This is a genomic window from Bradyrhizobium sp. GW821-FHT13H06, from assembly GCF_058803975.1.
On record NZ_JBXAPN010000008.1, the window covers coordinates 113,399 to 171,069 of the forward strand.

The following is a 57,671-nucleotide window of genomic DNA, read 5'->3' on the forward strand; positions in this document are numbered from 1 at the left end:
GGTGACACACTGGTCATCGACTTCGAGGGGACCGCGCCGCAGGTGAGGGGGCCGCTCAATGCATCGCCGGCGGCGATGCTGTCGGCGGCTCTCTTCTTCATGCGCACGCTGGCACCGGACGCACCCAACAATGCCGGCTGCCTTGCGCCACTGACGCTGAAGCTTCCACCCGGCAGCCTGGTCAATCCGGCGCTGCCGGCGGCGGTCAATGCGCGCACGGCGACCGTGAAGCTGGCGTGCAACGCGATTCTCGGAGCCTGGTCACAGTCGGCAAGCGGGATGGGCGTGGCGCCGCACGCCGGCGTGGCCACCGTCCTCGCGCTCAGCGGTACGCGGGCGGACGGGCGACGCTGGATGTTCACCGAGATCATTGCCAGCGGCGCCGGCGCCAGCGTTCACGCGCCCGGCCGCGCGGGCGTCTCCACCGACGTCGGCAATGCGCGCAATACCCCCGTGGAGGTGATCGAGACCGAAGCGCCGCTGCGTGTGGAATGCTACGAGATCCGCCGCGGCAGCGGCGGCGCCGGTCTGCAATGCGGCGGCGACGGCGTGCGGCGCGCCTATCGGCTGCTCGAAGGCCAGGGGTGGATCGCCTATCGCGGCGAGCGCCATGTCGGCCGCGCGCGCGGTGCGCGAGGCGGCGGGGCTGGCGCAACGTCGATGGCCCGGGTTTTGCGTGTGGACGGAGCGGTCGAGCTCTTGCCTGCGCGCGCCCGCATCGCGTGGTCCGCCGGCGACCTGCTGATTATCGAAACCGCAGGCGGCGGCGGCTGGGGATCCCTGGCTCCAGCCGAAGCCGCCAATCCACCCGCAAGGAGTTGCTCATGATCCGCTTCCTGATTTCGCGCCGCGCAATGCTGGCGTTGACCGGCCTCGCGATGCTGCTGCCCGCGCCGGGGCGTTCGCAAGCCAACTACCCGAACAAGGCGATCCACATCGTCGTGCCTTTCGCACCGGGCGGCAGCACCGACGTGCTCGCGCGTCGTGTGGGCGACAAGCTCGCCGCGGCCCTGGGCCAGCCGGTCGTGGTCGACAATCGACCCGGCGCCGGCGGCGCCCTGGGCGCCGACTTCGTGGCCAAATCCGCCCCCGACGGCTACACCCTGCTGGCCGGCGTCACCGGCAGCAACGCCATCGCGCAGGCGCTGTACGCCAAATTGCCCTACGACGTGATCAAGGACTTCGCGCCGCTGTCGACGTTGGTGACTGCGCCGCTGGTGCTGGCCGTCAACCCCGACGTGAAGGCGAACACGGCAGCCGAGTTTCTCGCCCTCGCCAAGTCGAAACCGGGCGAGTTGAGTTTCGGCTCGGCCGGCAACGGCACGTCGATGCATCTCACCGGCGAGATGTACAAGCAGGCGGCCGAAGTCTCGATGGTCCACGTGCCCTACCGCGGCAGCGCCGCCATGCTCACCGATCTGATGAGCGGTCAGATCCAGGTTACGTTCGGCGACGTCCTGGTGCTGATGCCGCAGCTTCAGGCCGGAAAGATTCGCGCACTGGCCGTTACCTCGAAAACCAGGCATCCCCTGCTGCCGGACGTGCCGACGCTGGATGAGGCGGGACTGAAGGGTTTCGAGGCGCTGTCATGGCAAGGCCTGTTCGCGCCGGCCGGCACGCCGCCCGAGGTGGTCGAGAAGCTGAGCGCGGAAGTGAACAAAGCGCTGCAATCTCCCGACATCAAGGACTACTTTGCGGCGCAGGGCTTCATCGTCCAAGGCTCGACCCCTGAGGCCTTCAAGGCCTTTATCGCGAGCGAGGTGAAGAAGTGGACGCCGATTGTGAAGTATTCGGGTGCCCAGGTGAATTGAGCTGGCGCCGTGCCAGTTTGAATTCGCCCGCGGCAAAGGACTTCGACCCTGTCCCTTCGCTTGCTGAGGTCGGTGCAACGGGTCGTCTGGCGGCATCAGCCTGCGGGGCGCACCATTGCCTTGCGGGAATGCCGTCGGGCAAAACACCCGCCAACCCCTGCCCGCGAAAATATACTCCTTTGAAGAGATTCTGATTTATGGCATTTGTCGTCCATCCCGGCCCTTCCTTGAGGGGCGATCGTGTGGTCGTCATTGTGGCGAGCCGGGCTTGCGGTAGACGCGGCAGCGTCGTGTACGAGAGGTGAAGGCAGGGCGGATTGCTCTCCGTGAGCCCGAAACTGCGTGCGGACGAGCGGCGTGCTAGGTTCGTCTCGCCTGTAAGTTTCCAGCTCCGTCGACAGGGCTGGGAAAAACTGCGGCGAAATGGCGGGCCGCGCGTACGGCAAAACCGTGTGGTCCTGGCCGTCGTTGCTACGGTCAAGCTTTTGCGGATGCGGCAGTCGCGTCAACCGGCGCGGGGCGCCGCAGCGCTGCCGCCGGCTGCCACCGTGCTCCGCTCCTTCACCCATCGGCTGAGCACGGAGCCATCAAGCCCGAGTTCCTTCGAGATCGACCTCGCCGAGCGGCCGCTCGACAAAACCAGATCAACTGCCCGCCGCTTGTATTCGTCCGAATAGGACCGACGCTGCCGTTTCGTTATCTGACACCTCTCAATGCCTAAGCTATAGGTGTCCACCGGTTTAGGGGAAGCTCAACTCTCTCCCAGTCCTTCCAAAGTGCTGGCGAAGAAGCTGAGGCGCCGCCGGTCGCATCGCCCGTTGCGCCGACGGGCGATTCGCGTTTCGCGATGGCTTGATGCAATCGCGCGAGCCGTCGTGCTGGCTAGCTATGATGGCAGCATTTTTCGCGACCAAGCATCAAACTATGTTTGCGCTTTTGGTTAGTTGGTTTCCAGGGCTGCGCATCGTGAGCTCAGAGCTTCAAAAGTGCCAGCAAGGGCAATTCTTCTCATAAGACAAAAACTTGGGTCCGGAAACCAGGCGCCTCGGAGCGGCGGTTGCGGTCTGGCCCAAATGTTGCCCCTTGGTATGACGGGTTGGCGCAAAGATCATACGAGAGGAGCTCAGGTCTTGGCTAAAGTGCATCGCGCGAGGAAAGAGTCTCGACGCGCGTTGGCTGCCAATCCCATTTTGCTGTTCGGTGGGCTTGTGACAGCCAACATCGCCGCATGGACCTGGGCTTTCGCGCTGTTCGGCGACCGGCCGACGGTGATGGCGACCGCGCTGCTTGCCTGGGTGTTCGGGTTGCGCCATGCTGTCGATGCCGACCACATCGCTGCCATCGACAACGTCGTACGAAAGCTGATGCAGGCGGGACAGGCGCCCCGGTCCGCGGGCCTGTATTTCGCACTGGGCCATGCCAGCGTCGTCGTGGTTGCGACGATGTTGCTTGCGCTCGGCATAGTGAGCCTTGGCGGCGACAGTTTGCTCAAGGAGGTTGGCGGCCTGATCGGAACCTCGGTGTCGGCGCTGTTCTTGCTGGTGGTCGCAGTCGTCAATCTGGCGATCTTCGCCGGCCTGTGGCGAACGCTGCGCGAGGTGCGCGAGCAAGGTATCCCTGACGCCGCACGGCTCGATGCGCAACTCGCCGCCCGCGGACTTCTAGCGCGATGTCTCGGTCCGATGTTCCGCCTGGTGACGAGATCCTGGCACATGTACCCGCTCGGCCTGCTGTTCGGGCTCGGCTTCGACACGGCGACCGAGATCGGCTTGCTCGGCATCGCCGCCACGGAAGCTGCGCGCAGCGTCTCTCTCGTGCACGTGCTGGTCTTTCCCGTGCTGTTTGCCGCCGGCATGGCGCTGGTCGACACCGCCGATTCGGCGCTGATGGTCAGCGCCTATCGCTGGGCCTACGTCGATCCCCTGCGAAAGCTCTGGTACAACCTGACGATCACCGGCGCCTCCGTGGCGGTCGCGCTGTTCATCGGCGGCATCGAGGCGCTCGGGTTGGTCGGCGACCGCTTCGGCCTTTCCGGCGGCGCATGGGCGCTGGTCGACGGCCTCAACGAGTCGCTTGCGAACGTCGGTTTCGCCGTTGTCGCCCTGTTCGCGATCGCCTGGCTCGTCTCGGTCGTGACCTATCGCCGGATGTTTGCCGATGACGCGCGCGCTGCTGCGCCAGAAGTGCTGGAATGCGTCGATGCGACCGAGGCGGCCTGAGTTTGGCCGGCGCCGACGTCGCGCGTATGCTGAACGGTTCATTCGCGGGCTTGCCGGCGCAGACCACCCGGCAGCTACATTCCGAATGCGCCGCTGACCGAGGACAATGCGTTCCGTTCATCCGCGACCAGAGTCGTCAACGGGCGCGTCGGCTACCGCGCCGACAGCGGCTTGCGCGTCCAGCTCGACGGGCTCAATCTCTTCAACAGCAGAGCGAACCAGATCACTTTGTGCCTATGGTTCCCTGCTCAGGACCGATACGCTCTACAATCTCTGCTCCGGTGGCGTCGCGCCGACGGCGGTCTGCCAGAACGGCGTGATGGACTATGTGATGCATCCGGTCGGGCCGCTGACGTTCCGCTTGAACTGGTACGGTCTAGGAGAAACAAGCTGTGCAGCGAAAAGCAGATGATCCGTCGATGAGCCCTGGTCTGGACCTCGCCTGCTTTCAGTTGCATCCGCAGCGGGGCGCGGTGTTGAGTGAGGTCCATGCGCGCCCGTTCACTCGGCTGACCGGGCCGCTCGCCGTGCTGCGCTTTGCATTTCTCAGCCAGGGCGATACGGCGACCGCTGATCGGCAGAGCTTTGCCTCCTTTTGCGCCGCACATGGACTGGCAGCGCCGGATGCATCCGCAAAACACCATCACGTGACGGTCGGCACCGTCACTTTGCGCTGGGAGCAACATTCCGAGTTCACGACCTTCACCTGGATCAGAAGTCATGCGGGCGCCTCGCGTCCGTTTGGTGATGTGGACGACGAGCTTGCTGCGCTGATCGGGTCGCTTCCTCAGGCCGGACAATTGCTGGTCGCACTCAAACTCGAGGTCGAGGAGACATCTGCTGCGGTTGATCGCGCCGAACAGTTGTTCGAGAAAGGCGGCCTTGCCATGGTCAACGTTCGAAGCGGCCAGGCTGTGGTCGCTTCCGACTTCCGGGTGGACGAGCAGGGCTTCGTGCGCATCCTGGTCTGCAACAACGGTCTTTCTTCAGGCCGTCTGGGTGCTCTGGTGCAGCGCGTGCTCGAGATCGAGACCTATCGCACGCTGGCGCTGCTCGGTTTACCGGCTGCGCTTGCGCTCGCACCATCTGCCGATCACATCGGGCGACGGCTGGTCGAGGTGCTCGAGGAGATGCAGGGCGCGGCAGACTTCAAGCTCAACAATCATCTGTTGACCGAGCTGACTGCGCTCGCCGCCTCGCTCGAGCGCGGCGCCGCCGGCAGCCTCTTCAGATTTGGGGCCAGCCGGGCCTATTACGATATCGTGCAGGCTCGGCTCGGGGTGGTCGAAGGCGGCGAGATCGCGGGCTATCCGACCTGGTCGTCGTTTCTCGCCCGCCGGATGGCGCCGGCGATGCGGACCTGCGCCGCTCTGGAGGAGCGTCAGGCCAATTTGTCGATCAAGCTTGCGCGCGCCGCCGACCTCCTGCGCACCCGCGTCGACGTCGAACTGGAGGAGCAGAACCGCGACCTCTTGCGCTCGATGAACGAGCGTACCAAGCTGCAGCTGCGCCTGCAAAGTACGGTCGAGGGGCTGTCGGTGGCGGCGATCGGCTACTACGTTGTCAGTCTGTTCGGCTATCTTGCCAAGGGCGCGCATGACGGCGGCGTGCATGTCCAGCCGTCGCTCGCGACCGCGCTCTTCGTGCCGGTCGCCATCGGCGTCACCTGGATTGTCACGCACCGAATTCGCAGGCGGCACTTGAAGCATGACGGCGGGACGTCGGCCAGGCCAGATTGAGTTACTTGAAGCCAAAGCCGTGCTCGTGTGCTACTAGCGGCCGATGCTTGGAGGCTGAGGAGGGGAGCCATGAGCGGATCGGGTGGAATGACCAACGTGCTCTGGCTGCAGGGTGCCAGTTGCGGCGGCTGCACGATGTCGATCCTCGAAAGCGGTGCCTCCGGCTGGTTCGACGAGCTCAGGCAGTTCGGCATCAACTTGCTATGGCATCCGTCGGTCAGCGAAGAGACCGGCGAGGAGGCGGTCGAGGTGCTGCAGTCCGTGCTCGACGGCAAGGTGCGGCTCGACCTGCTCCTGCTGGAAGGATCAGTGGCGCGGGGGCCGAACGACACCGGCCGCTTCAACATGCTCGCCGGCACCAACCGTTCGGTCTATCGCTGGATGCTCGATCTTGCGCCGCGCGCCGACTATGTCGTCGCGGTCGGAAGCTGTGCGGCCTATGGCGGCGTGCCGGCCGCCGGGTCGAACCCGACCGATGCGGTCGGCTTGCAATTCGAAGGGTCCGACAGCGGCGGTGCGCTGGGCGCGGGCTTCCGCTCCCGGCTCGGTCTTCCCGTCATCAACGTCGCGGGTTGCGCGCCGCATCCGGGCTGGATGATGGAAACCATCCTGGCACTGACCACCAAGGACCTGACCGCCACCGACCTCGATTCCTACGGGCGGCCCAAATTCGTCGCCAATCACCTTGCCCATCACGGCTGCTCGCGCAACGAGTTCTACGAGTTCAAGGCCAGCGCCGAGACCATGTCGGAGCGTGGCTGCCTCATGGAGCATCTCGGCTGCAAGGCGACGCAGGCGGTGGGCGACTGCAACCAGCGCTCCTGGAACGGCGGCGGATCCTGCACCAAGGGCGGCTATGCTTGCATCGCCTGCACGTCGCCGGGCTTCGAAGGGGCGCAGAACTTTCTGGAGACCGCCAAGCTCGCGGGCATTCCGGTCGGGCTCCCGACCGACATGCCGAAGGCGTGGTTCGTCGCACTCGCCGCGTTGTCGAAGTCCGCGACGCCGCGCCGCGTGCGGCTGAACGCGACCGCCGACCATGTGGTCGTGCCGCCGGGTCGCGCGACGACGAAGAACAAGCCATGACGCGGATCACGATCGGCCCGTTCAACCGCGTCGAGGGCGATCTCGAAGTCCGCCTCGATGTCGAGAGCGGCCGCGTCGTGCGTGCCGAGGTGACGGCACCGCTCTACCGAGGTTTCGAGCAGATCCTGGAAGGTCGGCCGCCGCTTGATGCGCTGGCGCTGGCACCGCGCATCTGCGGCATCTGTTCGGTCTCGCAATCGGTCGCGGCTGCGGCCGCCCTGCGCGCCGCCATGTCGATCGAGGCGGCACCCAACGGGCTGCTCGCCACCAACATCGCCCATGCCGCGGAGAACGCGGCCGACCATCTGACCCATTTCTACATCTTCTTCATGCCGGACTTTGCCCGCGAGGCCTATGCCGCCCATGGCTGGCACGAGGAGGCGCGCGAGCGCTTTGCCGCCACCCGCGGCAGCGCGGCGCGCGATGCCTTGCCGGCGCGGGCGCGGCTGCTCGAGACCATGGGCATCATTGCCGGAAAATGGCCGCACAGCCTGGCGTTCCAGCCCGGCGGCACCACGCGCGCCATCGATCTCGGCGAGCGGATCCGGCTCTTGTCGATTGTGACGGCGTTTCGAGCCTTCCTTGAGCGCGTCGTCTTCGCGGATTCGCTGGAGAACGTGCTGGCGATCGCAACCGCCGACGAGCTGGACGGCTGGCGCGATGGCCGTGGCGGCGACTTCGCGCATTTCCTGCGGCTGGCGGACAGTCTGGCATTGACCGGGCTCGGCCGGGGGGCGGGGCTGATGATGAGCTACGGCGCCTATCATGGTGTCGACGGCGCGTTGTTTCCGCGCGGCCTGTTCGGCCCGCGCGCAATCGTCGAACCCCTGCCGCTGACGCAAATCACCGAGGACGTCTCGCATGCCTGGATGCGGAATTCCTCCGCGGATCCCGCCCATAGCAGCACAGTCCCGGATCCCGACAAGCCGGCGGCCTACAGCTGGTGCAAGGCGCCACGGCTCTCGGGCCAGCCGATCGAGGTCGGCGCGATCGCGCGCCAGACGGTGGCGGGCCAGGCGCTGATCACGGATCTGGTCGCGCGGGATGGCACCAACGTGCGCAGCCGCGTGATCGCGCGGCTGATCGAGACCGCGCGCATCGCGCTTGCCATGGAGCAGTGGACGCGCGCGCTGCGGCTGTCGGAGCCGTTCTGCCACAATTCGCGCGAGTTCCCGGACGGAAGCTGTGTCGGGTTGGTCGAGGCCGCCCGCGGCAGTCTCGGGCACTGGATGGCGGTGCGCGACGGCAAGATCGAGCGCTACCAGATCATCGCGCCGACCACCTGGAATTTCTCGCCGCGCGATTCCTTCGACGTCGGCGGCCCGCTGGAGCAGGCGCTGGTCGGCACCGATGTCGGCGAGGCCGGGCCGCGTGCGGTTGCGATCCAGCACATCGTGCGCTCGTTCGATCCCTGCATGGTGTGCACCGCGCATTGACCGGAAACTTCGTTGCCGGCTGCAAATCGAATTGTTTCCGCTTCTCGTGTTGGCAGCGTCCCCGCGTACCGTTCATGACGGTGGTTCAAAGCCGCAACATTCTGGAATCTCTCCAGTTTTGAATCGCTCCAGGCTGTTGGCCTGCTTCTTGCTGTCCTTTGCGTCATCGAAAAGTCAAAGCCGAAGGCGGGAGGATTCATGGGCGCGGCGACGGAAACGTTCTACAGCGTGATCAGGCGGCAAGGCATCACGCGTCGGAGCTTTCATAAATTCTGCAGCCTGACGGCGACGAGCCTCGGCCTCGGACCGCTGGCGGCGAGCCGCATTGCGAACGCGCTCGAGACCAAGCCGCGCGTGCCCGTGATCTGGATGCACGGTCTCGAATGCACCTGCTGCTCGGAGAGCTTCATCCGCTCCGCGCATCCGCTGGTCAAGGATGCGGTGCTGTCGATGATCTCGCTCGACTACGACGACACCATCATGGCAGCTGCGGGCCATCAGGCCGAAGCCATCCTTGAGGAGACCCGCGCCAAGCACAAAGGCCAGTATATCCTCGCGGTCGAAGGCAATCCGCCGCTGAACGAAGGCGGGATGTTCTGCATCGACGGCGGCAAGCCGTTCGTCGAGAAGCTGAAGATGATGGCCGAGGACGCGATGGCGATCATCGCCTGGGGTGCCTGCGCCTCCTGGGGCTGCGTGCAGGCGGCAAAGCCCAATCCGACACAGGCAACTCCGATCGACAAGGTGATCACCAACAAGCCCATCATCAAGGTGCCGGGATGCCCCCCGATCGCCGAGGTGATGACCGGCGTCGTCACCTTCATCACGACCTTCGGCAAGCTGCCCGAGCTCGATCGCCAGGGCCGGCCGAAGATGTTCTACTCGCAGCGCATACACGACAAGTGCTACCGGCGCTCGCATTTCGACGCGGGGCAGTTCGTCGAGGAGTGGGACGACGAGTCCGCGCGCAAGGGCTATTGTCTCTACAAGATGGGCTGCAAGGGGCCGACCACCTACAACGCCTGCTCGACCGTGCGCTGGAACGGCGGCGTGTCCTTCCCGATCCAGTCGGGTCACGGCTGCATCGGCTGCTCGGAGGACGGCTTCTGGGACAAGGGCTCGTTCTACGATCGTCTCACCAACATCAAGCAGTTCGGCATCGAGAAGAACGCCGATCAGATCGGCATGGTGGCGGCCGGCGCCGTCGGCGCCGCGGTGGCTGCGCATGCGGCTGTGACCGCTGTCAAGCGGCTCGCGACCAAGCGCGAAGACGCCGACCACAATAGCTGATCGAAAAGACACGGCAGGGCAGGACAATCATGGGTATCCAGACTCCCAACGGCTTCAATCTCGACAATTCCGGCAAGCGCATCGTCGTGGACCCGGTGACCCGTATCGAAGGTCACATGCGGGTCGAGGTCAACGTCGACGCCGACAACGTCATCCGCAACGCGGTCTCCACTGGCACGATGTGGCGCGGCATCGAGGTGATCCTGAAGAACCGCGATCCGCGCGACGCCTGGGCGTTCACCGAACGGATCTGCGGCGTCTGCACCGGCACGCACGCGCTGACCTCGGTGCGCGCGGTCGAGAACGCGCTCGGGATCACCATCCCGGAGAACGCCAATTCGATCCGCAACCTGATGCAGCTTGCCCTGCAGGTGCACGACCACGTCGTCCATTTCTATCACCTTCACGCGCTGGACTGGGTCGACGTCGTTTCCGCGCTCTCGGCCGATCCGCGGGCGACCTCGACGCTGGCGCAGTCGATCTCGAGCTGGCCGCTGTCGTCGCCCGGCTACTTCAAGGATCTGCAGACCCGGCTGAAGAAGTTCGTCGAGTCCGGACAGCTCGGTCCGTTCAAGAATGGCTATTGGGGCAGCAAGGCCTACAGGCTGCCGCCGGAAGCCAATCTGATGGCGGTGGCGCACTATCTGGAGGCGCTCGATTTCCAGAAGGAGATCGTCAAGGTCCACACCATCTTCGGCGGCAAGAACCCGCATCCCAACTGGCTCGTCGGCGGCGTGCCCTGTCCGATCAACGTCGACGGCACCGGCGCTGTCGGCGCCATCAACATTGAACGGCTGAACCTGATCTCCTCGATCATCGACCGCCTGATCGAGTTCAACGAAATGGTCTATCTGCCCGACGTGGCCGCGATCGGCTCATTCTACAAGGATTGGCTCTATGGCGGCGGCCTTTCGAGCCAGAGCGTGCTCTCGTATGGCGACGTGCCCGAACATGCCAACGACTATTCCGCCGAGAGCCTGAAGCTGCCGCGCGGCGCCATCATCAACGGCAATCTGTCCGAGGTGTTTCCGGTCGATCACGCCAATCCCGACGAGATCCAGGAGTTCGTGGTGCACTCCTGGTACAAATATCCCGACGAGACCAAGGGACTTCATCCCTGGGACGGTGTCACCGAGCCGAACTACGTGCTGGGACCCAACGCGAAGGGCACCAAGACGGCGATCGAGCAGCTCGACGAAGGCGGCAAGTACTCCTGGATCAAGGCGCCGCGCTGGCGCGGTCACGCCATGGAGGTCGGCCCGCTGGCGCGCTGGGTCGTCGGCTACGCGCAGAACAAGGCGGAGTTCAAGGATCCCGTCGACAAGTTCCTTCGGGATCTGAACCTGCCGATGTCGGCGCTGTTTTCGACGCTCGGCCGCACTGCGGCGCGTGCGCTCGAATCCGTCTGGGCCGGACGTCAGATGCGCTACTTCCAGGACAAGCTCGTCGCCAACATCAAGGCCGGCGACAGCTCGACCGCCAATGTCGACAAGTGGAAGCCGGAGAGCTGGCCGAAGGAGGCCAAGGGAGTCGGCTTCACCGAGGCGCCGCGCGGCGCGCTCGCGCACTGGGTCAAGATCAAGGACACCAAGATCGACAACTACCAGTGCGTGGTGCCGACGACCTGGAACGGCTCGCCGCGCGACCCCAAGGGAAATATCGGCGCCTTCGAGGCGTCGCTGATGAACACGCCGATGGTCAATCCCGAACAGCCGCTGGAGATCCTGCGCACCATCCACTCCTTCGATCCGTGCCTGGCCTGTTCGACGCACGTCATGAGCCCGGACGGCCAGGAACTCGCCAAGGTCAAGGTCAGGTAGGAGAGGGTCATGATGGATGCAGTTGCTCCCGCCTCGGACGCCAGGCCCGACCTCGCGGCGATCGCAGCCGATGCTTCCGGGGAACGTGCGGTGGGTCGTCCCACCGTCTATGTCTATGAGGCTCCGGTACGGATCTGTCACTGGGTGAACGCGTTCTCGATCATCGTGCTCATGGTGACCGGCTATCTGATCGGAACGCCGTTGCCGACGGTCGCGGGCGAGGCGTCCGACAATTTCGTGATGGGCTACATCCGCTTCGCCCATTTCGCCGCGGGGCAGGTGCTCGCGGTCTTCTTCCTCACGCGCATCCTGTGGGCTTTTGTCGGCAACCACCATTCCCGGCAGATCTTCTACATCCCGGTTCACCGCAAGCAGTTCTGGAAGGAAGTGCTGCACGAAATCCGCTGGTACGCGTTCCTGGAACGCGAGCCCAAGATGTATGTCGGCCACAATCCGCTGGCGCAGACCGCGATGTTCACGGGCTTCACGCTGTTCGTGGCCTTCATGATCGTCACCGGCTTTGCACTTTATTCGGAAGGGCAGGGCATCGACAGCTGGCAGTACAAGCTGTTCGGCTGGGTGTTTGCGATTTGGCCGAACAGCCAGGACGTTCATACCTGGCATCACCTCGGCATGTGGGCGCTGGTCGTGTTCGTGACGGTGCACATCTACGCCGCGATCCGCGAAGACATCATGTCGCGCCAGAGCATCATCTCCTCGATGATCTCGGGCGAACGGCAATTCCGCGACTGAGACGGGAACGCCAGGTAATGCCGACATTCTCGCATGACGATCGCATCCTGGTGCTCGGCATCGGCAATATCCTGTGGGCCGACGAAGGGTTTGGCGTGCGCGCGGTGGAGGAGTTTCACCGCCGCTACGCCGTGCCGGACAATGTCACCATCCTCGATGGCGGCACCCAGGGGCTCTATCTCGTCAACTATCTGGAAGAGGCCGACCGCCTGATCGTGTTCGACGCGATCGACTATGGCCTCGAGCCCGGCCAGTTGAAGCTTGTGCGTGACGACGAGGTGCCGCGTTTCACCGGCGCCAAGAAGATGAGCCTGCACCAGACCGGTTTCCAGGAAGTGATCAGCGCGGCCGACCTGCTCGGCCGGTGCCCGAAACATCTGGTGCTGATCGGCTGCCAGCCGCTCGATCTCGAAGACTGGGGCGGGCCGCTGACGCCGCCGGTGCGCGACCAGATCGCGCCGGCGATCAATCTCGCTTGCGCCATCCTGGCCGAATGGGGCGTCACGGTGAGCCAACGCGCCGAGCCATTGGCAGATGCCGAGCGGCTGCTCGCCAATGACATCGATCATCTCCACTACGAGACGCGGCCGGCCTGATCGGCCACACTGCCGGAGATTTGTCCATGTGCCTCGGCCTGCCCATGACGATTGTCGAGACCGACGGAGTGTCGGCGCTGTGCGCGTATCGCGGCGAACAGCGCCGGGTCTCTGTGCTGCTGCTCTCGAATCCGCCGGTCGGCGCCAAGGTGCTGGTCTATATCGACACCGCGATCCGGCTGCTGGACGAGGACGAGGCGCGCCTCATCGCGAATGCGATCGAAGGCCTCAGTGCGGCGCTCGACGGCGAGGATTGCGACCGCTTCTTCGCCGACCTCATCGACCGCGAGCCGCAACTACCGGAGCACCTCCGGTCCAGCTAGCAGCGCCGCTGCATCTCCCGATGAATGCATTGACGACACCCGGGATCGGCCGACCTCGGCGGCCACCGTACGCCTGGAAGGTCGATTTCTACCTGCAAAGCTAGCTATCACCAGATATGACAAGTATCTTTCCATAGAAGCTTGGCTTGCAGTCGATGCCAGGAAATAGATGATACAGATCAATTGGATAAATCCGGACAGGTGATAACCAATCCTGGCACGTGCCTTGCTAACCTCTAGTCCGAGCAAAAACACAAGCTTGTCAGGGGAGGTTCGATGGAATTCCAGGTGGGAAAGCATGATCCGGCGCGGACTGGCCTGCCCGAGGTCGATGCTGCGACGGTCGATCATTTCCTTGGCGGAGCGGACGAGGCCGGAGCGGTCGCGGTGCTGCTGTCGGCGGGCGATCCCAACCGCTTTCCGGAGGCAATCGATGTCGCCGTGGTGCTGCCCGAACTCATCGCGGCGTTCGGTAATCGGCTGCGCGGTGCGATCATCGCGCGCAGCGACGAGAGCGCGCTCGGCCAGCGCTTCGGCGTGCGCGTGCAGCCGACGCTGATCTTCGTCGCCAAGGGCGAGACGCTGGGACTGATCGCCAAGATCCAGGACTGGTCGGTCTATGTCGACCGCATCACCAAGCTGATCGACCGGCCGCGCGGGCAAGGCGCCGCAGTCGCCGTCACCATCGTTCCCCAGCATCGCGCACAAGAGGTCGGGCTATGAAGGTCGGCTTCTGGGACGCGCCCGAAGGCGCCGAGCAACCGGTCAACGTGTTTCCGATCGGCGACGAGAGTCTCAATGCAGCGAAGGGCAGCCTGACGGCGGCCGGCGCGCTGGCAAAGCTTGCAACGCTCGACAGTGCGGAGCTTGCAAAGAGCTGCCCGAACGCGGTCGCGCTGCTCTCGAGCATCGCGGGTGCCATTGAAGGCCAGAAGGCGGAGGCGCCGACGCAATTGTTCCGGCTCGCCAATCTCAACGAGCTCGAGAGCAAGCTGGTGGCCGACGTGCTCGGCGAAGGCGAGGTCGCCGGCGTCGTCGCGCTGCCGGACGGATCGCTGGCGCAGATCCAGGAATCGGTGCTGGCGGGAATATGGCGTGTGCGGCTCGAGACCGACGCCGCTTCCGAATATCTCGAGATCGGGGCGATTCCGGAGATCGTCAGGCGCGCGGCGGCCGACCTGACATCCGCCGATTTCGAGATCGGGCAGGTGCCGGAGGGCGCGATGAACGTGCTGCCGGTGCTCGCCGAGATCCGCGAGCGGGCACAGGCCTGGCGGCCCGGCCTTCGCTCGCAGATCATCAATTTCACGCTGCTGCCGATGAGCCCGGTCGACATGAGCTTCCTGCAGGACACGATCCGCAACGGACCGATCCAGCTCGTGTCGCGCGGCTACGGCACCTGCCGGGTGCTCTCCACCGGCATCCGCAATGTCTGGTCGGTGCAGTTCTTCAACGCCATGGACACCATCATTCTCGATACGCTCGAAGTCGGCGGCGTGCCGACGGTTGCGCTGGCAGCGGACGAGGATTTCGAGGATTCCGCCGAGCGGCTGCAGGAAATCATCGAGGCCTACTTCAAATGAGCGCCTTCGAGAATTTTGGCGTGCGCCAGGACGTTGCCGACGTCACGCGGCTGGAATGCGGCATCTGCTGGACCGTCTACGATCCGGCGGATGGCGATGAGGTAGCGCAGATCGCACCGGGCACGCCATTCGCGGCGCTGCCGGAGGAGTGGCACTGCCCGAACTGCGACGCGCCAAAATCCAAGTTCATGGCGATCGAAACATGACCGGCAGCGCGCCAGCGAGTACATCAGGTCCTGCCGGCGGCGCCGACGCGGCGGCGTGGGGCGAGCTTCTGGCCGCAAGCTACCGGGAGATCGGCGAGCGCGCGATGCGCGATCTGCCCATCTACAACGATGCGCTCGGCGTCGAGGCGGTCGGTTTCCGCCCCTACGACGGCACGATCGTCGGCATCATGGTCACGCCGTGGTTCATGAACGTGGTGATGCCGGCGGGCGCTATTGCGCCAGCCACCTCGGGCGCGAACGTGCGAATGCGTTTTCCCGCGGGCGATATCGAATTCATCCTCAGCGAGGTCGCCCGGGTCGGCCGGATCGCAAGCTGCTCGCTGTTCTCGCCGATGTTCCAGTTTGCCGGCATGGATGCCGCGCGAGCGACGGCCGGAGCCGCGCTTGCCGAATTGATGCTGCCGGCGGACAGCGAGGAGGCGGTTCGCCGCCGCGAGCCCGCGACAAGCCCGATCGATCGGCGTAACTTCCTGCGGGGTGCCCTGACGGAGCGGCGCGGATGAACCTCTCGTTCCGCAATGAGATCGATATCACGGTGCTGTTGTCCGGCGCCACGATCGCCGACGTCGCGATCAAGCCGCGCAGCCGGCCGCCGCTGACGCGGCTGTTTGCGGGAAAGCCCGCCGCTTCGCTGCTTCCGGTGCTGCCGCGTCTGTTCTCGCTGTGCTCGGTCGCCCATCACGTGGCGTTCCAGTCGGCGGTGGAAGCCGCACAAGGGCGGCAGGCGCCTCCCGCAACAGTGCGGCGCCGCGTCACCGCAGTCGTCGTCGAGCGGCTGACCGAACTGCTGCGCGGCCTGTTCGTCGGACGGCTCGCGCTCGACGGCACAAACGCGCCGGCGGTGCGCGCCGCAATGCAGGCAAGCGCGCTGCTCGGCCGTGCGGACGAGGCCGTCCCACCGGCCTTGCATCGCGACGCGGTGGAGCAGATCAAGGCCGCGCTCGGCGCGATGGGAATCGCCGGCGAAGAAGACGAGACGCTCGCGCCGGGCAGCACGCTCGCCGCCTCCGTCGCGGGATGCAATGGCAGGCTGGTGTCACAGCCGGAGGCCGATCCATCCTTCCTGACGGTGGCGGACGATCTAGACATCGTCACGCGTCTGCTGGCGGACGGTGCGGCCTATGCCGATGCGCCGGACCTCTGCGGCCGGATTCCGGAAACCGGCGTCTGGGCGCGCAGGGCGCGCCGTGAAGCGCCCGTGCCGGCCGAAGCTGGCCCCGCCGCGCGTCTGAAGGCGCGGGTTGCCGAGGTCGCGCGGCTCTGCGCCTGGCTCGATCGTGGCGATGCGGACCTCAATGAGGGTGTCGTCGCGAGCTACCGGCTGGGCGCGGGCAAGGGGGCGGCCGCTGTCGAATGCGCACGCGGGCGCCTCCATCATGCCGTCGTCCTGGACGACGAGGATCGCATCGTCAAGTTCGAGTTCCTGGCACCGACCGAGTGGAATTTTCACGCCCGCGGACCGCTGGTCAGGAGCCTCAAGGGCGCGACGCTCGCGGCCGGCCGGCAGGGACAGGACGCGGTTCGCGCGCTGGTCGGCTCCTTCGATCCCTGCGTCGGCTTCCGCCTGAATTTTCGCGAGGCGGCCCATGCATGAGATGGCGCTGTGCGAAGGCATCGTCGGTATCGTCGAGGAGGAGGCGCGCAAGCGCGCTTTCACCAAGGTGAACGTCGTCTGTCTGGAGATCGGTGCGCTGAGCCATGTCACGCCGGAGGCGCTGAAATTCTGCTTCGAGGCCGTCGCCGCGCGGACCATCGCGCAAGGCGCGCGACTCGAGATCGTCGAGACGCCCGGCACGGCCTGGTGCATGGCCTGTTCCAAAACCGTCGAGATCGGGCAGCGTTACGAGCCGTGCCCGTCCTGCGGCGGCTACCAATTGCAGGTGACGGGCGGCGAAGAGATGCGCGTAAGGGAATTGGAGGTCGACTGATGTGTACGGTCTGCGGCTGCGGCGACGGCAAGGCATCGATCGAACATGCGCATGATCATCATCATGATCACGGTGATGGCCATGAGCACGGCGGGCACCATCATCATCACCACCACGGTCAGGGCCACGGTCATGGTCACCACCATCACCACGGTGGTGACCACGAGCCAGCCCCCGATGAGCCCGGGCTGCTCGACTGCGGCGCCAATCCCGCGGGCCAGAAGATCGCCGGCATGAGCAGCGACCGCATCATCCAGGTCGAGCGCGACATCCTTGGCAAGAACGACCGGCTTGCGGCCGACAACCGCGCCCGCTTCGCGGCCGACGGCGTGCTCGCCTTCAACCTGGTCTCAAGCCCCGGCGCCGGCAAGACCTCGCTGCTGGTCCGCGCTGTGTCCGAGTTGAAGGCAAGCCTTGCGATCGGCGTGATCGAAGGCGACCAGCAGACCTCCAACGATGCCGAGCGCATTCGCGCCACCGGCGTGCCGGCGATCCAGGTCAACACCGGCAAGGGCTGTCACCTCGATGCCGCCATGGTCGGCGATGCCTATGACCGGCTGCCCTGGCTGAACGGCGGCCTGCTCTTCATCGAGAATGTCGGCAATCTGGTCTGCCCGGCGGCGTTCGATCTCGGCGAGGCCTGCAAGATCGTGGTGTTCTCGACCACCGAGGGCGAGGACAAGCCGCTGAAATACCCCGACATGTTCGCAGCCTCGTCGCTGATGCTGATCAACAAGATCGACCTCGCGCCCGTGCTCGACTTCGACCTGGCGAAGACCATCGAATATGCGCGCCGGGTCAACCCGAAGATCGAGGTGCTGACGGTGTCGGCACGCACCGGCGAGGGGTTTGCAACGTTCTATGCCTGGATCCGCAAGCGGATGGCGGCGCTGAAGCCGGCCGCGATGACGGCGGCGGAGTGACGATGGGCGGCGAGGCCACAGCACGAGACGGACGGCGGCTGCGCCTGCATGTGCGCGGCGCGGTGCAGGGCGTCGGCTTTCGCCCCTATGTCTACGGTCTCGCCACGCGCTACCGCCTGGGCGGCTTCGTCGCCAACGATTCCCATGGCGTCGTCATCGAGGTCGAGGGCGAGCACGCGTCCGATTTCGTCGCGGCGTTGCCGCTGGAAAAACCGCCGCTCGCCCGCATCGACGAGATCTCGGTGCAGCCGGTCGGGGCGGTGGCGAGCGAAGGGTTCTATATCCGCGGCAGCGAGCAGGGCAGGGTGTCGACACGTATCGTCGCCGATGCCGCGACCTGCGAGGAATGCCTGCGCGAGCTGTTCGATCCAGCCAGCCGGTTCTATCGCTACCCCTTCGTCAACTGCACCCATTGCGGTCCGCGCTACACCATCGCTGAGCGGCTTCCTTACGACCGCGCGACCACGGCCATGAAGCGCTTCGCGATGTGCAAGGCCTGTGCGGGCGACTATGCCGATCCCGACAGCCGCCGCTTCCATGCCGAGGCGATTGCTTGCCCGCAATGCGGCCCGCAGCTCAGCCATGGCATTGCGGAGATCGCGGCTGCGATCGCCGCGGGCCAAATCGTGGCAATCAAGGGGCTCGGCGGCTATCAGCTGCTCTGCGATGCCCGCGACGATGAAGCCGTCGCGCGGCTGCGGCAACGCAAGCATCGTGACCAGAAGCCGTTCGCGGTGATGGTCGCCTCGCGCGACGACGTCGGCGGGATCGCCGACGCCAGTGCTGCCGAGCTTGCCTTGCTCGAAACGACGGCCCGGCCGATCGTACTGATGACGTCGCACAGGCGCCTCGCGGGCGCGATCGCGCCAAAACTGTCACGGATCGGCGTCATGCTGCCCGTCGCGCCGATCCACCACCTGATCTTCGAGGTCCTGAACACGGCGCATCAGCGGCCCGGCGAAAGCTGGGCAATCGTCGCCACCAGCGCCAATCCCGGCGGCGAGCCGCTTCTGATCGACAATCACGAGGCGGAGCTGCGGCTTTCCGGCATCGCCGACCTCGTCGTCACGCATGATCGCGACATCGTCACGCGTGCCGACGATTCCGTGGCCATGGTCGTTGCCGGCCGGACGCAGTTCATCCGCCGGGCCCGCGGCTACGTGCCCGAGCCGGTGAGACTTCCGCGGACTGTGCCGCCGATCCTTGCGGTCGGCGGGGCGCTGAAGTCGACCGTGACGGTGATGCGCGGCAGCGAGGCCTTCGTCTCGCAGCATATCGGCGACCTCGACACCGCCGAAGGCGTCCGCTTTTTCGAGGAGACCGTCAGCCATCTGCTCTCGACCCTTGATGTCGAGCCGATCGTCGTCGCCCATGATCTGCACCCGAACATGGCCTCGACTCATTTCGCCGAAGCGAGCGGACGGCGTCTGATCGCGGTCCAGCACCATCATGCCCATGCTGCTTCCGTCATGGCGGAGCATGGCGTCACGGGCGCTGCCCTGGCGCTCGTGCTCGACGGCTTCGGCCACGGCAGCGACGGCGGCAATTGGGGCGGCGAGCTCCTGCTGTGCGAGGGGGCGACGTTCCGGCGGCTCGGCCATCTGGCACCGATGAAGATGGCGGGCGGCGATCGCGCCGCCCGCGAACCGTGGCGCATGGCCGCAAGCGCATTGCATGGGCTGGCCCGCGGCAACGCGATCGCGACCCGGTTTGCGGCGCAGCCGCAGGCTGCGCGTCTCCATGCCCTGCTCGACCAGCCGGGCGTGCCGGTGACGACCAGCGCCGGCCGGCTGTTCGACGCGGCGGCGGGGCTGCTGGGTCTTTGTCAGGTGCAGAGCTATGAGGGCGAAGCCGCGATGAAACTGGAGGCGCGGGTTCGCGCGCCGTGCTCGATGAAAGACGGCTGGTCAATCGAGGATGGAGTGCTGTCCATGTTTCCGTTGCTTGCGCGCCTCGCGGCCGAGGACATCGATCCGGTCGAGGGGGCCGGGCTGTTCCATGGCACGCTCGCCGTTGCCTGCGTCGACTGGATCGGCCGCGCGGCGCGCGAGACCGGCGTCGCGACCGTCGCCCTGAGCGGCGGCTGCTTTCTCAACGCGATCCTCAGCTCCGAGATCGAGCGCGGCTGTATCGCCGCCGGTCTCTTGCCGCTGCTGCCGCGGCAATTGCCGCCCAATGACGGCGGTCTCAGCCTGGGCCAGGCCTGGATCGCCGCGCTCCGGCTCGAACAATCCGGCCTGGAAGGAACAGCCTGATGTGTCTCGCGATACCTGCTGAGGTCACGAAGCTCCTGCCCGACGAGATGGCGATCGTCTCCATCGACGGCGTCAGCAAGGAGATATCGGTCGCCTTGATCGAGGATCTCGCCGTCGGCGACTACGTGATCATCCATGTCGGCTATGCCCTGACGAAGATCGATCCGGAGGAGGCGAGGCGGACGCTCGAGCTGCTGCGCGAGCTCAGCGCCGAGGGGCAGGGAGCCGCGTCATGAAATATGCCGATGAGTTTCGCGACAAGGAGATCGCGCTCGGGCTCGCGAAAGCGATCCGCGCGGAAGCCGATCCGCAAAAGCCCTATCGCTTCATGGAATTCTGCGGCGGCCATACCCACGCGATCTCGCGCTACGGCCTCGAGGACATGCTGCCGAGGAACGTGCGGATGATCCATGGCCCCGGCTGTCCGGTGTGCGTGCTGCCGGCCGGACGCATCGACATGGCGATCCGGCTCGCCGAGCGGCCGGACATCATCCTGTGCATCTATGGCGACCTGATGCGCGTTCCCGGCTCGCAGGGCGCATCGCTGTTGAAGGCGAAGGCGCGGGGCGCCGACATCCGCATGGTCTATTCCACCATCGACGTTATCCGGATCGCCGGGGACAATCCCGGGCGTGAGGTGGTGTTCTTCGCCATCGGCTTCGAGACAACGACGCCGCCGACTGCAGTCATGATCCGGCTGGCGGAGAAGAAGCAGCTCGAAAACTTCTCCGTGTTCTGCAACCACGTGCTGACGCCGCCGGCGATGCAGAACATCCTGGAAAGTCCCGACATCCGCAACATCGGCCGGGTCGAGATCGACGGTTTCGTCGGGCCGGCCCATGTCTCGACGATCATCGGCACGGCCCCTTACGAGTTCTTTGCCGAGGAGTTCGGCAAGCCCGTGGTGATCGCGGGCTTCGAGCCGCTCGACATGATGCAGGCGATCCTGATGCTGGTGCGGCAGGTCAACGAGGACAGGCACGAGGTCGAGAACCAGTACAGCCGCGCGGTGAACCGCGACGGCAATCTGCGCGCCAAGGAGGAGGTCTCCGACATCTTCGAGCTGCGCGACCAGTTCGAATGGCGGGGGCTCGGACAGGTCCCCTATAGCGGGCTGAAGCTGAAGCGCGCTTACGCCAGATACGACGCCGAGGTGCGCTTCGACATGTACGAGCTGCGCGTCGACGACAATCCCGCGTGCGAATGCGGCGCGATCCTGCGCGGCGTGAAGAAGCCGGTCGACTGCAAGCTGTTCGGCACCGTCTGCACGCCGGAGACGCCGATGGGCTCCTGCATGGTCTCCTCCGAAGGCGCCTGCGCCGCACACTGGACCTATGGCCGCTTCCGCGACCATCAGCAAAGGCGCGCGTCATGAAGGCCTACCAGCGCAAGCTCGACATCAGGAACGGCTGCGTCGACCTGTCCCACGGCTCGGGCGGCCGGGCCATGGCGCAGCTGATCTCGGGCTTGTTCCACGAGGCATTCGGCAATGAATGGCTGGCGCGCGGCAACGACCAGTCGGCATTCGACGTCGGCGCCGGGCGCATGGTGATGACGACCGACGGCTATGTGGTCTCGCCGCTGTTCTTCCCCGGCGGCAATATCGGCTCGCTTGCAGTACACGGCACCGTCAACGATATCGCCATGGCCGGTGCACGCCCGCTCTACCTCTCTGCAAGCTTCATCATCGAGGAAGGCTTCCGCTTCGCCGACCTCAAGATGATCGCGGAATCGATGGGCGAGGCGGCGCGCACGGCCGGCGTTCACATCATCACCGGCGACACCAAGGTGGTCGAGCGCGGCAAGGCCGACGGCCTGTTCATCTCGACCGCCGGCGTCGGGGTCGTGCCCGACGGGCTCGATCTCTCGGCGGAGAATGCCCGCGTCGGCGATCGCGTCCTGATCTCGGGCACGCTCGGCGATCACGGCGTGGCGATCATGTCGAAGCGGCAGAATCTCGCCTTCGAGACCGAGATCGTCTCGGATTCGGCGGCGCTGAACGACCTCGTCGCGAAGATGGTCGAAGCCGGCGGCCGCGGCATCCGCCTGATGCGCGATCCCACCCGCGGCGGCCTTGCCGCCACGCTGAACGAGATCGCCCGGCAGTCCGACCTCGGCTTCCATCTTCGCGAGGAGGCGATCCCGGTCAAGCCGGGTGTCGCGGCAGCGTGCGAGCTGCTCGGGCTCGATCCGCTCCATGTCGCCAATGAGGGCAAGCTGGTCGCGATCGTCGCGCCGGAGCTTGCCGGTGCGGTGCTGGCCGCGATGCGGGCGCATCCGCTCGGCCGCGATGCCGCCGACATCGGCGAGGCCGTGGCCGACGATCATCATTTCGTGCAGATGGCCACGAGTTTCGGCGGCGGGAGGATCGTCGACTGGCTGTCGGGCGAGCAATTGCCGAGAATCTGTTAGGGCCCATCATGCGCATTCTGCTCCTGTCGCATTCCTTCAACAGCCTGACGCAGCGGCTCCATGTCGAGCTCAGGGAACGAGGCCACGATGTCGCGGTCGAGCTCGACATCCATGCCGAGGTCACGCGCGAGAGCGTGGCGCTGCATCGGCCGGACCTTGTGATCGCGCCGTTCCTGAAGCGGGCAATTCCCGACGACGTCTGGCGCGGCGTGCGTTGTCTGGTCGTTCATCCCGGTCCGCCCGGCGACCGCGGTCCGGCGGCGCTCGACTGGGCGATTCTGGATGGAGCAGGCGAGTGGGGCGTCACGGTCTTGCAGGCGGATGGCGAGTTCGATGCCGGTCCGGTCTGGGCGTTCCGCAGCTTCCCGATGCGGCGCGCAGCCAAGTCCAGCATCTACCGCAACGAGGTGACCTGCTGCGCGGTCGCGGCGGTGCTCGAAGCGGTCGCGGCGATCGAATCCGGACGGCCTGCCCCGCAGCCGATGGACGTGGACGACCCGCGCATTCGCATGCGCGGACCTTGCCGCCAGGCGGACCGGGCGATCGACTGGCAGCACGACACCACCGCGACCGTGCTGCGCAAGATCGACAGCGCCGACGGCATGCCGGGCCTGGTCGACAGCCTGTTCTTCCAGGAGGTCAGGCTGTTCGATGCGCATGAGGCGCACGGCATCTCCGGCGTGCCCGGCACCGTCGTCGCGCAATGCGACGGCGCGCTGGCGCGCGCCACCGTCGATGGTGCGGTCTGGATCGGGCATGTCAGGAAGCTCGCGCCGAAGAGCCTGAAGCTGCCGGCCGCGAAAGTCTTCGCCGCCGAGGCGGCGCAACTGCCGCGCCGGGCCGGCTGCGGCTACGCCCCGATCCGGTATCGCGAGCATGGCGAGGTCGGCGAGCTCGCGTTCTCCTTCTACAACGGCGCCATGGCGACTGCTGATTGCGAGGCCCTGCTCGAGGCCTATCGCGCGGCGCTGGCGCGCCCGACCAGGGTGCTGCTCCTGACCGGTGGCCGGGATTATTGGTCAAACGGCATTCATCTTGCCGAAATTGAGGCGGCCCGCAGCCCCGCGGATGAGTCCTGGCGCAACATCAATGCGATCGACGATCTTGCCCGCGCGATCATCGAGACCACCGACCGCCTGGTCGTCTCGGTCATTCGCGGCAACGCGGGTGCGGGCGGCGTCTTCCTGAATCTCGCCGCCGACGAGGTCTGGGCGAGCGACCAGATCGTCCTCAATCCGCATTACAAGGACATGGGTAATCTTTACGGCTCGGAATACTGGACCTATCTGCTGCCGCGCCGTGCGGGCGCCGCGAACGCAACCCGGATCACGCAATGCCGGCTCCCGATGGGCGTGGCGGAGGCACGGCGCCTCGGCATCGTCGATCGCGTGCTGTCGGGCGAAGCGCTCGCCGATGCAAGCCTCGTGGAGTTCGGCGCTGCCATGGCGGCGGATGCCGGCTTTGCCTCGCGACTCGCCGCCAAGCGGCAGCGGCGCGCCGCCGATGAGGCCGAGAAGCCCCTGCAATCCTACCGCGACGAGGAGCTGCGGCGGATGAAGCTGAATTTCTACGGCTTCGATCCGAGCTACCACGTCGCGCGCTACAATTTCATCCACAAGGTGCCGAAGTCGCGCACGCCACTGACCATCGCTGGTCACCGTATCAGGCGTGCGCCAGATCGGCCTGTCGGCATGGCGGTGCCATCGTGAGCATTCAGGGAACCATTCTCGTCATCGACGACGAGGTCCGCTCGCAGGAAGCGTTGCGGCGCGTGCTCAGGGAGGATTTCGAGGTGCTCTGCGTCGGCAATGCGACCGATGCGGAGAAGCTGCTGGAGGGCGAGATCGTCCACGCGATCCTCTGCGACCAGCGGATGCCGCACGAATCCGGCGTGAGCTTCCTGAAGCGCGTCCGCGAGCTTTGGCCGGATCCGGTGCGGATGATCATCTCCGGCTATTCGGAGTCCGAGGACATCATCGCAGGACTGAACGAGGCCGGCATATATCAATACATCACCAAGCCCTGGCAGCCGGACCAGCTGGTCGAAACCGTCAAGGAGGCAGTTCAGCTCTATCGGCTGCAGAAGGAGACCGAGACCGCCGGCGTCGACGTCAAGGCGACCTCGGGGCACATCAAGAAGGTGGTCTCGGTCAAGCGCGGAGTGGCCAAGCAGCTCTACGATTTCGACCGCATCGTGCATTCGACGGAAAGCCCGATGCACGCCGTGATCGAGCTCGGCAAGCGCGCCGCCGACTACGATATCTCGGTTCTGATCACCGGGGAATCCGGCACCGGCAAGGAGCTTCTGGCCCGCGCGATCCATTACGGCTCGGCCCGGGCCAACAAGGCGTTCGTGGTCGAGAACTGCGGCGCGCTGCCGGACGAGCTCCTGGAAAGCGAGCTGTTCGGTTGCAAGAAGGGCGCCTTCACCGGCGCCTACCAGGATCGCATCGGCCTGTTCGAGGTCGCCGATGGCGGCACGATCTTCCTCGACGAGATCGGCGAGACCTCGCCGGCGTTCCAGGTCAAGCTGCTGCGTGTGCTGCAGGAGAGCGAGATCCGGCCGCTCGGCGCGCAGCGCGTGCGCAAGGTCGACGTTCGCGTGGTGGCGGCGACCAATCGCGACCTGGAGGCGGAGGTCGAGGCCGGTCGCTTCCGGCGCGACCTGTACTACCGCCTCGCCGCATTCCCGGTGCACATGCCGGCGCTGCGCGAGCGCCCGATGGACATCCCGCTGATTGCGGAGGGCGTGCTGTCGGCGGTCAAGAGCTCCTTCAACCGGCCGAATTTGCGCTTTGCGCGTTCGGCGCTGGATGAATTCGGCAAATATCACTGGCCGGGCAACGTACGCGAGCTCCAGAACGAGATCCAGCGCATGGTCGTGCTCGCCGACCGGGACGAGCTGCGCGCGCCGCCGCTGCTCGGCCGCCGCAACGGGAGGCGTTCCGTGCCGCCGCCGACCCACGGCAAGCTGAACGGATCGGCCTCGCTGAAAGACAAGGTGGAGGATCTCGAGAAGTCGGTTATCATGAACTGCCTGGAGAGGAACGACGGAAACATCAGTCGTGTCGCCAGCGAGCTCGGTCTCTCGCGGGTAGGGCTCAGGAACAAGCTGACCAGGTATGATCTGAGAAAAAATGCCAAAGGCGACGCATTCTCCTGAAGCGAGTGAGGCGGATTCGCTACTCAAGCTGGTCACCAGCGGCGGCGCGATCGAGTTCGACCGCGAGCGCGAAGGCGCCTGGATCGAAGTCATCCGCAAGATGGACGAGGTCTATTCGGACCTGTTGCGCTATGAGGTCGACCTCGAGCACAAGAACGCGGAGCTCGAGGAGGCGCAGGCCTTCGTCACCAACGTCATCGAATCGGTCTCGGACATCCTGATCGTCTGCGACGCCAAGGGAATGGTGCAGCAGGTCAATTCCGCGTTCCAGCATGCGCTCGGCCGCAGTGTCGGGGAGGTGGTCGGCAGGAACATTGCCGACGTCATCGATGGCGCCGACGGCGCCAAGCTGCTGCCGCTGTTGAAGCCGCGTGGTACGCCGGACGTCGTCGACGGTGAATTGCGGTTCGCGACCGACGACGGCAGCACCGATCTGTTCGCAATCAACAGCTCGCCGCGCCACGATCATCGCGGCCGCTTTATCGGCGTGGTGCTGACGGGGCGGCCGATCGGCGAGCTGCGCCGCGCCTATGAGGCGCTGCACAAGGCCCATCACGAATTGCAGCGCGCCCAGCGGCAACTGGTCGAGCAGGAGAAGATGGCGAGCCTCGGCCGTCTCGTCGCCGGCGTCGCGCACGAGCTGAACAATCCGATCAGCTTCGTCTACGGCAACATTCACACCTTGATCCGCTACCGCGCGGCCATCGTCGCCTATCTCGACGCGATCCACGGCAAGGGTCGGGCGAGCGACCTCGCCGCGCTCAAGAAGAGCCTGCGCATCGACGAGGTCATGGAGGATTTCGGCCCGCTGATCGAGGGCACCATGGAGGGGGCGGTCCGGATCAGCGAGATCGTGAAGAATCTGCGCCGACTCTCCTTCAGCAAGCTCGGCGAGGTCGAGCGTGTCAATATCGAGCGTTTGATCAACACCGCAGTGATGTGGGCCGTCCGCACCAAGCAGGTGCGGATCGACCTGCAGATGGAGCTCGAGCCGGAACTCTGGATCTCCGGCAACGAAGGACAGTTGCACCAGGTCATCGTCAATCTCGTCGAGAACGCGATCGACGCGATGCGCGGCACCGAATTGCCGCGGCTGGTCGTTTCGGCGGCGCGCAAGGGTAACGAGATCCTGTTCCGGATTTCGGACAACGGTCCGGGAATCGACAAGGATCACATCAGCCACATCTTCGAGCCGTTCTTCACGACCAAGCGAGTCGGCGAGGGCACGGGGCTCGGCCTCTGGATCAGTTACGGCATTGTGCGCGAGCACGGCGGCGAGCTTCTCGCCGCGAATGATCCGGACGGCGGCGCGACGTTCTCTTTTGCTTTGCCGGCAGCGTAGACCGGCGCCGCCTCTTCGACACCGGCGTCTACTGTGGGTCGATTGCGGCCGTCTTGATGATCCGTCCCCCACTTGCCGATCTCGGCTTTCAGAAAGGCTTCACGCGCAGATCGCGGTGACCTCGCGCGGGCTCTTGTTGATCCGCTTCGGCTGCGACATCGAGGTGATCGCAGCAGCGGGCAGGGAGCACGGCGGGTCGCTCGGCTCACTGGCGTGGTGCCGTGGATCTGGCACGTGCGGTTCTGAGATTGCGACATCATCCCAATGCGGGGGATTGGCGATTGTCTTGGCCGGTCTGTCCAGAGGCTTGGGCTATGCGCGACGCGCCGGAGCGACGAAGTATGGACCGACGCCCACTCGAGCCTCGGAGACGGACAATGGAAGCTGGCATCGCAACCACATTCGAGCAGACTGACTTCGCGGGGATCAGCACCGGGATCATCAATTCCAGCACAAGCCCATTCACGATTCTGGACATGACGATCAAACCAGGCTTTGGCGCACCGGCCCATATTTCCGCGTCCGAGGACAAGGTGTTCGTCGTTATCGAGGGAACGCTGAAATATCTCATCGGCGACCAGACCGAAGTCGTGGAGCCCGGGGCACGCGTGCAGGTTCCCAAAGGCATGGTTCATGGATTCACGAATGTCGGCTCCCGTGATGCGCGCCACATCTTGGTCTCGACGCCGCGAAAGCACGAGGAATTCTTTCGCGATCTCCGCGACATCCCTGAACCACGGGAGCAGAATATGAATCTCCTGCCTGGTATCGCCCAACGGCACGATCAAATGATCGTCGGACCCCTGCCATAGCGTTCGCTCCTTGCGGCACCCGGCTTCTGAAGGGTCATATCGACCGACAGATCGAGCGAGGGATCGGGTCGAACGATGGTGGGGCGGTCCCCGATCCCCGGATGTCTCATCCCTGGCTGTGACCAACCCATCTTCCGACGGGCGTTCGTGAAAACGAGGATGTGAAGAAGGGGACAGCGCCCGATATCGTACTATCGCGCCATAGATGCTGACTCTCAAACACTCCCGATCCCGCCCATCCATACTCCGGGATGGCCGCCGGAGCGCTCATCGCTGGCTTCCGGAGGCGGCACGCCCTTTTGCTCGTGATCCTATCAAACATCATGGCTCGCTGAGGGCGCGCTGATGGATCTCAACGCGGTAAATGCGCAAGGTCAGAGGTCGCTTTCGTTGGCGAAGCGCGGCGGCTCTTGCGAACGCTCGGAACATTTCCCGGCGTCGGTGAACGGAGCCGGGCTGACCATGGGCGGGCGGCCGCATCGAGGGTTCGTCAGGCGCGACGAGACGCCGTCGTTGCAGGGGACGGCCGTCTCATTCGGCGGCCGGCGGCGGCGATGGTCTCCATCTCGTCGACGAGGCAGGACCGATCGATATCGACCTTGATGGCCTCGCCGAGGAAGCGAGCCGTCGTCGTGAATTGCGGCTCGGCGATCAGCCGGTCCACGGCCGCGGCGATCTCCATCTGCGAGGCCGTTGGAGGCAATCGAAGCCCGGCGCCCTTGGCCTCGACCCGCGCCGCGTTCGCAGCCTGATCCCGCCCCATCGGAAGAACGAGCTGCGGCAAGCCGTTGAGGAGCGAACGGGTGACGGTTCCGTGGCCGCCTTGCGACACCACCGCAGAAACGTCTTGCATGATCAGGTCATGGGGAGCGCCGCTCATCAATTGCACGTTCTGCGGAGCCCGCAGATCTGTAACCTTCAGATTGGGGCCAGTGGTCGCGATGGCATCGATATCGAGCATACCCATCGCGTTGACGACGCGTTGAAAGAGGTCGCGCTGGCCTTGCGCGCCGGTGCTGCAAGCGATCAAGACGCGGCGGCGCCCCGATCGCACGGACGATGCTGGCCCGGTGGCCGCTTGCTGCGAACTGGGCGTGCCTTTGGACCAGTTCGGCACGTCGAGCAGCGGTCCGACATACCGGAAATTGTGCGGCAGAGCATCAGCCTGAAAGTCGAACGCCCGACTGGTCGCGAGCAGGAGCCGGTCAGCCCGATCGAACAGGTGCATGACATCCGCGAGCGGGGCGAGTCCCAGATCGACGCGGGCCCGGTTGAGAAGGGGGAGAAACGAATTCAGCATCCGGGACACGGCGGCATTGGCCACGTCGACTTCGGCTCGCTCTTGCGGAGTTTTCGGCTGGCCCAACCCGCTCGTGGCCGGCGGCATTCCCGGCAGGGTCCGCAGGCTGACATGGGGGGATAGAAGAGCGAGGGGCACGTCCGATGCCTCCGCTCCGAGCGCGGCGCCGAACAACAAGTCGACGCTGAGAACCGCATCCGTCGGCACGCGGCGAATTTCGTCACGGATATCGGCCGCATAGGCCGAGCAAGGATCGAATACCACGCGGCGTATCCATTGCAGCATGTCCGAGAAATCTGTCGGATCGGCGGCCTCTCCCGTCGGGGCGCGGCGCCATGTCACGAATTCGAAGTCGGCGCTCTCGACTTCGGCACGCATTGCCGGATCCGCCATCACCCGGACATGATGACCATTCCGGCGCAGCTTCCGTCCCGCAGTCAGGAGAGGGCTGAGATTTCCCAATGTGCCCCACGATGCCAGCAGAAAATGGTAGAACATTCCAGAAGCCTCATCATGTCGCGAAACTCACTGACGCAATCGTTCCTTTCGCGACTGGAGCAGGCGTTGGGACAATTGCTTGACCGCGGGTGTAGCCGCGCTGGCGCCAACGATGGGGCAATGCTGCTACCGAATGATGTCTGGTCGAGACGAAATGGTTACCTCTGTAAGAATGGCGCGCGCGATCATGTGCAGCGTTCACCGCGGCTACCGCTCGGCGATCGCTGTCACAGTTTCGTGCGAATTAATTGATCCGCATGGCTGCTCCTGCAGGAGGAAACAATGGCGTTGAACGCGGCGAAAGAAGGTGTTTCTTACGCGAGCCCAAGCGGCGGGCTAGTCACGAGCCGCCGCCTTTAGGCATGATCAGCAGCCGCCAGATGATCAGCTTGCGGTCGATTTCGGCGTCGAGCCGGCGCGCATCAGCCGCTCGATCGTCTATCATTGCAGACGACGGTCGGCGGGACGCGCGACCAGGAAATACAGGACGAGCGCGAGGAGCGCGGACGCAGCCATGACCGCCGTCGTCGAGAGCGCGGTCCGGCCGTCGAAGCAAGCCGCCACCAGTCCGCTCGATATGGCACCGGCGATTAGCTGGATGCTTCCGGCAGCAGCGCTGACGGCGCCGGCGATGTCGGGAAAGTGCTGCATCGTCGCGCTCACCACGTTCGGCACGCTGAGTCCGAAGCCGAGCGCCACCGCCATCAGCAGCGCGGTGACAGGCACCGTGGGCATCCAGCCGGTCAATGTCATCGCGAGCAGGACGACGCTGGCCGCCGACGACAGCGTCAGCCCCGTGGCAAGCATGCATGCCGAAGATATCCCGCGCCGGCCGAGCTGTCCGTCGAGGAAGGCGCCGCCCATCACGGACGCCGAGCAGGCGCTGAAGATCAGGCCGAACTGCTCGGGCGAGAGCCCGATGGCCCCGACGAAGAAGAGCGAGGCGCCGGTGACGTAGGCAAACACCATCGCGCCGCCCGCTGCACCGACCAGGATGTAGGGGAGCGAAACCGGATGCGTCAGGACGCGGCGATAGCTGTCAATCACGGCCGCGGGCACCAGGCGGGCGGATGGCGCGATGGTCGCACTTTCAGCGAAGCGAAACATCACCACCACCAGCAGCGCGAAACCCATCGCGGCCTGGGTCGCATAGATCGATTGCCAGCCGGCAGCCGCCAGCAGGGCAGCGCCCGCCGTCGGCGCGATCAGGGTCGCAACGTTGACTGTGACCATGACGTTGGCGATCCTGCCTCGTGCCGCGGTGCCGTCGAAGAGGTCGCGTATGATGGCAAAGGTGGTTGCGGTTGCGGCGGCGCCGATACCTTGAATGAAACGGCACACCAGCAGAACCGGCAGCGAGGAAGCAAGCGCGCAGCCGAAACTGGCGGCGACGAACAGCGCGAGGCCGAATGCCAGGATCGGCTTGCGGCCAAGGCGGTCGGAGGCGGGTCCATAGATCAGCGGCGCTGTTGCTAGGCTGAGCATGAAGGCACTCGTCGTCAACCCGACGTCTGACGCGCTCACGCCAAACGTGGAGCCGGTGGCCGCCAGTGCCGGCAGATTGATGTCGATGCCGGAATATGGCACGGCCGCCAGCAGCCCGAGCAGCACCATGAAGGCGAAGGATTCAGGCTTGATGCGCATGAACGAACTTCCGATGGCTTCCGACGAACACTGATGGAACGACGGAGGACGGTCGCACCGCCCTCCATGGCTCAGTTCGGCAATCGGATCATCCGCGCCGCCCGGCGCGCCGGCCCCGGCTCGGCACGGCCGCGCGGAGGCGTAACAGCTTGGTCTGGTCGGTAACGAGTTCGCCGATGATCCGGAGAATTTCCGTCCGCGTATCGATTCCTGCGTACTCGTCCGCGATCTGCGACGCGCGCAATCGATAGCGCGGCTGGTCGAGCACCGTCCGCACCGCCTCGCGCAAGGCTTCCGGCGTCGGCTCGTTGGTCGCGAGGTCGATGCCGACGCCGGACCATGCGACCCGCGCGTTGACGTCGGCCTTGTCTTCGGTCAGTCCCGCGGTAACCAGGGGAATGCCGAAGCTCATGGCCGGGTTGACGCTGCCATAGCCGCCGTTGGTGACGAGCACGTCGACCTTCGGCAGCAGCCATTCGAACGGCAAATAGCTAGCGACGCGGGCGTTCGACGGCACCTTGCCGGGAATGGCGTCGACTGGACGGCCGCCTGCCGTCGCGATCACCAGGATGTCGGGCTCGTCGGCGAGCGCCGCCAGCGTCGGGGCGACCAGCAGATTGAGGTTGTGATTGGCCACCGTGCCCTGCGTCACGAGCACGACCTTGCGCGAGCCGTCGAGGTCCTCGGCCCAGGCCGGCGGCGAGACCTGGTTGGTAATGATCGGAGGCGTGCCGACGAAATTCACCGAAGACGGCATGTCGCGTGGAAATTCGAAAGTCGGCACCGACAATTGCAGATAAGAATCTGCGAGAGCGACCACGGAATGGAATAGCGGCATTGCTATCGGCCCGACCCCGAGCCCCTTCAAGGCGCGGTTCAGGCGCAACAATACCGGCTGATCGACCGTCGCGTCATAGTCCCGCGCCAGGGCCGCATACCGATCGCGGTCCTCGTCGGTCCTTGCCGGCGGCAAGCCGAGAAAATTGGGCGCGCCGTCCTCGCGCGCCCAATGCAGAATCGACGTGCCGCAGAGCGCGACGGGAGGCCGATGCGATCGCGGTCCGAGCAGGATCGGCAGTATGCCGAAGAACATGTCGTCGGCGACAATGATGTCCGCCGGAAATTGCCGCAACGCCTCCAGCAGCCCCTGGTGCTGGGCCGGAATGGCGTCGACGAAGATGCGCTCGCAAACAACACGAAGCCACTCCGGCCCCGGGGGAATGGTCTTGAGTTCGGGGACCAACGAGAAGACGTCGTTCGGATCGAAGTCCGCGCCCTCGGGAAGAGGAAAGAACCTGACCCCGTTGGCTTCGACGCGGGCACGAAAGGCGGTGCCTGTCACAAGGGCAATCTCGTGGCCTTCGGCAGTCAGGATCTGCGTGATCGCCAGCAGTGGATTGAGATGGCCCGTCGCAGGTGTCGAAGCGATAAGAATCTTCATGGGAGCTGACCTCTTGATGGATCGGTGCACGGTCGCAACAGGGCGGCCGAGCGATTGCGCAGAGCGCAGAGCGAGTTGACGGGATCGCCGTTACACCAATGCTTCCGCCGGCCATCGAATGGTTACATCGGTAACGCAACGTGGCGTGACCGAGGCTGGCGTCACGCGGGCGGCAATGGAGTCGCCGCGCCTTCCGGCACTGTAGATCCGTGCCAAACGCGGCCGGCGGATTGCAACTGTAGCCTCTTTGCCGATGACGGTGATCTCGGTGTAACGGCCGGCCCGCACATAGGCTCCCACGAACAATGCGTGGGAGATCTACGATGAAGTCGCATTCTCGCAGTATGGTCCGGCTTGTCCGCCCGGTTGACGGGGAGCTCGATGGCCAAGATTTGGCCGCATGGCCCGATGACCGCGGTACGGCTGGTCTCGGTGCTGGCCGTAGCGGGAGGCAGGAGCTCGCGGACACTGGTTCGCATCCGGCGCCGGCTGAAGCCGCGCCGGACCGGGTCGGCATGTTGTGGTCGGTGATCTTGTCCTTCATGGAAGGGTTTGTGCTCTATGGTGCAGCGTTGCATCCGGCCGCGGCCATGCCGGCTCACGCGATACTGGCGGCACGAAATGACTGGGCGACGGACCGGCAGATCAGTGAACCGGCAGAGCCGGTGCGCAGCAGTGGTGGCGATGGCGCCGAGCGCAACGGCGACGCCGTCAAATGCGGCGGCGTCCTGCCGCGCGACGCGCAACCCGCGCGACGTTGGAATTGGCTGCGTTCGACCGGTGGGATGCTGACGGTCTTGCTGTCGCATTTGCGTCGAGAGCGGGAGATCAGAAGAACTGTTGCCGCTCTGATGGAGCTCGACGACCGGACGTTGCGCGATCTCGGAATCCACGGCCGTTCGGAGATCGAATGGGCAGTGCGGTACTTCCATGATTGCTGAGGCGGGCGATCTTGCCATCGCCAGACTGAACCTGGGTCGCGCCGCGCTGACAGGCAGGCGATCGCGCGGCCGTCCGTTACGATTGCAACGAATTTCGACTGTCCGGCAATCGAGACGTAACGCGCCAGGCCTAGGGAGGAGAAATCGCAGTCAAGGACAAGAGAACCCCAATGGCAGAAGTTGTCGGCGCCGACGATCGGGCAGCTCTCGCCGCTGTTGAGGACCTGCCCATGCTCAGTGCGGCAGACCTCGACGCGGATCCTCACGGAATGTTCCGCAAGTATCGTGCCGCCTATCCCTTTGTCAGGCACGAGACGGGAGGTTACCTCGTGCTCCGCCATGCCGACATTGAGCGGCTTGGCAGTGATGTCCGTATAGCAGCATCCGAAACCGCCCACCCGGAGTTGTTCGGTGTCACGGAGGGAGCGCTGTTTGACCTCTTCGCGCACGGAATGCTCACCGCGAACGGTGCCGTTCACCGCCGCCGGCGCTCACCGTTCTCCAGAAGCTTTGCGGCCCGTGTGATGGCCGATCTGCGGCCGCACATACGACGCTCCTCGGAGCAGCTGATCGAGAGCTGGTATGCCGATGGTCAGGTCGAATTTGTCGGTCGGTTCGCAGCTCAGCTTCCCGCCCAGGTCATTGGCGATCTGCTCGGCCTGCCGCGAACCGATATCCCATCCTTTACAGAACTCGTCTACGCGGTGACTCGATTCCTCAGCGCCAGCATATTGCCGGACGATATCCCCGAATCGGAGGTGGCGTGCCGACAGTTGCGCGCCTACGTGGAGAAGACGATCGAAGATCGGCGGCGCGCCCCTCGGGACGATTTCCTCTCGGATTTCCTTGGAAAGGCCGACGCAGCAGGTGAGTTGTCACCTCTCGAGATCATATTCCAGATCGTGCAGTTGATCGTCGGCGGCACCGACACGACTCGCGTCGCCATCGTCATGCAATTGGCGCTTCTGCTCCAGCACCGGGAGCAATGGGAGGCGGTATGTCGCGATCCCTCATTGATTCCGGGGGCAGTTGCGGAGGCGATGCGATTCGAGCCGAGCGTGGCATCGTTCATCAGGGTGACGGCTGAAGACATCGAGGTTGGCGGCGCTGTGCTCCCGGCACGGCAACTCGTCATCCTGTCGACCATGTCCGCCGCGCGTGACGAAGAGGCCTATGAACGGCCCGACGTCTTCGACATCCGTCGAACCGACCAACCACGGTTGCTGCCCGCCTTCGGAGCCGGTGCCCATCGTTGTATCGGCGAAGCGCTGGCGCGGATCGAGCTCGAGGAGAGCCTGGCGGCGCTCGCGGCCCGCATTCCTCAGCTCCGATTGGATGATGCGCCAGCGATCAGGGGGCACAGCGGCATCCGTCGCCTCGACACCATGCGAATATCCTGGCGGCGGTGACACCGGACGAGGCCGCGCACGGCGAAGGGCCTGCCTCCCAGAGGCGCGGGGATCCAAAACCAGTGCCGAGAGCTCCTCTGATGCGGCGCGACAGATGAGGGCGGTCGGCCCGCGCTCGTCCACGCCGTGGAGGACAGGGGGCAAGTCAAGTGATGAGTGTTCACAGGAGCAAGGGCACCGCCCGCCCTTGCTTCCGCAACGATGCGGATCGGCGGCTTCAGGCGTGGCTACGGTCTGCATTGGAAAGCAGCAGGCGAACGCGAAGACCCCTCGGTTCATTGTCGAGCAGCAGCAGCCTTCCGCCATGCGCGGTCACGATCGCCTGCGTGATCGAGAGGCCGAGGCCAAATCCCGCCGTTTCGTCCATGGTGCGGGCTTCCTCTCCTCGCACGAAGGGTTCCAGCATCGCCGCCTTCCTCTCATCGGGTATTCCAGGGCCGTCGTCGACGACGTCGATGACGATCTGGTTTCCGGAGATCAGGAGCTCGACGCCGACTTCGGTTCCGAAGCGTGTGGCGTTCTCGACCAGGTTTGTGACCGCGCGGATGATCTCGTCCGGCCGGACGATGAATGCGGCTCTGTCCGGACCAAGATAGTGCACCGCGTAGCCGCTATCGGAGAACTGGTCGCAAACCATCTGGAGCAGCGCGGCAACGTCGACCAGTGTCGGTCTGGCAGCACTTTCACTGCGCAGCAGCGAGAGCACCGACTCCAGCATCGACTGCATCTGATCGAGGTCGCGTACGGTCTGGGTGCGCTGTGCCGGATCCTCGATGTATTCCGAGCGTAGCCGCAGGCGCGTGATCGGGGTGCGCAGGTCGTGGCTGATGGCGGCCAGCATTCGAGTTCTATCGTTCATCAGTGCGGTGACGCGCTCGCGCATCCGGTTGAGCGCTCTCGCCGCGGATCGGATTTCCTCCGGACCGTTTTCAGGCAACGGCTCGGACGAGCGATTCAAGCTGAAGTCCTCCGCTGCGCGCGCGAAGGCCGACAGGGGCGAACTGAGCGCGCGGCCGGCCCAGACGCCGAGCAGCGTCACGCTTGCCACCAGGAACAGGAGCGTGCTCGTCCAGAGGCCGCTCACGAAGGCAGGCATCTTGAATGTCCCGATCGTCGCCTCGAGCACGTCGCCGTTTGCCAGATAGAACCAGAGGCGATTGTCTTCCGGTGTGGGACCGCGAATGAGATCGACCGGGCCTTCAATAGTCGAGGGGGTGGCCATGCGCGTCCGCTCCGGCAATGGAGCGGTGGAGGCGGAAACATCCTTTCTCAATTGCAGCTTCAGCGCCGGAAAGGTACGGCTGACGTTCTCGAGAACGACATCTCGCTGTTCCTGCGGCGTATTGACGATGATCCTCACAACCAGCTCGAACTGCTCCAAGGGGCTGTCCGTCAGAACGTTCGGCCGGTTGAGCAGAAAATATCCGGCAATCAGCAGATGGATCAGGATCAGTGATCCCAGAACCAGGGCCGCGATCTGGCCGCTGATTCGCCTGAAGCTGAACAGCGCGACGATGTCGGCGGCGCGTCTCATGCTTCCTCCACCACCGGCGTGAAGATGTAGCCGCCGGTGCGGACGGTCTTGATCACGGACGTGTCTTGGGTGCGGTCGAGCTTGCGGCGCAACCGGCTGACCAGCACGTCGATGCTGCGGCCGAAGCTGCCGCCGGGCCGGCCGCGCGTCACGCTCAGGAGATTGTCGCGGGTGAGGATGCGTCCGGCCCGTTCGCAGAAAGCCTGCAGCAGATCGAACTCGGCGCTGGTCAGCGGCACCTGCGCGCCCTCGGGGTCGCGCAACTCCCGCAAACGAAGATCGATGATCCAGCCCAGGAATTTCAGGCGTGTCGCCGCGCCGCCGGCGGCACGGCCGCTCGCCTGGCGGCGCAGCACAGCGTTGATCCTGGCGAGAAGCTCGCGCGGGTTGAACGGCTTCGGCAGATAGTCGTCTGCCCCCATCTCGAGACCGAGGATCCGGTCGAGATCCTCGCCCTTCGCGGTGAGGATGATGATCGGCGTCATGGATTCCATGCGCACGCGGCGGCAGAGGCTCAGACCGTCCTCGCCCGGCAGCATCAGGTCGAGCACGATCAGGTCCACCCGGTTCTGCGAGAGATGCCGGTCCATCTCCCTGCCGTTCGTGACCAGATGAACCTCGAACGAATGCTCCCGCAGATAGCGCGCGATGAGGTCGCGGGTCTGCCGGTCATCCTCGACGATCAGGATGTTCTGGGTGCCGTTGGTCATGTTTGAGATCGCATCGGGGCTGCCGATCGTTGGTCGATTTGCGGACGATTGTCTCGCCCGAAGAACTACGGTCATGTCTGCAATCCTACGGTCAGTCACGGCTCAACGCCACCACGGGATCCAGGAAGGCGGCACGGCGGGCGGGGAAGAAGCCGAAGGCCACCCCGATCCCGGTCGAGGTCAGGAATGCCGCGCCGATCGAGAACGTCGAATAGCTGACCTCAAAGCCGGGCACGGCAAGGTTGATGGCAAGGCCGAGCAGCATCGCGACGAGAATGCCGGCGATGCCGCCGATCGACGAAATCAGGGTCGCCTCCACCAGGAACTGCTGGAGGATGTCGCTGCGCCTGGCGCCGACCGCCATGCGCACGCCGATTTCGTTGATTCGCTCGGAGACGGACACCAGCATGATGTTCATCACGCCGATGCCGCCGACGACCAGCGAGATCACCGCGATCGCCGCCACGAGGAACGCCAGGGTCTGCGTCGTGCTGGTGATGGTGCGGCGGATGTCGTCGGTATTGAGGATGACGAAATCCCTGGTATTGTGCCGCTTCGTCAAGAGCGTGGTGACCGCATCCTGAGCCAGCGTGGTCGAGATCTCGTCGCTGATCCGGAGCAGGATGCTGCGAAGCGAGCGGTCGCCCGTGAACTGCGCCTGTACGGTGGTGTAGGGAAGATAGACCGAGAGATTCTGGTTCGAGCCGAAGCCGCCCTGCTGCTGGGCGATGACGCCGACGATGCGGCAGGGCACCTTGCCGAGCCAGATGACGCGGCCGATCCCCGAGGTCTGGTCGTCGGCGAAAAAGGTCTTGCGGGTGTTGTCGTCGATGACGGCTTGCCGCTCGATGTTGCGCACCGCGTCGGAGTCGAACAGGCGGCCTTTCGCCAGCTTGGCGCCCTTGACCTGGAAATAGCTCTCGCCGACGCCGTTCACGAGCACGTTGGACTCGCTGCCGCGATAGCGCACCGTCGTGCTGGTCGACACCGTCGGGGTGACACCGGCAATGAATTCCTGCCGGCCGAGCGCGCGGGCATCGTCCAGCACGAGGGTCTTGATCTTGCCGGCGCGCGCGTCACCAAAATCCTTGCCCGGAAACACCTCGATCGTGTTGGTGCCGAGATTCGAGATGTCCGACAGCACCTTGCGCTGTGAGGCGTTGCCGAGCGCAACCACGGAGGACACTGCCGCGATGCCGATGATGATTCCGAGCATGGTCAGGAAGGCGCGCAGCCGGTGCGCGGCCATCGCCACCAGCGCCATCCGCGTGGCTTCCCGCAGGCGCCGCAGCGCGCCGGGCCAGCCGGGGCTGCTATCCCATGCGGCACGAGCCGCCGCAACAGGCGGCGCCGATGCGCCCGCGGTCTCGGTGCGGCGATCGGAAACGATCCTGCCGTCGCGCAGCTCGATGATGCGCTCGGCCCGCGCGGCGACGTCGGCATCGTGGGTAACGATGATGATCGTCCGTCCCTCGCCGTGCAGCTCCTTCAGGATCTTCAGGACCTCCTCGCCGCTGCGCCGGTCGAGCGCGCCGGTCGGCTCGTCCGCCAGGATGACTTCGGCGCCGTTGATCAGCGCCCGTGCGATCGAGACGCGCTGCTGCTGGCCGCCCGATAGCTGGTTCGGGCGGTGGCCGCGCCGGTCGTCCACGGCAAGCCTTGCGAGCAGCTGCTCTGCGCGCGTGCGGCGCTCCCGGGCTTTCATCCCGGCATAGATCGCCGGGATCTCGACGTTCTCGGCCGCGGAGAGGTCGCCGAGCAAATGATAGCGCTGGAAGATGAAGCCGAAATGCTCGCGCCGCAGTGCCGCCAGCTCGTCTGCGTCGAGTTCGGAGGCGTTCTTGCCGGCGACGCGATAGGTGCCGGAGGTCGGGCGGTCGAGGCAGCCAAGGATGTTGAGCAGCGTCGATTTGCCCGATCCGGACGAGCCGATGATCGCCACCATCTCGCCGGGCTGGATGCGCAGCGACAAATCGTCGAGCGCAACCACGCGCGTGTCGCCGGCTGAGAATTCCCGCCTGACGTTCTCGAGAGCGATGATCGGATCGGCCATCTCAGGGACCTCCCGGCGTGCCGCCGGGCATGCTGCGCGATGCGGTCTGCTCGCTGGCTTCTCCGGTGACGACCCGGTCGCCCTCATCGAGGCCGGACCTGATCTCGACCGTGGTGCGGTCATTGAGGCCGGTCTTGACCTCGCGCTCGCGCACGTCACCCGACGCATCGAGGGTGCGGACGGTGCTGCGGCCGTCGGATTTCCGCATCAGCGCGAGCGCGGGGATGACCTTCACGCGCTTGGCCTCACCGGTGATGATGTGCACCTCGGCGGTCATGTAGGTCCGCAGCGAAAGGTCCTTGTTGGGGACGTTGAAGACGCCGATGTAGTAGATGGCGGTGCTGGTGGAGCTCGATGAACTCGAACTCGTGCTCGAACTCGACGTGGTGGTCGAGGAGAAGCTGGCGTCGCTCTTGATCGATTCGGGCGCCGGCTCGATCTGTTCCAGCCTGGACTCGTAGCGATGGTCCTGGTCGCCGAGGATGGTGAAATACAGCGCCTGGCCCGGCTTGACCTTGACGATGTCGGCCTCGGAGATCTCCGCCCGCACCGTCATGGTCTCGAGCTGGCCGAGCACGACGATGGTCGGGGCGGACTGTACCGCGTTGACCGTCTGTCCCTCCTGCACCACGGTGGCGAGCACCGTGCCGTCGATGGGCGCGGTGATCCTGGTGTAGTCGAGGTTGACCCGCGCCGTCTCGACGCTGGCTTCGGCTCCCACGATCAGAGCTTCGAGCGCGGCAATCTGGGCGCGGGTCTGCCGCACCGTCGAATCCGCGCTGTCGAAATCGCTGCGCGAGGTGGCGCGCTGCGCCAGTGTCGCCTGCTGCCGCGCGAGGTTGGCTTCCGCCAGCACCAACGCGGCTTCCTTCTCGAGTTTCTGAGCGCGGTAGTTCTTGAGCGAAGCTTCCGAACTGCGCAGATCGTTCTGCTTGGTGACGGGGTCGATCTGGGCGATGACGTCGCCGGCCTTGACCGTGTCGCCGACGCGGACATTGAGGGCGGTGATCCGGCCCGACACCTGCGCGCCGACGGCAGTCAGGCGTGCCGGCTTGAGCGTGCCGCTGGCGAGCACCTCCTCGCGCAGATCGCTGACGGTGACCGGCGCGGTGATATAGGACTGTGCCTTGCTCGACGTCGCCGGAAAGCGCATGGCGGCCACCACCCCGGTTGCCACGACGGCAACCACCGCGGCGGCAATCTTCACGCGCTTGGCGGTGATGATATCAGTCACTTCACCGTCTCCCGGAAGTGTGGTCCTGTATTGGTGTCCACGATGATCGGCGTCGATGTGTCGACCGGATCGGACCAGCCGCCGCCGAGCGCCTTCGCGAGCGAAATGTAATCCTTGGCCGCGGACACCTTGCTCTGGATCAGCGAATCCTCAGCCGAGTAGAGAGAGCGTTCGGCGTCCAGCACGTCGATGAAGCTGGCGCTGCCGGTCTCGAACAGCGATCGCGACAGCCGGGCGGCCTCGCGATAGTTCTTTGCTGCCTCGGCCAGCTTGACCCCGCGAACGCGCTCCTGCGAAATCGACACCAGCGCGTTCTCGACGTCTTCAAAGGCGGTGAGCAGGGTCGAATGGAACGTCGCGAACGCCTGGTCGCGTTGTGCTTCGGCGATCTTGACGGTCGCCAGGCGCTTGCCCGCGTCGAACACCGGCACCGTGACCGAGGGGCCCACCGACCAGCTCACGTTGGAATATTTTGCGAGATCGCCGGCGCGCAGCGCAGAGGTGCCGACCGAGCCGGTCAGCGACACCGCAGGATAGCGGTCGGCCTCGGCCGCGCCGATCTTGGCGGTAGCCTGGGCGAGCTTGCGCTCGGCGCTGGCGACGTCGGGGCGGCTCATGAGGAGATCGGCGGGCAGGCCCGTGGGCAGCGGCATGCGCGGTGCAGGCACGGGCGCGGACCGTGCCATCAGCGAAGCGACGCCGTCAGGCGGTCGTCCGAGCAGGATGCCGAGCCGGTGAATGTCGGCCGCGAGCGCCGCCTGATAGGTCGGAACGTTCGCCTCCGTGCTCGCCGCTTGTGCGGTCGCCTTGGCGAGATCGACGGCGTTGCCGCTGCCGGCCTCGTATTTGCTGCGGGTGAGCTTTTCGGTGTCGCGCTGCGAGACCGATGTTCGCTGCGCCAGCGCGATCCGCGCCTGGTAGCCGCGCGCCTCCACGTAATAGGCGGCAACGTCGCCGATCAGCGTGACGAGGCTGTCGCGCAGATCCTCCTCTGCCGATTGCTGCCCGCGCACCGCTGCCTCGATGCTCCGTTGCGTGCCGCCGAACAGGTCGAGCTCCCAGCTCGAATCGAAGCTCGCCTGGTGCAGCGCGTAGGGCGCTGTGTCGACAACGGCCGAGGCGGAGCCCGCGCTGGTCTTGTTGTTGGTCACCGAGGCCGAGCCGCTGACGGAGGGAAACAGGCCGGCGCCGGTCTGTTGCACCGTTGCGCGCGCCTCGCGCACGACCGCCTTGGCCTTGGCGACATCGGGGTTGGCATCGACCGCCTGTTCGATCAGCTGGTTGAGCAGGGGGTCGCGCAGCCGCAGCCACCAGCGATCCAGCGTGCCGGCTTGCCGCCGGGACGTGGGTCGCACGCTCCAGTGCGACGGCATGTCCAGCCCGGGCGGCCCGGCATAATCCGGCCCGACGGCGCAGCCAGCCAATGTGGCACCCAGCATCAGCGCGACGCAGGCCGATCCGGCGCGCGACAGGCCGGCGCGCAGTGGGGGCGGCGTCGGGTGATGGTTCTCCTCTGTGGATGGCGTGAGAACTGCGGCGAACAAGTGTGACGGCATCAAATCGGTTGAGATCCATGGGCCTGGCCGCGGGACGTGCGGTGCCCATGGCCTTCGGAAGGGTACGACGAACAGGGCCCACTAGCCGCGCGATCGTGGCCTTTCGGCAGCCGGAATGTTGCTGGATGTAAACAGATGTTGCGGGGCATCTCGGGCCCGCCGCACGGTGCCTGCCGGGCCAGACATCGACCCTGTTTTGCCGCTGCGTCAAGCCCTCCTTGCAAAAATATTCCACTTTACCGAAATTCGGATTTGACGTATGTGTCACCCATCCCGGCTCATCCTTGAGGGGCGGTCGTGTGGTCGTCATTGTCGCGAGCCGGGCTTGCGGTGGACGCGGCAGCGTCGTGCACGAGAGTCAGGGCGGGGCGGATTGCTCTCCGTGAGCCCGAAGCTGCGTGCGGACGAGCGGCGCTGTCAGGTTCGTCGTGCCAGCATTTCGGCGGCAAAGTGCACAACGCCGTCGAACCCTGTGGCGCCAACGAACCGCGCGTGCGGCAAAACCGTGTGGTCCTGGCCGTCGTTGCTACGGTCAAGCTCTTGCGGAGGCGGCAGTCGCGTCAACCGGCGCGGTGCCGGTGAATTCCGCGGGAGTGAGGGAGGCCAGAACGAACTCGGCTCCCGGGAGAGCACGGCATAAGCCGTCCGACCATCGCGCAGGGAAGGCCGTGTGTTGGGCTTCACCTGTATGCTGCTGTGCGGTTTTCTGCGTGTGCTCTATGCGCAGCAGACCGCGGGTGCCGCCGGCACTCGGCCTTCCCTGCGCCCTCTTGGCTCGAGAGGGTGGAACGACGAAGCAAAGCTCGGGCGGAATGAGCTGCGAGGATGCGAAGCCGTGTCTGCGATACAACATGCGTGTTGGAAGAGCGGCACCGCCGCCTCATTCTCTCATTGCGAGCGCAGCGAAGCAATCCAGAATCCCTCCGCGGTGACAGCCTGGATTGCTTCGCTGCGCTCGCAATGACGACGTCGACAGAGCGTGCGCCATACTCCATTCTCGTGCCCCGGACGCAGCGCAGCGCTCCTTCAGCGGTGCGCTGCAGAGCCGGGGTCCACGTCGCCGCGCCGTGCCGCCTGGCCCTGGGTCCCGGCTCTGCGCCGCAACGCATGCGCGTTGCGGCTTGTCCGGGACACCAGAGCGCCGGATCACCACGAAATCGGAATCCTCTGTGCAAATCCGCCCAGGTCCGAATCCGGGCTCAGCGGTTGACGGTCGAGCGGCCGGTTGTTGTTCCCGCGTGCGAACGAGGTGCCGGGCGGCAAGGCGTAGTCGGTGAACTTACGCTCCCCGGGAAGCACTTCGGTCCCGCCATCCAGCCACGACCGCTTGCTTACGTAGATGCGCGTATGCGGGCCGGACTGGTAGGACCGATTGGGCCCGTGCGGACCATACTCATAGACCACATCATGCGTCGCTTGCTGTCGATCGCGCTTGCGCGTGGCTGCGGCATGAGCGGTGAGGGTCGAGGTGAGGAGGACGACCAGCACCGTTCTGGTCATGACAAGCGTGTTCATCGGCAAATGCCCCGTGCGAATTCCTGATGCCGTCGCCTCTCGCACCGACTTCAAAGGCTGTAAAGAATTCAGGCGTTGCGGGATGTTGCTGCGCGCTTGCCTGGTCGGCCCGTACGAGACCGTCCGCACGTCGGCCGCTGGCCGCGGAAGGCTCGCGCGGTCGTCAGGGCGCCGTATTCGCGCGGCCGACCCGCCAATCAATTTCAACGACCGGAAACAGTACAGCAATCTCAAAGCCACATCGCGGCCACAGCCGTTTCGTTTCAGAGCAAGAGGTGCTCTTGAGGTGTGGAATGTCGGTGTTGCGGGGCTTGCTGATCGCGGTGGCGATGAGTGGTGTATCGATTGCGAGTTCAATTCCCGTCGTGCTGTTGCCGCAGCCGGCGGCTGCGCAGAGCGTGGAGACGATTGTGGTCGAAGGCAATCGCCGCGTGGCGGCCGAGACGGTCCGCTCGTATTTCAAACCCGGCCCCGGCGGTCGCCTCGATCAATCCGCCCTCGATGACGGACTCAAGGCGTTGATCGGGACAGGTCTGTTCCAGGACGTGAAGATCAGTCAGTCCGGCGGCCGCCTCGTGGTGTCGGTGACGGAAAATGCCGTGATCGGCCGCGTTGCCTTCGAGGGCAACAAGAAGATCAAGGACGAGCAACTTTCGGCCGAGATCCAGACCAAGCCGCGCGGGACCTTCTCGCGGGCGCTGGTACAATCCGACACGCTGCGTATCGCCGAGATCTATCGCCGGTCCGGCCGCTACGACGTGCGCGTCACGCCCGAAATCATCGAGCAGCCGAGCAATCGCGTCGATCTCATCTTCACGATCGAGGAGGGCGCCAAGACGCCGGTCAAGTCCGTCGAATTCATCGGCAACAGCGCCTTCTCGGCCTCGCGGTTGCGCGACATCATCAAGACGCATGAAAGCAATCTGCTCAGCTTTCTCGGCAGCAACGACATCTATGATCCCGACCGGGTCGAGGCCGACCGTGACCTGATCCGCCGCTTCTACCTCAAGAACGGCTTCGCCGACGTCCAGGTCGTCGCCGCGCTCACCGAATACGATCCCGAGAAAAAGGGCTTTCTCGTCACCTTCAAGATCGAGGAGGGCGCGCAGTATCGTGTCGGCGCGGTCGACTTCCGCTCGAGCATTCCGAACTTCGATCCATCCTCGCTGCGCGTCTATTCGCGCGTCCATGTCGGTTCGCTCTACAACGTCGAATCGGTCGAGAAGTCGACCGAAGACATGCAGATCGAGGCCTCGCGCCGCGGCTATGCCTTTGCCCTGGTTCGTCCCGGCGGCGACCGCAATTTCGAGGCGCGCACCGTCTCCGTCGTGTTCAGCGTCGACGAGGGCCCGCGAACCTATATCGAGCGCATCAACCTGCGCGGTAACACGCGCACGCGCGACTACGTGATCCGCCGCGAATTCGATCTCTCGGAGGGGGACGCCTACAACCGCGCGCTGGTCGACCGTGCCGAGCGGCGGCTGAAGAACCTCGACTATTTCAAGAGCGTGAAGATCACGGCCGAGCCGGGCTCGTCGAGCGACCGCGTCATCCTGATCGTGGACATGGAAGAGAAATCGACCGGCGACTTCTCGATCTCGGGCGGCTACTCCACCACCGACGGCGCGCTGGCCGAGGTGTCGGTCTCCGAGCGCAATCTGCTCGGCAAAGGGCTCTACGGCAAGGCGACCGTCAGCTACGGCCAGTATTCGCGCGGCATATCGCTGTCCTTCGTCGAGCCCTATCTGCTCGACTACCGCCTGGCGCTCGGATTCGACACCTATTGGCGCCAGCAATTGGCGAACAGCTACACGAGCTACGGCGTGACGACGCTGGGCTTTTCTCCGCGCCTGGGCTTTGCGTTGCGCGAGGATCTCTCACTCCAGCTCCGCTATTCGCTCTATCAGCAGAGCATCACGCTCGCCAGCGCCTACAACAATTGCAACAACAACGCATCGAACACGTCGCTGGCCTTCAATCCGACGCCGGCCTACATCAGGAGCGTTCTGGGCGGCGTGGACCCGACCAATTCCACGGATTCGGGCGTTTACGGATACGGCTGCTATGGCGACGGTGAGTCGAGTCTGCCGGTCCGGAGAGAGCTGGCGAACGGCGCGACCTGGACGTCGGCGCTCGGCTACACGCTGAACTACAACACGCTCGACAACACGAAGAATCCCACGGACGGGTTGCTGGTCGACTTCAAGCAGGATTTCGCGGGTGTCGGCGGTGACGTCACCTATCTGAAGACGGCGTTGGATACCAAATACTACACGGCGCTCGTGTCCGACATCGTCAGCGTGATCCATCTCCAGGGCGGTCTCCTCAGCAAGCTCGGCAACCAGGACCTGCGCATGCTGGATCACTTCCAGATGGGGCCGAACCTCGTGCGCGGCTTCGCGTCCAACGGTATCGGTCCGCGCGACATCACCTATTGGAGCCTGGGCTCGAGCGGCGATGCGCTCGGCGGCACGAAATACTGGGGCGCGTCGATGGAGTTGCAGATGCCGTTCTGGTTCCTGCCCAAGGAAGTCGGCCTGAAGGGCGCGGTCTACGCCGATGCCGGATCGCTCTGGGGCTACCAGGGGCCGACCTCCTGGTCGGCCACGGGCGAGGTCAACACCAAGGCCTGCCCGACCTGCGGACTGCAATACGACGACGGCAATCTGGTGCGGTCGTCCGTCGGCGTCGGCCTGATCTGGGCCTCGCCGTTCGGGCCGCTGCGCTTCGACTATGCCGTTCCGCTGACGAAAGGCAAATACGACACGGTTCAGGAGTTCAGGTTTGGGGGCGGCACTTCGTTCTAGTTGGGCGCCCGCCGCTGTGCGCGGCTGCGGCCTTCGTGCGGGGGCGCCGGACGATCGCGAGTGCGGCGCCGGAGCACAACCAGGTGCTCTCAGCAGCCTCGCTCCGTGCTCGCGGCGTTTAGTTCATCATCGCGGGCGCTGGACGCCAGTTTTCACTGGACTCGATGATGCCAGGGAGATCGACGGCCTCGCCGGCGATCATGCCCGACATCTGCCAGAACAGGTGCGCGAGGCGAGAGAACACCATCCGCTCGCGCTCGGCATCAGAGGTGCCGTCGGGAATCGTCACGGTCTCCAGGCCGACCACCTTCTTGAAATCCGGCCAGATCGTCATTGACTGCGCGATCACGGAATAGCAGCGCGGATCCTCGTCGCTCTCGTCGGGCGCCGGCGGCAGGCCCGGATATTGCGTCGGCGCGGCGTAGAATTTGTATGCACCATAGCCGAGCCGGAGCAGGAATTTTTCCGGGGCGGCGACGTCGGCGGCAAACGACACCAGCCGAGGCTCGCTCAGCACGTCGGCTTCGATCGCGCTGAGGTCGGACGCGCGCAGCGCCGAGCAGAAGGTGAGATCGCGATTGTGTTCGCGGAGCAGACTGGCCAGCGGCCGCTGCTGTTGCACGGTGTCGGTGAGCAGGATGATGGTCTTGAGCATCGTGAGGTGTCCGTCAGGGGAAGAGATGGCGGGCGGTCATGACCGCTTTGTCGGAAGCGTGGGTCGCAAAGAAGTCGTTGGCGATGCGCTGTCCCGGCGCGATCTCCAGGATGCGGCAGCGCGCCTGGGCGGCGGCTTCGCGGGCGGCGCCGACGTCGTCCTGCCAGGCGCAGAGGGACAGTTCGAGCCGGCCGTAGCCGCCGCAATTGGCGGCATAGGCGCCCGTCACGGCTTCCACGGTCGCAGCCACCGCGCCAGCGTCACTGGCGGAGACGTCCCGCAGGATCACGGCGATGCCGGGGCCGGTCTCGGCTTTCGAGGTCATGACCATGAAGGCGTCGCGAGCGCCGGTCCGTCCGGCGCGGCGGGCTGCGCGCGCGATGCCGGCAAAGCCGGGATCGGGACCGAGCTCCAGCGTCGTCGTTTGCTGGTCGTGCATGATCGTGGCACGCATCGCGCCGAGGTCACCCTGGAGCGCGTGGTAGGAGCGTGGCAGCCAGACGGTGTCGAGGGGCGCTTGCGAGGATGTCAGGCTCCAGGCCTGGTCGAGCAGATAGCCCTCCCAGATCGCAGGATAGGACGCGGCGAGCTGCTGCCAGGCGCGCAGCATCATCTCCGCAGCCTTGGTGCGGCCGAGATAGAGCGTGCGCGCCGACATCTCCCAGCGATTCCACTTGTGCAAGGCCACGTCGCAGCCGAGGAAGGACGGCAGCAGCGGCGCCTCGCGCACCACCGCGCCGGCTTCGACGAACAGAAGCGGCTCGCGGTACTTGTTCCACATCCGCATCATGAACTCGACCTTCTCGAAGCAGAGGATGCGGTCGCCGAGTTGGACCTCGATCGGCTCGATGTGGCAGGCGAGGTCAAACCGTTCGAGCGAATGCCGGAGCGCGAAGGCTGCTGTTGCGTCGCCGCCGCGCGGGTAGCAGGAGACGATCCGCGGACGGACGGTGGATGAATCGGGGGCGGCGAGGAACTTCGACCATCCGATCCCGCCCCACCACATTTCATGCGGGCCGTCCGCGCCGCAGGGGCCGACAGTGCCGAACTCGGTCAGCTTGGACTTGAGGAAGTCGAATCCGGGGTTCTCGCTTCTGGGAATGACGACGGCGCAGGCGGGCGTCAGCGAGCGGTAGAACAGCTCGGCGGCCGCACCGCTTGGCGGCTCCTTGAGGATGATGACGCCGCTCCGCCGGCACTCGCTGAAATCGTCGCGCGGCGCACCGTACTGCTTGAACAGCCAGTCCAGGCGGTCGCGCTGGGCCCGGCCGAGCCTCACGCCGCCGGACTGCAACAGCCGATCAAGGTCTTCGTCCGTCAATTCCGTACCCCCCGGTCTCAGCCCTGGACTTCAACGGTCGAGGCGATGCGATCAGGCGGGCTATTTGGGAGGGGCGCCAAGCGGCGTAATTGCCACGGAGTAGATCGCGATATCCTCGGTCATGGAGGCGACCGGGATCAGCAGGCAGCCATCCTCGCTTTCGGCGCGATAATGGTCGCCGTTCCGCTCTATCCCGGCGAAGACCAGGCTCTCGGCCGCGATGCCGACCACGCTCTGGCTTTCCGCGGCGTCGCGGACATCGGCGGCGCTCTGGATCGTCACGCCATGCAGCAGACCTTTGGCGGCGAATTTGGGCAGCGGCAGGACGATCGTGGCGATACCCATCGCACGCGAGACCGGAATACGGACGCGCAGCTCGCCGAGGCCGTTGTGGTGAACTGTCACCGTCTCCAGCGTCGCTTCGCCGTTCCCGCGAAACAGTCCGACCTGGACCGGGCCGCGGGGCCTTTCCTCGAAGACGTCGGCCGGCAGGCGGTTGGCGCCGAACAGCGTGTAGAGATAGGAGTGAGACGCCGACAGGCGCGCAAAGCAGCCTGCAAGCCACATCGGCGGTGCCGATGTCGTGCAGGCGGCTGAGAGACCGCGGGCGGTGATCTGCCGACGGATGTAGTCGCCGTCGATCATTGGCGCCAGCGCATGGGTGCCGAGATTGACGTCATGCTTCAGTTCGCCCAGCAGCGCCAGCTCGTCCTCATCAGGCAGCAGCAGAAGCCGGGCCAAGGTCGCCGCGCACCAGCGCGCGGCGACGTCGGGCGCGGCATAGGGGCTCAGACGAAAATCCACCGCGACCTGTTCGGCGCATTCCGCAAAGGCCAGCGTGCCGGCCTGGATGTCTGCCGCCAGCGTGATCTGGCTGATGGGTCGCGGATTGATCTCCCGCAGCACCGTGCCGCCGTCATAGTCCCGGACCGAACCGTCGGCCGAACAGCAGACCTGCTCCAGCAGCGCAATGTTGCGGATCAGCATGCGCTTCACATGGGGCGTGACGACGAGATCGGAGATGAAGCCCGTGGCGCTGTCCTCCTCCGCGACGTCGTCGAAGGCGTCATCGAGCGAGATCAGATAGGCGCCGTGGAGGCGTATGTTGAGGCCTTCCAGCTCGAAGATCCGACGCAGCGCCTTCTGCACGCTCCCGGAATAGCCGAGATCGGCGAGCACGAGATCGGTGCAGTCGTCGAAGCCGGGAATCACGTGGCGCAGATGGGAAAGCAACCTCGCGCGCAAGCCGGCCGCGAGCTCGCCGATCTCATCCGCTCCCATCAGCTCGGGTAGCGCCTCGGCAATCTCGAGGCCGGTCACGATCCCGTCGGGCGACTTCGCAAAGAACGCGGCGACCTTCGGCGGCAGGATCTTCATCATGTCGCGAAAGGTCGGAGCGTCGATCTTCAGGATCTTGCCCAAAAGATCGATGATCGGCTGCATCGTATCGGCGGAGGCGATCAGGCTGACGCGGCGGTTGATCTCGACATAGGCCGAAGTCATGCCGTGCAGCTGCTGCCAGATCCGGTGCGGCAGAAAGCCGTCGCGGCCGAGGAAGCCGAGGGCGACCTTTCGGCCGGGACCTGCGACCTCTTCGCAGCGCCGTGCAACAAAGGCATCGAATGCCTTCATCACCGGGCCGAGCACCGTCACTCCCAGATGGAAGGCCGGAGACCTCTCGGCGCTGCGCGCGACGACCATGCGCCGCAGGGTGCGTGCGCCGTGATCGAGCCGAGACGGCGCACCCGTGCACAACAGCTCGAACAGCGCGGTCTCGCGCTGAAACCTCGCTGCAAGCTCGGCGGTGGCCTGCGGGTAGTAGCGCGGGCGAATACCGTGGCGCTTCGCGCCCCTGATGTCGGCCTTCTCATTGTCGCCGACGTGAAAGGAGGCGCTGGCGTCGATGCTCTGCTCCGACAGATACGTCGCGAACAGCGCCTCGCTCTTGCTGCTGCCGTGGTCGCAGGATGCGTAGAGAAAGTCCCAGCTCAGGCCGGGATGACAAGCCCGCAGCAATCGCGCCAGCCGGTCGGAATCCCAATAGGTGTCGGAGATGAATCCGACGCGGTGGCCCGCGCGCTTCATGTCCTGATATTGCCGAAGCATGTCCGGATTGGCGCGGCAGAGCTCGATCTCCGCCGCAAACTCCGATTCGACCAGATCTGTCAGATCGCCGCGCGCCAGACCGAAGAGCCTGAATGGAAAATAGGAATAGATCTCGTCGATGTGCACTTCGCCCACGCCGCGTTTCTCCTTCGCGGTCCGGCGTGCACGCGATTCGGCCTGGATACGATGCTGAACGAAACTCGCGGAAACATTCGGACAAGATCGTGAAATGCCCGAAAGCTCGTAAGCCCTTTCAAACACGCCATCTGGCGTCGTGCAGGCGCGAAGCAGAAATGTATCGAAAACATCGAACGACCAGGCAGAAACAATTTGCGTGCGGCGCGCTGCGCCAGTCGTTGTGATCATCATGCCAGCAATCCCCGCCAATCAGAGCGATTAACGTGCGTGCGCGTGAGGTCAGGCGCCATGGGAGCGAAAAAAGTTCACGCGTGATTCAAAATCGCATTCGTCGTGACTGACAGATTCAAAAAAATCGCTAGGTTCGCAAAAGGTGATTCGGAAAAAATTGCCGGGTGCGAAAGTCGTCTCGCGTTCATTCACACTCGGAAACAATTGTCTCTTCACGCACCGAGCGCATATCGCGTTTGATCACCTAGTGCCGCGTAATGTCAGCGTTTTCTCTCGACGACATCTGCTCAGGATGAACGATCCGCCATGGCGCGAGACGATGTGATGATTGCAGGTACGACGCGCAAGATGATCGCGCGACCGGCAATTATTGCCCGATACTCGGCAAAAATGACCAGGTAACATCTTGAAAAACAACGGAAATTCACCGCCTGGATTGCTTTTGTCCCGCGTTCAACGCTTGGAAGCCGTGTGGCATGGGCGCCGCGGGCATTGCGGGTTGGAGGTTGCGGGATGAGTTACGCTGCTGATGTCTGGGCTCCCGCCGAGGCCGAGATCGCGACGACGGTGCCGGCCGAAGAGACGGTGCCGATGATGCCGTCCGCGCCGCTCGCGCCGGGCGGCGCGCCTGATGCCGCCGATGTCGTCTACGACGAGGACAGCGAACTCCTGGACAAGCTCGCCACCGGCGACGAAGTCGCATTCCGCATGCTGGTCGAGCGTCACATCGATCGCGCCTATGCCATTGCGCTGCGTATCGTCGGCAACGCCGCGGACGCCGAGGACGTGGTGCAGGATTCCATGCTCAAGATCTGGAGCCATCGCGGACGATGGCAGCACGGCCGCGCCAAATTCTCGACCTGGCTCTACCGTGTCATCTCCAACCGCTGCATCGATCTGCGTCGCAAGCCGCGCACCGAGAACGTCGAGGCCGTGCCGGAAGTCGCCGACAATCAGCCCGGCGCCGTCGAGCACATCGAGCGCAACGAGCTGAACGACATGCTGGAGCTCGCGATGCAGCGCCTGCCCGAGCAACAGCGCGTCGCGGTGATCCTGTCCTACCACGAAAACATGAGCAACGGCGAGATTGCCCAGGTGATGGATACAACCGTCGCCGCCGTCGAGTCGCTGCTCAAGCGCGGCCGCCAGCAGCTTCGCCAGCTCCTGCGCAAGCACGAGCGCGACATCCGCACCGCGTTTACCGACTGCTAACCATAAAAATCGCCTCGCAAAGATTTTCGCGCCTGATCTCCTCGCGCTCCGCCGTTTGAGCGAACGGACGGGGCTGCGGTCCGCGTCGTCGTAAGTCGAGTCCCACGAAGCGGCACGCCGTGCCCATCAAACAGGAGCTTCAGATGCCCGCAATCAACACCAACACTGCCGCCAATGCGGCAGTCCGCTATCTCAACATCAACTCCGCGCAGGAAACCAGCTCGCTGTCGAAGCTGTCGAGCGGCTCGCGGATCACCTCCGCATCCGACGACGCCGCCGGTCTCGCGATCTCCACCCGCATCTCTTCGGACGTCACCACGCTGCAGCAGGCCGCGACCAACGCCTCGCAGGCGACCGCGATTCTCCAGACCGCCGACGGCGGCGCCTCCAACATCTCCGACATTCTCGCACGCATGAAGTCGCTGGCTTCGGAATCGGCTTCGGGCACCACGACCGACTCCAGCCGCGCCTACATCAATTCGGAGTTCACGCAGCTCACGGCCGAAATCGACTCGATCGCGTCCGGCACCCGCTATTCCAGCCAAAGCCTGCTCGACGGCTCGAGCGTGTTCGCCTCCGGCGTCTCCGTTCTGGTCGGCTCCTCGGGCTCGGATACCATCACCATCACTCTCACGAGCCTCACGGCCTCTTCGCTCGGCGTGTCTTCGCTCGACGTGAGCACGCTGTCGGACGCGACCTCGGCGTTGACCGCGCTGGATACTGCGATCGACACGGTCTCCGCGGCCCGTGCCAGCATCGGCGCCCAGGAGTCCCGCTTCAATTTCAGCGCCGACTCGATCTCGACCCAGACCCAGAACCTGCAGTCGGCGAACTCGGCGATCAAGGACGTCGATATCGCGGCCGAGCAGTCCAAGCTCTCCTCCGCGGAAGTGAAGACCCAGGCCGCGGTGTCGGCGCTGGCGGCGGCGAACCAGATGCCGCAATACCTGCTCAAGTTGCTGGGCTGATGAAGATCCGAACGGGCCGGCATGATGCCGGCCCGTCCACTATCAGGGACCTCGTCGCAAAGTGGCCACCGTCAGTTCGAGCACCAGCAGCGCAAGTTCGGCAGTCTCCGTCACCACGAGCGGGACCACCAATTCGAGCAGTATCGACTGGTCCGCGCTGATCCAGGCCGCCGTCGATGCGAAGACCGCGCAGGCGGACACGATCTCGACGACGATCACGAACAACGAGGCCAAGATCTCGGCCTACCAGACGCTCCAGAGCGATCTGAAGACGCTGTATTCCGGCTTGGCGTCGCTTTCGACTGCGGTGGTCAACTCGCTGTCCACAAGCGCCTTTGCGACGCGCTCGGCGAGCATCGGCTCGACCGGCGACGTCAGCGCCTCCTCGGCGCTCTCGATGAGCATCAAGAGCGGGGCCGCGATCGGCGACCACACGCTGACGATCAGCCAGATCGCCACCGCGCAGAAGGTGTCCGGTGCCTCGCAATCGAGCCAGACCGACGAGCTCGGCTATTCCGGCACGTTTTCCATCGGTCTGGAGGGCGGGGCTACGTCCGACATCACGGTCACCAGCACGATGTCGCTACAGGACGTCGTCGATGCCATCAATGCGCAGACCTCGACCACCAACGTCCAGGCCTCCATCGTGCAGGTGTCCAGCACGTCATTTCAGATGGTGCTGACCGGCACCGCGGATGCGGCGGACATCACCTATTCCAGCACGTCCGGCGACGACATCATGAACGAGCTCGGCGTGACCGACAGCTCGGGCAGCTTCACCAACGTCATTCAGGAGGCACAGTCGGCCGAATTCACGCTGGACGGCATTTCGATGACCCGCGACACCAACGACATCACCGACGTTCTGAGCGGGGTCACCTTCAGCCTGCTCCAGGCGACGCCGGACGGAACCTCGCTGAACATCAGTATCGAGACCGACACCAGCCAGATCCAATCGGCGCTGGAGACCTTCGTCACGAACTACAATGCCTTTCGCGACGAGGTCATCGCCCAGCAGACGACCGCGACCGACGGCACCGCAGATTCGAGCGCGGTCCTGTTCGGCGACGGAACCATGCGCAACATCATGGATGCGCTCCAGAACGCCCTGAACAGCACCGTGGGCGGCATGACGATGGCCGATCTCGGCCTGTCCTTCAACGAGAAGAACGAGCTCGAGCTCGACACCAGCACGTTGTCGGAGATCCTGAGCACCAACCTGAGCGGCGTGACCGAACTGCTGTCGGCGCAAACCACGACGTCGTCGAGCCAGCTCAGCGTCGTCAACACCGGGACGTCGCCGCAATCCTTCACCCTGGAACTGACCGTCGATTCCGACGGCAACCTGTCCGCGGCCTCGGTCGGCGGCGACTCCTCGCTGTTTACCGTCAGCGGCACCACGATCATCGGTGCGTCCGGCTCGATCTATGCCGGCATGGCCTTCACCTATAGCGGCTCGACCTCGCAGTCGATCACGGTAACCTCGACCACCGGGATTGCATCGCAGATCTACGAGATTGCGAAGAACTATTCGTCATCGACCGGCGCACTGCAGACGCAAATCACCAGCCTGACGACGCGCGACGACGAGCTCCAGCAAAAGGTCGATGACATCAACAGCGCCGCGGCGACGCTGCAGTCGCAGCTGCAGACGCAGTACGCGAAATACCAAGCCGCGATCGAGAGTGCGAACAGCACGCTCGATTATCTCAAGGCCCTGCTCAACAGCTCGAGTGATTGATGATGCATAATCCGATGACGTACATGGCCAACCAGGCCTATCGGGGAACGGCAACGACTGTACCGCCGCTCAAGGCGGTCTCGATGCTGCTCGGCGGCACGATCACGTCTCTCCAGAAATCGCTCGCCGCCCAGGAGGCAAGGCGTTTCGAGGAAGGGCACGAGCACCTGATGAAGGCGACCGCGATCCTGCGTGGGCTCAGCCACAACCTCGATTTCGCCAAAGGCGGCGACGTGGCGGAGCGGCTGTTCCAGACCTACAACGCGATGATCCTGGCGAGCCACAAGGCCTATGGCCGTCCGCACGCCCGCCAAAGTTTCGGCCGCATCATCGCCGGGCTGACCGAGCTGCGGGAGGCCTGGGAGTTCGTCGACACGACCGTGCGGGGCGGCAAGCCTGGGCCAGCCGATTCGGCCCGCAAGGGCTGAAGACGTTTGCCCCAATGCGACGCGGAGGAGGGCAGGCGTCATCCAGCCCGCCGTTTCCGTCGCTTTCCACAGTGCTGCGGCGCTTTCGGCGGCCGAGGCCGCCGAAATCCGGTTTCCGCCGCGCCCGCAATGCTTTATGACGGGCCTGACCGAGGCGGGATCGGCGGGCGATGGACGTCACCGAGTTTGAGGAACTGATCGATCGGCTGGGCGAGGATCTCTCCCTCTGGCCCGACGACCGGCGCTTGCCCGCCGAAGAGCTGCTGTCGCGATCGTCCGCTGCTCAGGCCCTGCTGGAAGAGGCGCGCGCCCTGCGCCTTGCGCTCGCGGCACCGCCGGTGCGCGCGCCGGCAGGCCTCGCCGACCGCATCGTCGCTGCGGCCGCGAAAACGAAAGATGACACTGCCGAGCCGCGCACCGAAGGCGAGACGGCGGAGAGCTGATCAGCTTCGAGTGAATCTCGTTGCTGGCTCAATGTCTCGCCGCTTGCGGCAGGGCTATCGCATTTGAGAGCTTTTCCTGCGGCCATCCTTCGAGACGCCCGCCTTTGGCGGGCCCTCAGGATGAGGACTGAGAGCGCGGCAGCAATTTCAGCGGGCGCCGATGCCACTCAGCCTCATCCTGAGGAGACTGCGAAGTGGTCGTCTCGAAGGACGAGGCGCTCGCTCAGGCCCTCGCCAAGAACTCATATGCGATAGCCCTGCCGCTCGCGGGAAGAGATCGAACTCGGATGAGGAGGACTCTGCGCGAGTCCAACTGCCACCGTCCTCGCGGCGACTTCTCCTCATCCTCATCCGCACCCTCTCCCCGCAGGCGGGGCGAGGGAACGCGCCGCCACCGTCGCCGCAAATCAGCTTGAGCCAGCCGCATTTCAAACGCGGGCACACGGCAGATTTTGCCGTGTCGAAAGCCGCGTGAATCGCCGCCTGAATCCGCACGCCCACCCGTTTCATCAGCACACAGATTTCATGCGCCGCGAGCCGACACTGGTCGCCGGCAGCAAGAGAAGGCCGGAGTCTCCGATGACCGTTTCCGCCGTGAGTTCTGCAACGACTGCGACCACCACGACATCGTCGTCGTCGAGCGCGTCGTCCAATTCGACGCTGACATCCAGCGATTTCCTGACCCTGCTGGTCAGCGAGCTGCAGAACCAGAATCCGCTGGATGCGACCTCGACCACCGACCTCGTCAATCAGCTCACCTCCTACGCCAATTTCACCTCGCAGCAGTCGATCAACTCCAACTTGTCGTCGCTGGCGAGCTCGTTCTCGAGCCTCGTGACGCTGAACTCGGTGAACTATATCGGCCACACCGTCGAGGCGAAGTCCGATACGGCGACCTTGAGCAACGGCGCGGCGACCTATGGCTACTCGCTGTCGTCGACCGCTTCGGACGTCTCGATCAGCATCTCGGATTCCTCCGGGAATGTCGTCTACACCGGCACCGGCACCGGCAACTCCGGCTCCAACAGCTTCACCTGGGACGGCAAGGACTCAAGCGGCAACCAGCTCTCCGACGGTGGCAAGTACACCATCTCGGTGACGGCGACGGACACTGCCGGCAACTCGGTTCTCAATTACACGACTGTCAGCGGCACGGTGACCGGCATCGACACCTCGACGTCCACGCCCTCGCTCACGGTGAACGGTGTCGCGGTCAGCGCCGCCAACATCCTCGGCGTCACATCCTGATCTCACGTCCTGATTTCCTCGGAGCTTCATCATGAGTCTCACCGGCGCATTGTCCTCGGCGATCTCGGCGCTCAACGCCCAGAGCCAGTCCCTGTCGATGATCAGCGACAACATCGCCAACTCCGACACCACCGGCTACAAGACCACCTCGGCGATGTTCGACTCGCTCGTGACCGCCTCCAGCAATACGACCTCCTACGCTTCCGGCGGCGTCACCGTCTCGGGCCGCGCCAACATCACCCAGCAGGGCCTGCTCGCCGCGACCTCCAACGCCACGGACGTGGCAATCCAGGGCTCCGGCTTCTTCGTGGTGACCGACGCCAAGTCGGGCGGCACGGTCGCCTATACCCGCAACGGCGCCTTCACGACCGACAATGCCGGCTATCTCCAGAACAACGGCTACTATCTCGAGGGATGGCGCACCGATGCCGATGGCAATGTCGTCGGCAATGAATCGGCGAGCAATCTCGAAGCCATCAACACCCAGGTCGCCTCGACCAGCGGCAGCGCCACCACCAAGACCACGATCGCTGCGAACCTGCCGTCGGACGCCGCGACGGGCGACACCTACACCAGTTCGGTGACGGTCTACGATTCGCTCGGCGCGGCGAATTCGATGCAGGTTACCTGGACCAAGAGTGGTACCAACACCTGGAGCGCGAGCTTCGCCAATCCGACCTCGCCGTCGGATACCACGACTGCGACCGGCACGGCGTCAGGCACGATCGACATCACTTTCAACAGCGACGGTTCGCTCGCCAGCACCAATCCTGATCCGGCCACCATCTCGATCACCGGCTGGACCGACGGTGCAGCGGAC

The 57,671-nt window shown here is 65.0% G+C and carries 50 protein-coding genes (2 of these 50 running past the window's edge); 36 read left to right on the forward strand and 14 right to left on the reverse strand.

Annotated elements, in window-relative coordinates:
• On the forward strand, positions 1-828 hold the 3' portion of the coding sequence (locus AC1RQP_RS29070) for a hydantoinase B/oxoprolinase family protein (RefSeq protein ID WP_492940059.1). Its footprint begins 810 nt before the window's first position; the window shows 828 of its 1,638 coding nt (coding positions 811-1,638); its start codon lies off the left edge, out of view; the stop codon is at positions 826-828.
• A gap of 26 nt (positions 829-854) precedes the next feature.
• Positions 855-1,811 carry a Bug family tripartite tricarboxylate transporter substrate binding protein gene (locus tag AC1RQP_RS29075; RefSeq protein WP_492940384.1) on the forward strand — a complete coding sequence of 319 codons (957 nt, stop codon included), beginning with the start codon at positions 855-857 and terminating at the stop codon, positions 1,809-1,811.
• A 505-nt stretch (positions 1,812-2,316) separates the two neighbouring features.
• Here AC1RQP_RS29075 and AC1RQP_RS29080 read toward each other — a convergent pair.
• Positions 2,317-2,547 carry a transposase gene (locus AC1RQP_RS29080; protein WP_492940061.1) on the reverse strand — a complete coding sequence of 77 codons (231 nt, stop codon included), beginning with the start codon at positions 2,545-2,547 and terminating at the stop codon, positions 2,317-2,319.
• A gap of 337 nt (positions 2,548-2,884) precedes the next feature.
• On the opposite strand from AC1RQP_RS29080, the gene AC1RQP_RS29085 reads away from it, so the two are divergent.
• The 23 genes from AC1RQP_RS29085 (at position 2,885) to AC1RQP_RS29195 (ending at position 26,906) form a co-directional block, all read left to right on the forward strand.
• Positions 2,885-4,030: a HoxN/HupN/NixA family nickel/cobalt transporter gene (locus tag AC1RQP_RS29085; protein WP_492940063.1), complete on the forward strand. Its 1,146-nt coding sequence runs from the start codon at positions 2,885-2,887 to the stop codon at positions 4,028-4,030.
• Positions 4,031-4,449: 419 nt separating this feature from the next.
• Complete coding sequence (locus tag AC1RQP_RS29090) at positions 4,450-5,769, forward strand: DUF3422 domain-containing protein (protein ID WP_492940065.1); 1,320 nt, start codon at positions 4,450-4,452, stop codon at positions 5,767-5,769.
• Positions 5,770-5,838: 69 nt separating this feature from the next.
• Positions 5,839-6,855, forward strand: coding sequence for an NADH-quinone oxidoreductase subunit B family protein (locus AC1RQP_RS29095; protein WP_239625915.1), 1,017 nt, complete (start codon positions 5,839-5,841; stop codon positions 6,853-6,855).
• Positions 6,852-8,291 (forward strand): nickel-dependent hydrogenase large subunit, encoded by a 1,440-nt coding sequence (locus tag AC1RQP_RS29100; protein WP_492940067.1) that lies wholly within the window; start codon positions 6,852-6,854, stop codon positions 8,289-8,291. Before AC1RQP_RS29095 ends, AC1RQP_RS29100 begins: the two co-directional genes overlap by 4 nt.
• A 198-nt stretch (positions 8,292-8,489) precedes the next feature.
• Positions 8,490-9,581, forward strand: a complete 1,092-nt coding sequence (locus tag AC1RQP_RS29105; protein WP_492940069.1) for a hydrogenase small subunit — start codon at positions 8,490-8,492, stop codon at positions 9,579-9,581.
• 29 nt (positions 9,582-9,610) lie between these two features.
• Positions 9,611-11,401, forward strand: coding sequence for a nickel-dependent hydrogenase large subunit (locus AC1RQP_RS29110; RefSeq protein ID WP_492940071.1), 1,791 nt, complete (start codon positions 9,611-9,613; stop codon positions 11,399-11,401).
• Positions 11,402-11,410: 9 nt separating this feature from the next.
• Positions 11,411-12,154, forward strand: coding sequence for a Ni/Fe-hydrogenase, b-type cytochrome subunit (cybH, locus tag AC1RQP_RS29115; RefSeq protein ID WP_239625909.1), 744 nt, complete (start codon positions 11,411-11,413; stop codon positions 12,152-12,154).
• Between the two features lie 17 nt (positions 12,155-12,171).
• On the forward strand, positions 12,172-12,750 hold the full coding sequence (locus tag AC1RQP_RS29120) for a HyaD/HybD family hydrogenase maturation endopeptidase (protein ID WP_492940073.1): 579 nt from the start codon (positions 12,172-12,174) through the stop codon (positions 12,748-12,750).
• Positions 12,751-12,776: 26 nt separating this feature from the next.
• Positions 12,777-13,073: a HypC/HybG/HupF family hydrogenase formation chaperone gene (locus AC1RQP_RS29125; RefSeq protein ID WP_194392654.1), complete on the forward strand. Its 297-nt coding sequence runs from the start codon at positions 12,777-12,779 to the stop codon at positions 13,071-13,073.
• A 276-nt stretch (positions 13,074-13,349) separates the two neighbouring features.
• Positions 13,350-13,796 (forward strand): thioredoxin domain-containing protein, encoded by a 447-nt coding sequence (locus AC1RQP_RS29130; RefSeq protein WP_239625905.1) that lies wholly within the window; start codon positions 13,350-13,352, stop codon positions 13,794-13,796.
• Positions 13,793-14,656 carry a hydrogenase expression/formation protein gene (locus AC1RQP_RS29135; protein WP_492940075.1) on the forward strand — a complete coding sequence of 288 codons (864 nt, stop codon included), beginning with the start codon at positions 13,793-13,795 and terminating at the stop codon, positions 14,654-14,656. The genes AC1RQP_RS29130 and AC1RQP_RS29135 overlap by 4 nt, the downstream gene beginning before the upstream one ends.
• Positions 14,653-14,862: a rubredoxin gene (locus AC1RQP_RS29140; RefSeq protein ID WP_239625902.1), complete on the forward strand. Its 210-nt coding sequence runs from the start codon at positions 14,653-14,655 to the stop codon at positions 14,860-14,862. The genes AC1RQP_RS29135 and AC1RQP_RS29140 overlap by 4 nt, the downstream gene beginning before the upstream one ends.
• Positions 14,859-15,386, forward strand: a complete 528-nt coding sequence (hybE, locus tag AC1RQP_RS29145; protein WP_492940077.1) for a [NiFe]-hydrogenase assembly chaperone HybE — start codon at positions 14,859-14,861, stop codon at positions 15,384-15,386. Before AC1RQP_RS29140 ends, hybE begins: the two co-directional genes overlap by 4 nt.
• The gene (locus tag AC1RQP_RS29150) at positions 15,383-16,477 is read left to right on the forward strand and encodes a nickel-dependent hydrogenase large subunit (protein ID WP_492940079.1); all 1,095 of its coding nucleotides are present in this window, start codon (positions 15,383-15,385) and stop codon (positions 16,475-16,477) included. Before hybE ends, AC1RQP_RS29150 begins: the two co-directional genes overlap by 4 nt.
• A complete protein-coding gene (gene hypA, locus AC1RQP_RS29155) occupies positions 16,470-16,811 on the forward strand; it encodes a hydrogenase maturation nickel metallochaperone HypA (RefSeq protein WP_492940081.1) in 342 nt (113 codons plus the stop codon). The genes AC1RQP_RS29150 and hypA overlap by 8 nt, the downstream gene beginning before the upstream one ends.
• A complete protein-coding gene (gene hypB / locus AC1RQP_RS29160; protein ID WP_492940083.1) occupies positions 16,811-17,734 on the forward strand; it encodes a hydrogenase nickel incorporation protein HypB in 924 nt (307 codons plus the stop codon). The genes hypA and hypB overlap by 1 nt, the downstream gene beginning before the upstream one ends.
• A gap of 2 nt (positions 17,735-17,736) precedes the next feature.
• A complete protein-coding gene (hypF, locus tag AC1RQP_RS29165) occupies positions 17,737-19,989 on the forward strand; it encodes a carbamoyltransferase HypF (protein ID WP_492940085.1) in 2,253 nt (750 codons plus the stop codon).
• Positions 19,989-20,225 carry a HypC/HybG/HupF family hydrogenase formation chaperone gene (locus AC1RQP_RS29170; protein WP_492940086.1) on the forward strand — a complete coding sequence of 79 codons (237 nt, stop codon included), beginning with the start codon at positions 19,989-19,991 and terminating at the stop codon, positions 20,223-20,225. Before hypF ends, AC1RQP_RS29170 begins: the two co-directional genes overlap by 1 nt.
• Entirely contained in the window at positions 20,222-21,364 is a 1,143-nt protein-coding gene (gene hypD, locus AC1RQP_RS29175; RefSeq protein WP_492940088.1) for a hydrogenase formation protein HypD, read from the forward strand. Before AC1RQP_RS29170 ends, hypD begins: the two co-directional genes overlap by 4 nt.
• A complete protein-coding gene (gene hypE / locus AC1RQP_RS29180) occupies positions 21,361-22,401 on the forward strand; it encodes a hydrogenase expression/formation protein HypE (RefSeq protein ID WP_492940090.1) in 1,041 nt (346 codons plus the stop codon). Before hypD ends, hypE begins: the two co-directional genes overlap by 4 nt.
• An 8-nt stretch (positions 22,402-22,409) precedes the next feature.
• The gene (locus AC1RQP_RS29185; RefSeq protein WP_492940092.1) at positions 22,410-24,110 is read left to right on the forward strand and encodes a hydrogenase maturation protein; all 1,701 of its coding nucleotides are present in this window, start codon (positions 22,410-22,412) and stop codon (positions 24,108-24,110) included.
• Entirely contained in the window at positions 24,107-25,564 is a 1,458-nt protein-coding gene (locus AC1RQP_RS29190) for a sigma-54-dependent transcriptional regulator (protein WP_492940094.1), read from the forward strand. The genes AC1RQP_RS29185 and AC1RQP_RS29190 overlap by 4 nt, the downstream gene beginning before the upstream one ends.
• Positions 25,539-26,906 (forward strand): sensor histidine kinase, encoded by a 1,368-nt coding sequence (locus tag AC1RQP_RS29195; RefSeq protein WP_492940096.1) that lies wholly within the window; start codon positions 25,539-25,541, stop codon positions 26,904-26,906. Before AC1RQP_RS29190 ends, AC1RQP_RS29195 begins: the two co-directional genes overlap by 26 nt.
• Positions 26,907-27,005: 99 nt before the next feature.
• Here the strand turns inward: AC1RQP_RS29195 and AC1RQP_RS29200 are convergent, their stop codons facing one another.
• On the reverse strand, positions 27,006-27,140 hold the full coding sequence (locus tag AC1RQP_RS29200) for a hypothetical protein (protein ID WP_492940098.1): 135 nt from the start codon (positions 27,138-27,140) through the stop codon (positions 27,006-27,008).
• A gap of 143 nt (positions 27,141-27,283) precedes the next feature.
• On the opposite strand from AC1RQP_RS29200, the gene AC1RQP_RS29205 reads away from it, so the two are divergent.
• On the forward strand, positions 27,284-27,718 hold the full coding sequence (locus AC1RQP_RS29205) for a cupin domain-containing protein (RefSeq protein WP_492940100.1): 435 nt from the start codon (positions 27,284-27,286) through the stop codon (positions 27,716-27,718).
• 490 nt (positions 27,719-28,208) lie between these two features.
• Here AC1RQP_RS29205 and AC1RQP_RS29210 read toward each other — a convergent pair whose 3' ends face one another.
• The 3 genes from AC1RQP_RS29210 to AC1RQP_RS29220 all read right to left on the reverse strand — a co-directional run bounded on the left by AC1RQP_RS29210 (position 28,209) and on the right by AC1RQP_RS29220 (position 32,601).
• Positions 28,209-29,225 carry a glycosyltransferase gene (locus AC1RQP_RS29210; protein ID WP_492940102.1) on the reverse strand — a complete coding sequence of 339 codons (1,017 nt, stop codon included), beginning with the start codon at positions 29,223-29,225 and terminating at the stop codon, positions 28,209-28,211.
• 732 nt (positions 29,226-29,957) lie between these two features.
• The gene (locus tag AC1RQP_RS29215; RefSeq protein ID WP_492940104.1) at positions 29,958-31,160 is read right to left on the reverse strand and encodes an MFS transporter; all 1,203 of its coding nucleotides are present in this window, start codon (positions 31,158-31,160) and stop codon (positions 29,958-29,960) included.
• Positions 31,161-31,248: 88 nt separating this feature from the next.
• Positions 31,249-32,601: a glycosyltransferase gene (locus tag AC1RQP_RS29220; RefSeq protein ID WP_492940106.1), complete on the reverse strand. Its 1,353-nt coding sequence runs from the start codon at positions 32,599-32,601 to the stop codon at positions 31,249-31,251.
• Positions 32,602-32,924: 323 nt separating this feature from the next.
• Here AC1RQP_RS29220 and AC1RQP_RS29225 point away from each other — a divergent pair, with 323 nt between their 5' ends.
• Both AC1RQP_RS29225 and AC1RQP_RS29230 read left to right on the forward strand, forming a co-directional pair.
• Positions 32,925-33,542, forward strand: coding sequence for a DUF1127 domain-containing protein (locus AC1RQP_RS29225; protein WP_492940108.1), 618 nt, complete (start codon positions 32,925-32,927; stop codon positions 33,540-33,542).
• A 170-nt stretch (positions 33,543-33,712) separates the two neighbouring features.
• Positions 33,713-34,951: a cytochrome P450 gene (locus tag AC1RQP_RS29230; RefSeq protein WP_492940110.1), complete on the forward strand. Its 1,239-nt coding sequence runs from the start codon at positions 33,713-33,715 to the stop codon at positions 34,949-34,951.
• Between the two features lie 217 nt (positions 34,952-35,168).
• Here AC1RQP_RS29230 and AC1RQP_RS29235 read toward each other — a convergent pair whose 3' ends face one another.
• The 6 genes from AC1RQP_RS29235 to AC1RQP_RS29260 form a co-directional block, all read right to left on the reverse strand.
• Positions 35,169-36,485 (reverse strand): ATP-binding protein, encoded by a 1,317-nt coding sequence (locus AC1RQP_RS29235; RefSeq protein WP_492940112.1) that lies wholly within the window; start codon positions 36,483-36,485, stop codon positions 35,169-35,171.
• Complete coding sequence (locus AC1RQP_RS29240; protein ID WP_239625877.1) at positions 36,482-37,195, reverse strand: response regulator; 714 nt, start codon at positions 37,193-37,195, stop codon at positions 36,482-36,484. Before AC1RQP_RS29240 ends, AC1RQP_RS29235 begins: the two co-directional genes overlap by 4 nt.
• A gap of 91 nt (positions 37,196-37,286) precedes the next feature.
• Positions 37,287-39,248 (reverse strand): MacB family efflux pump subunit, encoded by a 1,962-nt coding sequence (locus AC1RQP_RS29245; RefSeq protein ID WP_492940114.1) that lies wholly within the window; start codon positions 39,246-39,248, stop codon positions 37,287-37,289.
• Between the two features lies 1 nt (position 39,249).
• Positions 39,250-40,482 carry an efflux RND transporter periplasmic adaptor subunit gene (locus AC1RQP_RS29250; RefSeq protein WP_492940116.1) on the reverse strand — a complete coding sequence of 411 codons (1,233 nt, stop codon included), beginning with the start codon at positions 40,480-40,482 and terminating at the stop codon, positions 39,250-39,252.
• Positions 40,479-42,038, reverse strand: coding sequence for an efflux transporter outer membrane subunit (locus AC1RQP_RS29255; RefSeq protein WP_492940118.1), 1,560 nt, complete (start codon positions 42,036-42,038; stop codon positions 40,479-40,481). The genes AC1RQP_RS29250 and AC1RQP_RS29255 overlap by 4 nt, the downstream gene beginning before the upstream one ends.
• A gap of 1,146 nt (positions 42,039-43,184) precedes the next feature.
• Positions 43,185-43,553: a hypothetical protein gene (locus tag AC1RQP_RS29260; RefSeq protein ID WP_492940120.1), complete on the reverse strand. Its 369-nt coding sequence runs from the start codon at positions 43,551-43,553 to the stop codon at positions 43,185-43,187.
• Positions 43,554-43,882: 329 nt separating this feature from the next.
• On the opposite strand from AC1RQP_RS29260, the gene bamA reads away from it, so the two are divergent.
• Positions 43,883-46,360 (forward strand): outer membrane protein assembly factor BamA, encoded by a 2,478-nt coding sequence (gene bamA, locus AC1RQP_RS29265; protein ID WP_492940385.1) that lies wholly within the window; start codon positions 43,883-43,885, stop codon positions 46,358-46,360.
• A 118-nt stretch (positions 46,361-46,478) separates the two neighbouring features.
• Here the strand turns inward: bamA and AC1RQP_RS29270 are convergent, their stop codons facing one another.
• From AC1RQP_RS29270 to AC1RQP_RS29280, 3 genes are read right to left on the reverse strand one after another with little or no spacing between them, the layout of a single operon-like run.
• Positions 46,479-47,015: a hypothetical protein gene (locus AC1RQP_RS29270; RefSeq protein WP_492940122.1), complete on the reverse strand. Its 537-nt coding sequence runs from the start codon at positions 47,013-47,015 to the stop codon at positions 46,479-46,481.
• A gap of 13 nt (positions 47,016-47,028) precedes the next feature.
• Positions 47,029-48,336, reverse strand: coding sequence for a hypothetical protein (locus AC1RQP_RS29275; RefSeq protein WP_492940124.1), 1,308 nt, complete (start codon positions 48,334-48,336; stop codon positions 47,029-47,031).
• A 60-nt stretch (positions 48,337-48,396) separates the two neighbouring features.
• Positions 48,397-50,577 (reverse strand): hypothetical protein, encoded by a 2,181-nt coding sequence (locus AC1RQP_RS29280; protein WP_492940126.1) that lies wholly within the window; start codon positions 50,575-50,577, stop codon positions 48,397-48,399.
• Positions 50,578-51,324: 747 nt separating this feature from the next.
• On the opposite strand from AC1RQP_RS29280, the gene AC1RQP_RS29285 reads away from it, so the two are divergent.
• The 7 genes from AC1RQP_RS29285 to flgE form a co-directional block, all read left to right on the forward strand.
• The gene (locus tag AC1RQP_RS29285; RefSeq protein WP_492940128.1) at positions 51,325-52,023 is read left to right on the forward strand and encodes an RNA polymerase sigma factor; all 699 of its coding nucleotides are present in this window, start codon (positions 51,325-51,327) and stop codon (positions 52,021-52,023) included.
• Positions 52,024-52,166: 143 nt separating this feature from the next.
• A complete protein-coding gene (locus tag AC1RQP_RS29290) occupies positions 52,167-52,991 on the forward strand; it encodes a flagellin (protein ID WP_239625856.1) in 825 nt (274 codons plus the stop codon).
• Positions 52,992-53,052: 61 nt separating this feature from the next.
• Positions 53,053-54,732, forward strand: coding sequence for a flagellar filament capping protein FliD (gene fliD, locus AC1RQP_RS29295; protein ID WP_239625854.1), 1,680 nt, complete (start codon positions 53,053-53,055; stop codon positions 54,730-54,732).
• Entirely contained in the window at positions 54,732-55,160 is a 429-nt protein-coding gene (locus tag AC1RQP_RS29300; RefSeq protein ID WP_239625852.1) for a flagellar export chaperone FliS, read from the forward strand. Before fliD ends, AC1RQP_RS29300 begins: the two co-directional genes overlap by 1 nt.
• 170 nt (positions 55,161-55,330) lie before the next feature.
• Entirely contained in the window at positions 55,331-55,603 is a 273-nt protein-coding gene (locus AC1RQP_RS29305) for a hypothetical protein (protein WP_239625850.1), read from the forward strand.
• A 579-nt stretch (positions 55,604-56,182) separates the two neighbouring features.
• Positions 56,183-56,851 (forward strand): flagellar hook assembly protein FlgD, encoded by a 669-nt coding sequence (locus tag AC1RQP_RS29310; RefSeq protein ID WP_239625848.1) that lies wholly within the window; start codon positions 56,183-56,185, stop codon positions 56,849-56,851.
• A 31-nt stretch (positions 56,852-56,882) separates the two neighbouring features.
• Positions 56,883-57,671, forward strand: the 5' portion of a protein-coding gene (flgE, locus tag AC1RQP_RS29315; RefSeq protein ID WP_239625846.1) for a flagellar hook protein FlgE. The gene runs 477 nt beyond the window's last position; only the first 789 of its 1,266 coding nucleotides appear in the window; it begins with the start codon at positions 56,883-56,885; its stop codon lies beyond the right edge, outside the window.

Bases quoted from the DNA above. Each gene is read 5' to 3' on its own strand.
- AC1RQP_RS29125 (WP_194392654.1), top strand. From the start codon at position 12,777: ATGTGCCTCGGCCTGCCCATGACGATTGTCGAGACCGACGGAGTGTCG.
- hypB (WP_492940083.1), top strand. From the start codon at position 16,811: ATGTGTACGGTCTGCGGCTGCGGCGACGGCAAGGCATCGATCGAACAT.
- AC1RQP_RS29205 (WP_492940100.1), top strand. From the start codon at position 27,284: ATGGAAGCTGGCATCGCAACCACATTCGAGCAGACTGACTTCGCGGGG.
- AC1RQP_RS29090 (WP_492940065.1), top strand. From the start codon at position 4,450: ATGAGCCCTGGTCTGGACCTCGCCTGCTTTCAGTTGCATCCGCAGCGG.
- AC1RQP_RS29095 (WP_239625915.1), top strand. From the start codon at position 5,839: ATGAGCGGATCGGGTGGAATGACCAACGTGCTCTGGCTGCAGGGTGCC.
- bamA (WP_492940385.1), top strand. From the start codon at position 43,883: ATGAGTGGTGTATCGATTGCGAGTTCAATTCCCGTCGTGCTGTTGCCG.
- AC1RQP_RS29120 (WP_492940073.1), top strand. From the start codon at position 12,172: ATGCCGACATTCTCGCATGACGATCGCATCCTGGTGCTCGGCATCGGC.
- AC1RQP_RS29150 (WP_492940079.1), top strand. From the start codon at position 15,383: ATGAACCTCTCGTTCCGCAATGAGATCGATATCACGGTGCTGTTGTCC.
- AC1RQP_RS29085 (WP_492940063.1), top strand. From the start codon at position 2,885: ATGTTGCCCCTTGGTATGACGGGTTGGCGCAAAGATCATACGAGAGGA.
- hypF (WP_492940085.1), top strand. From the start codon at position 17,737: ATGGGCGGCGAGGCCACAGCACGAGACGGACGGCGGCTGCGCCTGCAT.
- AC1RQP_RS29105 (WP_492940069.1), top strand. From the start codon at position 8,490: ATGGGCGCGGCGACGGAAACGTTCTACAGCGTGATCAGGCGGCAAGGC.
- hypA (WP_492940081.1), top strand. From the start codon at position 16,470: ATGCATGAGATGGCGCTGTGCGAAGGCATCGTCGGTATCGTCGAGGAG.
- AC1RQP_RS29170 (WP_492940086.1), top strand. From the start codon at position 19,989: ATGTGTCTCGCGATACCTGCTGAGGTCACGAAGCTCCTGCCCGACGAG.
- AC1RQP_RS29135 (WP_492940075.1), top strand. From the start codon at position 13,793: ATGAAGGTCGGCTTCTGGGACGCGCCCGAAGGCGCCGAGCAACCGGTC.
- cybH (WP_239625909.1), top strand. From the start codon at position 11,411: ATGATGGATGCAGTTGCTCCCGCCTCGGACGCCAGGCCCGACCTCGCG.
- AC1RQP_RS29235 (WP_492940112.1), bottom strand. From the start codon at position 36,485: ATGAGACGCGCCGCCGACATCGTCGCGCTGTTCAGCTTCAGGCGAATC.
- AC1RQP_RS29290 (WP_239625856.1), top strand. From the start codon at position 52,167: ATGCCCGCAATCAACACCAACACTGCCGCCAATGCGGCAGTCCGCTAT.
- AC1RQP_RS29285 (WP_492940128.1), top strand. From the start codon at position 51,325: ATGAGTTACGCTGCTGATGTCTGGGCTCCCGCCGAGGCCGAGATCGCG.
- AC1RQP_RS29215 (WP_492940104.1), bottom strand. From the start codon at position 31,160: ATGCGCATCAAGCCTGAATCCTTCGCCTTCATGGTGCTGCTCGGGCTG.
- AC1RQP_RS29110 (WP_492940071.1), top strand. From the start codon at position 9,611: ATGGGTATCCAGACTCCCAACGGCTTCAATCTCGACAATTCCGGCAAG.
- hybE (WP_492940077.1), top strand. From the start codon at position 14,859: ATGACCGGCAGCGCGCCAGCGAGTACATCAGGTCCTGCCGGCGGCGCC.
- hypD (WP_492940088.1), top strand. From the start codon at position 20,222: ATGAAATATGCCGATGAGTTTCGCGACAAGGAGATCGCGCTCGGGCTC.
- AC1RQP_RS29225 (WP_492940108.1), top strand. From the start codon at position 32,925: ATGAAGTCGCATTCTCGCAGTATGGTCCGGCTTGTCCGCCCGGTTGAC.
- AC1RQP_RS29270 (WP_492940122.1), bottom strand. From the start codon at position 47,015: ATGCTCAAGACCATCATCCTGCTCACCGACACCGTGCAACAGCAGCGG.
- AC1RQP_RS29260 (WP_492940120.1), bottom strand. From the start codon at position 43,553: ATGAACACGCTTGTCATGACCAGAACGGTGCTGGTCGTCCTCCTCACC.
- hypE (WP_492940090.1), top strand. From the start codon at position 21,361: ATGAAGGCCTACCAGCGCAAGCTCGACATCAGGAACGGCTGCGTCGAC.
- AC1RQP_RS29230 (WP_492940110.1), top strand. From the start codon at position 33,713: ATGGCAGAAGTTGTCGGCGCCGACGATCGGGCAGCTCTCGCCGCTGTT.
- AC1RQP_RS29130 (WP_239625905.1), top strand. From the start codon at position 13,350: ATGGAATTCCAGGTGGGAAAGCATGATCCGGCGCGGACTGGCCTGCCC.
- AC1RQP_RS29195 (WP_492940096.1), top strand. From the start codon at position 25,539: ATGCCAAAGGCGACGCATTCTCCTGAAGCGAGTGAGGCGGATTCGCTA.
- AC1RQP_RS29220 (WP_492940106.1), bottom strand. From the start codon at position 32,601: ATGAAGATTCTTATCGCTTCGACACCTGCGACGGGCCATCTCAATCCA.
- AC1RQP_RS29310 (WP_239625848.1), top strand. From the start codon at position 56,183: ATGACCGTTTCCGCCGTGAGTTCTGCAACGACTGCGACCACCACGACA.
- AC1RQP_RS29245 (WP_492940114.1), bottom strand. From the start codon at position 39,248: ATGGCCGATCCGATCATCGCTCTCGAGAACGTCAGGCGGGAATTCTCA.
- AC1RQP_RS29240 (WP_239625877.1), bottom strand. From the start codon at position 37,195: ATGACCAACGGCACCCAGAACATCCTGATCGTCGAGGATGACCGGCAG.
- AC1RQP_RS29305 (WP_239625850.1), top strand. From the start codon at position 55,331: ATGGACGTCACCGAGTTTGAGGAACTGATCGATCGGCTGGGCGAGGAT.
- AC1RQP_RS29100 (WP_492940067.1), top strand. From the start codon at position 6,852: ATGACGCGGATCACGATCGGCCCGTTCAACCGCGTCGAGGGCGATCTC.
- AC1RQP_RS29075 (WP_492940384.1), top strand. From the start codon at position 855: ATGCTGGCGTTGACCGGCCTCGCGATGCTGCTGCCCGCGCCGGGGCGT.
- AC1RQP_RS29255 (WP_492940118.1), bottom strand. From the start codon at position 42,038: ATGCCGTCACACTTGTTCGCCGCAGTTCTCACGCCATCCACAGAGGAG.
- AC1RQP_RS29185 (WP_492940092.1), top strand. From the start codon at position 22,410: ATGCGCATTCTGCTCCTGTCGCATTCCTTCAACAGCCTGACGCAGCGG.
- AC1RQP_RS29140 (WP_239625902.1), top strand. From the start codon at position 14,653: ATGAGCGCCTTCGAGAATTTTGGCGTGCGCCAGGACGTTGCCGACGTC.
- AC1RQP_RS29300 (WP_239625852.1), top strand. From the start codon at position 54,732: ATGATGCATAATCCGATGACGTACATGGCCAACCAGGCCTATCGGGGA.